The 55384-nt window shown below is 71.6% G+C and carries 55 protein-coding genes, 1 tRNA gene and 1 riboswitch (2 of these 57 running past the window's edge); of the genes, 33 read left to right on the top strand and 23 right to left on the bottom strand.

Going from position 1 to position 55384, the window contains the following annotated elements:
- On the bottom strand, positions 1-109 hold the 5' portion of the coding sequence (locus tag ACFV2X_RS19195) for a hypothetical protein (protein ID WP_358630155.1). It extends 50 nt beyond the left edge of the window; 109 of the gene's 159 nt are visible here — the first part of the coding sequence; it begins with the start codon at positions 107-109; its stop codon lies beyond the left edge, outside the window.
- A 227-nt stretch (positions 110-336) separates the two neighbouring features.
- Positions 337-1014: a phosphate signaling complex protein PhoU gene (gene phoU, locus ACFV2X_RS19200; RefSeq protein ID WP_385617694.1), complete on the bottom strand. Its 678-nt coding sequence runs from the start codon at positions 1012-1014 to the stop codon at positions 337-339.
- Between the two features lie 211 nt (positions 1015-1225).
- On the opposite strand from phoU, the gene ACFV2X_RS19205 reads away from it, so the two are divergent.
- On the top strand, positions 1226-2521 hold the full coding sequence (locus tag ACFV2X_RS19205) for a sensor histidine kinase (RefSeq protein WP_385617696.1): 1296 nt from the start codon (positions 1226-1228) through the stop codon (positions 2519-2521).
- Positions 2518-3198: a response regulator transcription factor gene (locus ACFV2X_RS19210; protein ID WP_009716928.1), complete on the top strand. Its 681-nt coding sequence runs from the start codon at positions 2518-2520 to the stop codon at positions 3196-3198. Before ACFV2X_RS19205 ends, ACFV2X_RS19210 begins: the two co-directional genes overlap by 4 nt.
- A 275-nt stretch (positions 3199-3473) precedes the next feature.
- On the opposite strand, the gene ACFV2X_RS19215 is transcribed toward ACFV2X_RS19210, so the two are convergent.
- Positions 3474-4178, bottom strand: a complete 705-nt coding sequence (locus tag ACFV2X_RS19215) for a DUF461 domain-containing protein (RefSeq protein WP_385617698.1) — start codon at positions 4176-4178, stop codon at positions 3474-3476.
- Between the two features lie 605 nt (positions 4179-4783).
- On the opposite strand from ACFV2X_RS19215, the gene ACFV2X_RS19220 reads away from it, so the two are divergent.
- The 6 genes from ACFV2X_RS19220 (at position 4784) to ACFV2X_RS19245 (ending at position 11528) form a co-directional block, all read left to right on the top strand.
- Positions 4784-5266 (top strand): CarD family transcriptional regulator, encoded by a 483-nt coding sequence (locus ACFV2X_RS19220; RefSeq protein ID WP_003953493.1) that lies wholly within the window; start codon positions 4784-4786, stop codon positions 5264-5266.
- A 337-nt stretch (positions 5267-5603) separates the two neighbouring features.
- Complete coding sequence (gene ispD, locus ACFV2X_RS19225) at positions 5604-6386, top strand: 2-C-methyl-D-erythritol 4-phosphate cytidylyltransferase (protein WP_385617701.1); 783 nt, start codon at positions 5604-5606, stop codon at positions 6384-6386.
- Positions 6387-6429: 43 nt separating this feature from the next.
- Positions 6430-6918, top strand: a complete 489-nt coding sequence (gene ispF / locus ACFV2X_RS19230; protein WP_385617902.1) for a 2-C-methyl-D-erythritol 2,4-cyclodiphosphate synthase — start codon at positions 6430-6432, stop codon at positions 6916-6918.
- Positions 6919-7049: 131 nt separating this feature from the next.
- On the top strand, positions 7050-8450 hold the full coding sequence (gene cysS / locus ACFV2X_RS19235; protein WP_385617703.1) for a cysteine--tRNA ligase: 1401 nt from the start codon (positions 7050-7052) through the stop codon (positions 8448-8450).
- 185 nt (positions 8451-8635) lie between these two features.
- Positions 8636-9589 carry a 23S rRNA (guanosine(2251)-2'-O)-methyltransferase RlmB gene (gene rlmB, locus ACFV2X_RS19240; RefSeq protein ID WP_385617705.1) on the top strand — a complete coding sequence of 318 codons (954 nt, stop codon included), beginning with the start codon at positions 8636-8638 and terminating at the stop codon, positions 9587-9589.
- Between the two features lie 325 nt (positions 9590-9914).
- A complete protein-coding gene (locus ACFV2X_RS19245; RefSeq protein ID WP_385617707.1) occupies positions 9915-11528 on the top strand; it encodes a DoxX family membrane protein in 1614 nt (537 codons plus the stop codon).
- 311 nt (positions 11529-11839) lie between these two features.
- Here ACFV2X_RS19245 and ACFV2X_RS19250 read toward each other — a convergent pair whose 3' ends face one another.
- The 3 genes from ACFV2X_RS19250 to ACFV2X_RS19260 all read right to left on the bottom strand — a co-directional run bounded on the left by ACFV2X_RS19250 (position 11840) and on the right by ACFV2X_RS19260 (position 14504).
- Entirely contained in the window at positions 11840-12634 is a 795-nt protein-coding gene (locus ACFV2X_RS19250) for an NDP-sugar synthase (protein ID WP_385617709.1), read from the bottom strand.
- A 44-nt stretch (positions 12635-12678) separates the two neighbouring features.
- Complete coding sequence (locus ACFV2X_RS19255) at positions 12679-13098, bottom strand: hypothetical protein (protein ID WP_385617711.1); 420 nt, start codon at positions 13096-13098, stop codon at positions 12679-12681.
- A gap of 269 nt (positions 13099-13367) precedes the next feature.
- Positions 13368-14504, bottom strand: a complete 1137-nt coding sequence (locus tag ACFV2X_RS19260) for a sn-glycerol-3-phosphate ABC transporter ATP-binding protein UgpC (protein ID WP_358630131.1) — start codon at positions 14502-14504, stop codon at positions 13368-13370.
- 197 nt (positions 14505-14701) lie between these two features.
- Between ACFV2X_RS19260 and ACFV2X_RS19265 the strand changes: the two genes are divergently transcribed.
- The 5 genes from ACFV2X_RS19265 to ACFV2X_RS19285 all read left to right on the top strand — a co-directional run bounded on the left by ACFV2X_RS19265 (position 14702) and on the right by ACFV2X_RS19285 (position 19341).
- Positions 14702-14774, top strand: a tRNA-Thr gene (locus ACFV2X_RS19265).
- 612 nt (positions 14775-15386) lie between these two features.
- The gene (locus ACFV2X_RS19270) at positions 15387-16127 is read left to right on the top strand and encodes a hypothetical protein (RefSeq protein WP_385617713.1); all 741 of its coding nucleotides are present in this window, start codon (positions 15387-15389) and stop codon (positions 16125-16127) included.
- Position 16128: 1 nt separating this feature from the next.
- Positions 16129-17082, top strand: coding sequence for a LuxR family transcriptional regulator (locus ACFV2X_RS19275; RefSeq protein WP_385617715.1), 954 nt, complete (start codon positions 16129-16131; stop codon positions 17080-17082).
- A gap of 281 nt (positions 17083-17363) precedes the next feature.
- Positions 17364-18134, top strand: a complete 771-nt coding sequence (locus ACFV2X_RS19280; protein WP_385617717.1) for an IclR family transcriptional regulator — start codon at positions 17364-17366, stop codon at positions 18132-18134.
- 70 nt (positions 18135-18204) lie between these two features.
- A complete protein-coding gene (locus tag ACFV2X_RS19285) occupies positions 18205-19341 on the top strand; it encodes a M24 family metallopeptidase (RefSeq protein ID WP_385617719.1) in 1137 nt (378 codons plus the stop codon).
- A 107-nt stretch (positions 19342-19448) separates the two neighbouring features.
- Here the strand turns inward: ACFV2X_RS19285 and ACFV2X_RS19290 are convergent, their stop codons facing one another.
- The gene (locus tag ACFV2X_RS19290; RefSeq protein ID WP_385617721.1) at positions 19449-20459 is read right to left on the bottom strand and encodes a zinc-binding dehydrogenase; all 1011 of its coding nucleotides are present in this window, start codon (positions 20457-20459) and stop codon (positions 19449-19451) included.
- Positions 20460-20508: 49 nt separating this feature from the next.
- Positions 20509-21717: an FAD-dependent oxidoreductase gene (locus tag ACFV2X_RS19295; protein ID WP_385617723.1), complete on the bottom strand. Its 1209-nt coding sequence runs from the start codon at positions 21715-21717 to the stop codon at positions 20509-20511.
- 164 nt (positions 21718-21881) lie between these two features.
- Between ACFV2X_RS19295 and ACFV2X_RS19300 the strand changes: the two genes are divergently transcribed.
- A complete protein-coding gene (locus tag ACFV2X_RS19300) occupies positions 21882-22577 on the top strand; it encodes a pentapeptide repeat-containing protein (RefSeq protein ID WP_385617725.1) in 696 nt (231 codons plus the stop codon).
- Positions 22578-22768: 191 nt separating this feature from the next.
- Here ACFV2X_RS19300 and ACFV2X_RS19305 read toward each other — a convergent pair whose 3' ends face one another.
- The 5 genes from ACFV2X_RS19305 to ACFV2X_RS19325 form a co-directional block, all read right to left on the bottom strand.
- The gene (locus ACFV2X_RS19305) at positions 22769-23266 is read right to left on the bottom strand and encodes a hypothetical protein (RefSeq protein ID WP_385617728.1); all 498 of its coding nucleotides are present in this window, start codon (positions 23264-23266) and stop codon (positions 22769-22771) included.
- A gap of 161 nt (positions 23267-23427) precedes the next feature.
- The gene (locus ACFV2X_RS19310) at positions 23428-24066 is read right to left on the bottom strand and encodes an MBL fold metallo-hydrolase (RefSeq protein WP_385617730.1); all 639 of its coding nucleotides are present in this window, start codon (positions 24064-24066) and stop codon (positions 23428-23430) included.
- Positions 24066-25151, bottom strand: a complete 1086-nt coding sequence (locus tag ACFV2X_RS19315) for an S-(hydroxymethyl)mycothiol dehydrogenase (protein WP_089508405.1) — start codon at positions 25149-25151, stop codon at positions 24066-24068. Before ACFV2X_RS19315 ends, ACFV2X_RS19310 begins: the two co-directional genes overlap by 1 nt.
- A 109-nt stretch (positions 25152-25260) precedes the next feature.
- Entirely contained in the window at positions 25261-26874 is a 1614-nt protein-coding gene (locus ACFV2X_RS19320; RefSeq protein ID WP_385617732.1) for a M4 family metallopeptidase, read from the bottom strand.
- 311 nt (positions 26875-27185) lie between these two features.
- Complete coding sequence (locus tag ACFV2X_RS19325) at positions 27186-28100, bottom strand: helix-turn-helix transcriptional regulator (protein WP_385617734.1); 915 nt, start codon at positions 28098-28100, stop codon at positions 27186-27188.
- A 150-nt stretch (positions 28101-28250) separates the two neighbouring features.
- On the opposite strand from ACFV2X_RS19325, the gene ACFV2X_RS19330 reads away from it, so the two are divergent.
- Positions 28251-29054 (top strand): SDR family oxidoreductase, encoded by an 804-nt coding sequence (locus ACFV2X_RS19330; protein WP_385617736.1) that lies wholly within the window; start codon positions 28251-28253, stop codon positions 29052-29054.
- A gap of 162 nt (positions 29055-29216) precedes the next feature.
- On the opposite strand, the gene ACFV2X_RS19335 is transcribed toward ACFV2X_RS19330, so the two are convergent.
- A complete protein-coding gene (locus ACFV2X_RS19335) occupies positions 29217-29858 on the bottom strand; it encodes a TetR/AcrR family transcriptional regulator (protein WP_385617738.1) in 642 nt (213 codons plus the stop codon).
- Between the two features lie 85 nt (positions 29859-29943).
- Here ACFV2X_RS19335 and ACFV2X_RS19340 point away from each other — a divergent pair, with 85 nt between their 5' ends.
- The 7 genes from ACFV2X_RS19340 to ACFV2X_RS19370 are packed head-to-tail and all read left to right on the top strand — an operon-like array spanning position 29944 to position 34211.
- Positions 29944-30666 carry an SDR family oxidoreductase gene (locus tag ACFV2X_RS19340; protein WP_385617740.1) on the top strand — a complete coding sequence of 241 codons (723 nt, stop codon included), beginning with the start codon at positions 29944-29946 and terminating at the stop codon, positions 30664-30666.
- Positions 30663-31124: an SDR family NAD(P)-dependent oxidoreductase gene (locus ACFV2X_RS19345; RefSeq protein ID WP_385617742.1), complete on the top strand. Its 462-nt coding sequence runs from the start codon at positions 30663-30665 to the stop codon at positions 31122-31124. The genes ACFV2X_RS19340 and ACFV2X_RS19345 overlap by 4 nt, the downstream gene beginning before the upstream one ends.
- A complete protein-coding gene (locus ACFV2X_RS19350; RefSeq protein WP_385617744.1) occupies positions 31072-31650 on the top strand; it encodes a hypothetical protein in 579 nt (192 codons plus the stop codon). The genes ACFV2X_RS19345 and ACFV2X_RS19350 overlap by 53 nt, the downstream gene beginning before the upstream one ends.
- Positions 31563-32465, top strand: a complete 903-nt coding sequence (locus ACFV2X_RS19355; protein WP_385617746.1) for a hypothetical protein — start codon at positions 31563-31565, stop codon at positions 32463-32465. Before ACFV2X_RS19350 ends, ACFV2X_RS19355 begins: the two co-directional genes overlap by 88 nt.
- Positions 32462-32635 (top strand): hypothetical protein, encoded by a 174-nt coding sequence (locus tag ACFV2X_RS19360; protein ID WP_385617748.1) that lies wholly within the window; start codon positions 32462-32464, stop codon positions 32633-32635. The genes ACFV2X_RS19355 and ACFV2X_RS19360 overlap by 4 nt, the downstream gene beginning before the upstream one ends.
- Before the next feature lie 23 nt (positions 32636-32658).
- Positions 32659-33579 carry a zinc ribbon domain-containing protein gene (locus ACFV2X_RS19365; protein ID WP_385617750.1) on the top strand — a complete coding sequence of 307 codons (921 nt, stop codon included), beginning with the start codon at positions 32659-32661 and terminating at the stop codon, positions 33577-33579.
- Positions 33580-33629: 50 nt separating this feature from the next.
- A complete protein-coding gene (locus ACFV2X_RS19370; protein WP_385617905.1) occupies positions 33630-34211 on the top strand; it encodes a Uma2 family endonuclease in 582 nt (193 codons plus the stop codon).
- Positions 34212-34342: 131 nt separating this feature from the next.
- Here the strand turns inward: ACFV2X_RS19370 and ACFV2X_RS19375 are convergent, their stop codons facing one another.
- Positions 34343-34918: a TerD family protein gene (locus tag ACFV2X_RS19375; protein ID WP_358630084.1), complete on the bottom strand. Its 576-nt coding sequence runs from the start codon at positions 34916-34918 to the stop codon at positions 34343-34345.
- 204 nt (positions 34919-35122) lie between these two features.
- Here ACFV2X_RS19375 and arfB point away from each other — a divergent pair, with 204 nt between their 5' ends.
- Positions 35123-35551 carry an alternative ribosome rescue aminoacyl-tRNA hydrolase ArfB gene (gene arfB, locus ACFV2X_RS19380; protein ID WP_089508398.1) on the top strand — a complete coding sequence of 143 codons (429 nt, stop codon included), beginning with the start codon at positions 35123-35125 and terminating at the stop codon, positions 35549-35551.
- 158 nt (positions 35552-35709) lie between these two features.
- On the top strand, positions 35710-36900 hold the full coding sequence (locus ACFV2X_RS19385) for a serine hydrolase domain-containing protein (protein WP_385617753.1): 1191 nt from the start codon (positions 35710-35712) through the stop codon (positions 36898-36900).
- Here ACFV2X_RS19385 and ACFV2X_RS19390 read toward each other — a convergent pair.
- Both ACFV2X_RS19390 and ACFV2X_RS19395 read right to left on the bottom strand, forming a co-directional pair.
- Positions 36897-37253 carry an arsenate reductase family protein gene (locus ACFV2X_RS19390; protein WP_385617755.1) on the bottom strand — a complete coding sequence of 119 codons (357 nt, stop codon included), beginning with the start codon at positions 37251-37253 and terminating at the stop codon, positions 36897-36899. The genes ACFV2X_RS19385 and ACFV2X_RS19390 overlap by 4 nt on opposite strands.
- A gap of 46 nt (positions 37254-37299) precedes the next feature.
- Complete coding sequence (locus ACFV2X_RS19395; RefSeq protein ID WP_385617757.1) at positions 37300-37800, bottom strand: flavin reductase family protein; 501 nt, start codon at positions 37798-37800, stop codon at positions 37300-37302.
- Between the two features lie 417 nt (positions 37801-38217).
- On the opposite strand from ACFV2X_RS19395, the gene cdgB reads away from it, so the two are divergent.
- Both cdgB and ACFV2X_RS19405 read left to right on the top strand, forming a co-directional pair.
- Positions 38218-39927, top strand: a complete 1710-nt coding sequence (gene cdgB, locus ACFV2X_RS19400; RefSeq protein ID WP_385617760.1) for a diguanylate cyclase CdgB — start codon at positions 38218-38220, stop codon at positions 39925-39927.
- Positions 39928-40126: 199 nt separating this feature from the next.
- Positions 40127-41131, top strand: coding sequence for a CBM35 domain-containing protein (locus ACFV2X_RS19405; protein WP_385617762.1), 1005 nt, complete (start codon positions 40127-40129; stop codon positions 41129-41131).
- A 52-nt stretch (positions 41132-41183) separates the two neighbouring features.
- On the opposite strand, the gene ACFV2X_RS19410 is transcribed toward ACFV2X_RS19405, so the two are convergent.
- The 3 genes from ACFV2X_RS19410 to ACFV2X_RS19420 all read right to left on the bottom strand — a co-directional run bounded on the left by ACFV2X_RS19410 (position 41184) and on the right by ACFV2X_RS19420 (position 44409).
- Positions 41184-42113 (bottom strand): 1-phosphofructokinase family hexose kinase, encoded by a 930-nt coding sequence (locus tag ACFV2X_RS19410; RefSeq protein WP_385617764.1) that lies wholly within the window; start codon positions 42111-42113, stop codon positions 41184-41186.
- Between the two features lie 119 nt (positions 42114-42232).
- A complete protein-coding gene (gene nagA / locus ACFV2X_RS19415; protein WP_385617766.1) occupies positions 42233-43471 on the bottom strand; it encodes an N-acetylglucosamine-6-phosphate deacetylase in 1239 nt (412 codons plus the stop codon).
- Complete coding sequence (locus ACFV2X_RS19420) at positions 43471-44409, bottom strand: ROK family protein (RefSeq protein WP_385617768.1); 939 nt, start codon at positions 44407-44409, stop codon at positions 43471-43473. The genes nagA and ACFV2X_RS19420 overlap by 1 nt, the downstream gene beginning before the upstream one ends.
- Before the next feature lie 211 nt (positions 44410-44620).
- Here ACFV2X_RS19420 and ACFV2X_RS19425 point away from each other — a divergent pair, with 211 nt between their 5' ends.
- The 3 genes from ACFV2X_RS19425 to otsB all read left to right on the top strand — a co-directional run bounded on the left by ACFV2X_RS19425 (position 44621) and on the right by otsB (position 47257).
- Positions 44621-45901, top strand: coding sequence for an extracellular solute-binding protein (locus ACFV2X_RS19425; protein WP_385617770.1), 1281 nt, complete (start codon positions 44621-44623; stop codon positions 45899-45901).
- Between the two features lie 143 nt (positions 45902-46044).
- Positions 46045-46263: a DUF3263 domain-containing protein gene (locus ACFV2X_RS19430; protein ID WP_043490648.1), complete on the top strand. Its 219-nt coding sequence runs from the start codon at positions 46045-46047 to the stop codon at positions 46261-46263.
- A 139-nt stretch (positions 46264-46402) separates the two neighbouring features.
- The gene (gene otsB, locus ACFV2X_RS19435; RefSeq protein ID WP_385617772.1) at positions 46403-47257 is read left to right on the top strand and encodes a trehalose-phosphatase; all 855 of its coding nucleotides are present in this window, start codon (positions 46403-46405) and stop codon (positions 47255-47257) included.
- A gap of 80 nt (positions 47258-47337) precedes the next feature.
- Here the strand turns inward: otsB and ACFV2X_RS19440 are convergent, their stop codons facing one another.
- A complete protein-coding gene (locus ACFV2X_RS19440; RefSeq protein ID WP_385617774.1) occupies positions 47338-48798 on the bottom strand; it encodes a trehalose-6-phosphate synthase in 1461 nt (486 codons plus the stop codon).
- A gap of 74 nt (positions 48799-48872) precedes the next feature.
- Complete coding sequence (locus tag ACFV2X_RS19445; protein WP_385617907.1) at positions 48873-49820, bottom strand: glucosyl-3-phosphoglycerate synthase; 948 nt, start codon at positions 49818-49820, stop codon at positions 48873-48875.
- Between the two features lie 168 nt (positions 49821-49988).
- A riboswitch (SAM riboswitch) is annotated at positions 49989-50133 on the top strand.
- Positions 50134-50150: 17 nt separating this feature from the next.
- On the opposite strand from ACFV2X_RS19445, the gene thrC reads away from it, so the two are divergent.
- The 4 genes from thrC (at position 50151) to groL (ending at position 54471) form a co-directional block, all read left to right on the top strand.
- Positions 50151-51473, top strand: a complete 1323-nt coding sequence (thrC, locus tag ACFV2X_RS19450; RefSeq protein ID WP_385617776.1) for a threonine synthase — start codon at positions 50151-50153, stop codon at positions 51471-51473.
- A gap of 101 nt (positions 51474-51574) precedes the next feature.
- A complete protein-coding gene (locus tag ACFV2X_RS19455; RefSeq protein WP_014177536.1) occupies positions 51575-51853 on the top strand; it encodes a MoaD/ThiS family protein in 279 nt (92 codons plus the stop codon).
- 446 nt (positions 51854-52299) lie between these two features.
- Complete coding sequence (locus tag ACFV2X_RS19460) at positions 52300-52506, top strand: cold-shock protein (protein ID WP_009716982.1); 207 nt, start codon at positions 52300-52302, stop codon at positions 52504-52506.
- A 339-nt stretch (positions 52507-52845) separates the two neighbouring features.
- A complete protein-coding gene (gene groL, locus ACFV2X_RS19465) occupies positions 52846-54471 on the top strand; it encodes a chaperonin GroEL (RefSeq protein ID WP_385617779.1) in 1626 nt (541 codons plus the stop codon).
- 104 nt (positions 54472-54575) lie between these two features.
- On the opposite strand, the gene murQ is transcribed toward groL, so the two are convergent.
- On the bottom strand, positions 54576-55384 hold the 3' portion of the coding sequence (gene murQ / locus ACFV2X_RS19470; RefSeq protein ID WP_385617782.1) for an N-acetylmuramic acid 6-phosphate etherase. It continues 127 nt past the right edge of the window; only the last 809 of its 936 coding nucleotides appear in the window; its start codon lies beyond the right edge, outside the window; it ends in the stop codon at positions 54576-54578.

Raw genomic sequence — 55384 nt, forward strand, 5'->3', positions numbered from 1 at the left:
AGGAGCAGCTGGAACCGCAGCCGCAGGCGCCCAGGATGGGCAGCGGGGGGCGGTGTTCGGCGGCCGGCCGGGCGGGGTCGGCAGGGGTGGGAGTGGGGAAGTCGGCCATGGGTCGCCTCCTTGGGAGGTCTTCGGGGGATCTGTTCGGGAGATCTGCGGGAGGGGTCACCTCCTGCCCATGGTCAGGTCCTCCCGCCCCCGCCCGTAGCGGCGCATGGACGGCGCGCGGATGCACGGGGCCCGCCGCGCGGTGGGCGCGCACGCGGCGCGCGAGGGCGCGCCGGGACGACCTCACGCCCCCGCCGGAGCGGCCTCACGCCCCCGCCGGGACGGACTTCACGCCCCCTCCGTGGCCTCCGCCTGCGTGAGCTCGTCGGCGTGCTCCCCGGTGACCAGGTACACCACGCGCTTGGCGACCGAGACCGCGTGGTCGGCGAACCGCTCGTAGTAGCGGCCCAGCAGCGTCACATCGACGGCCGTCTCTATGCCGTGCTTCCAGCGGTCGTCCATCAGGTGCTGGAAGAGGGTGCGGTGCAGCAGGTCCATCGCGTCGTCGTCCTCCTCCAGCTGGAGCGCGAGGTCGACGTCCTTGGTGATGATCACCTCGGCGGCCTTGGCCATCAGCCGCTGCGCCAGCTGGCCCATCTCCAGGATGGTCGCGTTCAAGTCACGCGGAACGGCCGAGTCCGGGAAGCGGAGCCGGGCCAGCTTGGCGACGTGCTGGGCGAGGTCGCCCGACCGCTCGAGGTCGGCGCTCATCCGCAGGCTGGTCACCACTATCCGCAGATCCGTGGCCACCGGCTGCTGCCGGGCCAGCAGCGCGATCGCCCGCGCCTCCAGGTCACGCTGCAGGCCGTCGACCTTCTCGTCTGCGGCGATGACGCTCTCGGCGAGCTTGAGGTCCGCGTCGAGAATCGCCGTGGTGGCCCGTCCGATGGCGGAGCCGACCAACCTGGCCATGTCGACGAGGCCGTCCCCGATCGAATCGAGTTCCTCGTGGTACGCGTCCCGCATCAGTGACCCTCTCTCGCTGTCTTTCGCTGCTGACTCTCGGCGGACTCGTCACTCGCCGCCCCCCAGGCTTACACGTTCCGGCTGGAACGCGTCGGGTTCCGGCATCCGGAGTGAACCGCCACTGACTCCCCGGTGAACTCTGGGAAACGTCTCCCCACGGGTGCCCGTCTGGGGCTGTGGAGCTGTCTCGCGCCGCGCATAACCTGGACGCATGAACGTGAACGCGGCGATCGCCGCACTGGCGGCGGTCGCCGGGCTGTGCACCGGCGTCATCGCCATGCTGGCGTTCCGCTGGAGCGAACGCGAACAGGCGAAGCCTACGCGCTCCTCACTGCACACCGAGGCCGCGCTGCCGCCCGGCGTGGACACCGTGCTCTCCGTCCTGCGCTCCTCGGCCGTCGTCCTCGACGAGGCGGACGCCGTGGTCAAGGCCAGCTCCGCGGCGTACGCGCTCGGGCTGGTCCGCGGCGGGAAGCTGGCCGTCGAGCCGATGCTGCAGATGGCCCGCGACACCCGGCGGGACGGCGAGATCCGCCAGATCGAACTGGACCTCCCCCGGCGCGGCACGGGCCGCGGCGAAGCCCTCGCGGTGTCGGCCAGAGTCGCCCCGCTGGGCTCCCGCCTGGTGCTCCTCCTGGTGGAGGACCTCACCGAGGCCCGCCGGATCGAGGCCGTACGGCGTGACTTCGTCGCGAACGTCAGCCATGAGCTCAAGACCCCCGTCGGCGCGCTGTCGCTGCTGTCCGAGGCCGTGATGGACGCCTCCGACGACCCCGAGGCGGTCACCCGCTTCGCCGGCCGGATGCAGGTCGAGGCGACCCGGCTGACCAGCCTGGTCCAGGAGCTCATCGACCTGTCGCGGGTGCAGAACGACGACCCCCTGGAGGACGCGGAGCCGGTCCGCGTGGACGAACTGGTCGCCGAGGCCATCGACCGGTGCCGCCACCAGGCGGGCACCAAACAGATCACCATGGCCACCGGCGGCACCGCGGATCTGCACGTATGGGGCAACCGCGGCCAGCTGGCCGCCGCGCTCGGCAACCTCGTGGAGAACGCCGTCAACTACAGCCCGGCCCGCACCCGCGTCGGCATCGCGGCCCGCCGTATCCCCGCCACCGGCGGCGATCAGATCGAGCTCGCCGTCACCGACCAGGGCATCGGCATCTCGGAGAAAGACCGCGAGCGGATCTTCGAGCGCTTCTACCGGGTGGACCCGGCACGCTCGCGACAGACCGGCGGGACCGGGCTCGGGCTCGCCATCGTCAAGCATGTGGCCGCCTCGCACGGCGGGGAGGTCACGGTGTGGAGCGCCGAGGGACAGGGCTCCACCTTCACCCTGCGGCTGCCGGAAGCCGGCTCGGTGCGCGACCGCGACCGCGACCGAGACCGCGACCGCTCGTCGCGCGAGCCGTACGAGACCAACGCTGACCTCGATGGAGAGGACCAGGACCGGCCGTACGAGACCAATTCCTGTGAACCCCTTTCTGCCCCGGAGGTCCTTCCGTGACCCGAGTTCTGGTCGTCGAGGACGAGGAATCGTTCAGCGACGCGCTGTCGTACATGCTCCGTAAGGAGGGATTCGAGGTCGCGATCGCGGCAACGGGACCCGAGGGGCTCGACGAGTTCGAGCGCAACGGCGCCGATCTGGTGCTGCTCGACCTGATGCTGCCGGGCCTCCCCGGCACGGAGGTGTGCCGTCAGCTGCGCGGCCGCTCCAACGTCCCGGTGATCATGGTGACCGCCAAGGACAGCGAGATCGACAAGGTCGTCGGCCTGGAGATAGGAGCCGACGACTATGTGACCAAGCCCTTCTCCTCGCGCGAGCTGGTGGCCCGCATCCGGGCCGTGCTGCGCCGCCGCGGCGAGCCGGAGGAGGTCACCCCGGCCGCGCTGGAGGCCGGGCCGGTACGGATGGACGTCGACCGGCACGTGGTCACGGTCGGCGGCGGCAAGGTGGACCTCCCGCTGAAGGAGTTCGACCTGCTGGAGATGTTGCTGCGCAACGCGGGCCGGGTGCTGACCCGGATGCAGCTGATCGACCGCGTCTGGGGCGCGGACTACGTGGGCGACACGAAGACGCTGGACGTCCATGTGAAGCGACTGCGCGCGAAGATCGAGCCTGACCCCGGGGCGCCGCGTTATCTGGTGACGGTGCGTGGTCTGGGCTACAAGTTCGAGCCGTAAACCCCGGCCTCGGCGCCCCGGCCCGAGACCGACGGACGGAGTCCGGCGCAGCGTCCCGAAGCCCGTGAGGCCCCCTGGGGCCGAGCGGTGCGAGGGGCGCGTGGGGGTGGGGGGTTCGAGCCCGATCCGGGGGCGCCGCGTTATCTGGTGACGGTGCGTGGTCTGGGCTGCAAGTTCGAGCCGTAAGCCGCTACAAGCCGCCGCATGGCTTCACCGAGAGGGCCCTGGAAGTCGCTTCCAGGGCCCTCTCGGCGGTTGCTGTCGACCCCGTCGGGTCAGTTGCCCGTCGGGGTCGGTTCGCCCGAGGCGATGCCGTTGGTCGGCGTGCCGCTCTCGTTCTCCGCCGCGCCGGACGGCTTGTTGGTCGCCGTGGCGCTGCCGGACGCCGTGGAGCCCGGCTTCTTGGTGCCGGTCTGCTTGCCGGCCGGGGTGGTGGGCGCCGTGGTGGTCGGGGTCGCGGTCGGCATCTGCGACGGGCCCCAGTCCTCGAAGTAGTGCGTCGCCGGGACCACGAACGCCGTGATCGGCACATCGCCCGTCTTGCTGAGGTCGAAGACGATCCGCTGCGCGTCGCCGTTCCTGGGGGCCTCGCGCCCGTTCTCGATGACCGCGGAGGGGTTGCCCTTGCCGCCGAGGAGCACCGAGCCGCCGGCCGGGATGATGACCGCGCCGCGTCCCTTGGCCGGGGACACCTTCACCTTGGTGCTGGTCCCGGGGAGGGTGATGGCCTTGAGGGTCTGGTTGTCCCCGCCGTTGTTGAAGATCTTGGCCGTGATGACGGCCGGGCCCTTCGCCTTGCGGTCCGGCTGGGTCACGATGGTGGCGTTCTGGATCTTGATATCGCCGATGGACGTGGCGGCGTTGTCCGGCTTGACCTGCAGCGTCTGCGCGTTGTCCCCGGCCGCGCAGGCGGAGAGCGGGGCGACCGAGACCACGAGGGCGGCGGCGGCGAGGACGCCGCGTCGAAGGCTGCTGCTCACGGCGGCGGCATCTCCTAAGGGCTAGGTAAAAGTTGGATCAGCGGGCTTAGGTTACCGATCCCCCTGCCCGGGGCCGCACCCGACCCACCCGGGGCGCGAGCGCCGCCGCCGCCGATCCGATCCTCAGCTTCCCCGATCCACTTCTGACGTGCGTGTCTGATGTACGTGTCAGATGTGCATGGTGAATATCGGTCCGGTGGTGGAAGGGGCGATTATCGGTAAGGAATGTGTGGACGTCCGAGAATTGATCAACACTCTTGATCCACCCCTGATCCACCCCTGATCCACTCTGGCGTGATCAATTCGGGAAAGATGATGGGATCACTCGCTCCGGGCCCGAACGGAGTAGCGGAAGTCCTTCGACTGGACTCCGGCAAAACGGGACGTAAGGTCACTCGTGAGGGGTTGTTGAGGGGGGTAACGTACGGGTTTCGCTGCGCCCGTGCAGCCACTCCCACCTGCGAATACCCGCTTCCGCGGGCCCCGCCCAGCACGTTCCGCCCGCTGTTGTCAAGCCCCGAGATATGCCCTGACCTGCGAAAACGCCATTCAGAAGAAGGCGTTCCCGTGTTACCCTGGATAGCCACGGAAGGGGTACCTGTCACATGACGTTCAAGGTTGGCGACACCGTGGTCTATCCCCATCACGGGGCCGCGCTGATCGAGGCCATCGAAACTCGCCAGATCAAAGGCGTGGACAAGACCTACTTGGTGCTGAAGGTCGCTCAGGGTGATCTGACGGTTCGCGTGCCGGCGGACAATGCGGAGTTCGTCGGTGTGCGTGATGTGGTCGGCCAGGACGGGCTGGACCGGGTCTTCGAGGTGTTGCGCGCACCGTACGCCGAAGAGCCGACGAACTGGTCCCGTCGCTACAAGGCAAATCTCGAGAAGCTCGCCTCCGGCGACGTTATCAAGGTCGCCGAAGTGGTGCGCGACCTGTGGCGCCGAGAGCGGGAGCGCGGACTCTCCGCCGGTGAGAAGCGCATGCTTGCCAAGGCACGCCAGATCCTGGTGAGTGAGCTCGCCCTCGCTGAGAACACCAACGAGGACAAGGCCGAGGCCCTGCTCGACGAGGTCCTCGCGTCCTGACACATAGATGCCGCGGTGCCCGAGTGATCCAGACATAGTCTGTCGCCGGGCGCTGCGGCATGTGCGCATGCCGATGTCTTCGAAGATTCCGCCGCCGAAGATTCCGGTGTCCTGAAGTGCCCTCAAGTGCCCTGAAATCCGGCCCACTGTCACCACGGGTCACCACGGCCGATACTCCGGCCGACTGCCTGCCGGCTCCGCGCCGACGGTGTTGGTGTGCCGGGCCCGGGCAGCTGGCTCGACCAGTCGTCACGGAAGGGGCTGGTCGGGGCATCGCGCGCGGCACGCTGTGGCCATACCCATTTCGGTCGAGGAAGCAAACCTGAACGCCAACTCAATGTCCGTCTCAGGGCAGTCCGTGAATCCCGAGAGCCCCGCCCGCCCCACCCGTACCGCCGCCGTGATCCCGGCCGCGGGCCGAGGGGTGCGGCTCGGGCCCGGCGCGCCCAAGGCGCTGCGTCCGCTCAGCGGTACGCCGATGCTGGTCCACGCCGTGCGCGCGATGGCCCGGTCCCGTTCCGTCGCGCTGGTCGTCGTGGTCGCCCCGCCGGACGGGGCCGATGAGGTCCGCCGGCTGCTCGACGCCTATCCGCTGACCGGAACCACCGACGTGGTCGTGGTGCCGGGCGGTGAGACCCGCCAGGAGTCGGTGCGGCGCGGCCTGGCCGCCGTGCCCGAGGACATCGCTTGCGTCCTCGTCCATGACGCGGCGCGCCCGCTGGTCCCCGTCGACACCGTGGACGCGGTCGTCGCCGCCGTACGGGAGGGCGCGCCCGCCGTCGTCCCGGCGCTGCCGCTCGCCGACACCGTCAAGCAGGTCGAGCCGCGCACCGGCGACCGGGCCGGGGAGCCCGAGCCGGTGGTCGGCACCCCGGACCGCGCGCTGCTGCGCGCCGTACAGACCCCGCAGGGCTTCGACCGGGCCACGCTGGTCGAGGCGCACGAGAAGATCGCCCTGGAGGGCGAGGGCGCGACGGACGACGCCGGGATGGTGGAGCGTCTTGGGGCCGAGGTCGTGGTCGTGCCCGGCCATGAGGAGGCGTTCAAGGTGACCCGGCCGCTGGATCTGGTGCTGGCCGAGGCCGTGCTCGCCCGGAGGAGGGCCACCGATGGCTTCTGAGGATTCCGGACCCTCCGAGGTCCATGGCGCGTCCCTCGCCGGGATGCCGCTCGTGGGTATCGGCACGGATGTGCACGCCTTCGAGAAGGGCCGCGAGCTGTGGTGCGCGGGCCTGCTGTGGGAAGGCGAAGAATATGGCCTGGCCGGGCACTCCGACGGCGATGTCGCCGCGCACGCCGCCTGTGACGCGCTGTTCTCCGCCGCCGGGGTCGGCGACCTCGGCGCGCACTTCGGCACCGACCGCCCCGAGTGGGCCGGGGCTTCGGGAGTCACCCTGCTGGCCGAGGCCGCCCGGATCGTCCGCGCCGCGGGGTTCGAGATCGGGAATGTGGCGATCCAGGTGATCGGCGTACGCCCGAAGATCGGCAAGCGGCGGGACGAGGCGACGAAGGCCCTTTCGGCGGCGGTCGGGGCGCCCGTGGCGATTTCGGGCACCACCACCGACGGCCTGGGCCTCACCGGCCGCGCGGAGGGACTCGCGGCGATCGCCACGGCCCTGGTGGCGCGGACGGCCCAGCCGCCCGCGGCATAGGCGGGGGAGGTCGCTCCGCCGGGCGGTGCGGCCGCGCGGTTCCATGGCCGGAGCGTCCCAAGTGTCACGCTTCTGTGTCCCTGTGGCCCTAGGGTCCCGGGGCACTGCCGCGTTCCGTCTACCCTTGATGCGTGACTATTCGCCTGTACGACACCAGCGCCCGGCAGATCCGTGACTTCACCCCGCTCACGCCGGGCTGCGTCTCGATCTACCTGTGTGGCGCGACCGTGCAGGCCGCCCCGCATATCGGGCACATCAGGTCGGGGCTCAACTTCGACATCATGCGCCGCTGGTTCAGTTACCGCGGCTACGACGTGACGTTCATCCGCAACGTCACCGACATCGACGACAAGATCATCGCGAAGTCGGCGGAGCAGAACCGCCCCTGGTGGGCGATCGGCTATGAGAACGAGCGCGCGTTCAATTCCGCGTACGACATCCTCGGCTGCCTGCCCGTGACCTATGAGCCCCGGGCCACCGGCCATGTGCCGGAGATGATCGAAATGATGCGGGGGCTGATCGAGCGGGGCCATGCCTACGCCGCCGAGGGCAGCGTCTACTTCGACGTGCGCTCGTACCCCGGCTATCTCCAGCTCTCCAACCAGGAGCTGGACGGGCTGCGCCAGCCCTCCGGCGAGGGGGAGTACGGCAAGCGCGACCCGCGCGACTTCGCCATGTGGAAGGCGGCCAAGCCCGGCGAGCCGAGCTGGGAGACCCCGTGGGGGCGCGGCCGGCCCGGCTGGCACCTGGAGTGCTCGGCGATGGCCCATAAGTACCTGGGCTCCGCCTTCGACATCCACGGCGGCGGCGTCGACCTGATCTTCCCGCACCACGAGAACGAGATCGCGCAGGCCAAGGCGTACGGCGACGACTTCGCGACGTACTGGACGCATAACGCCTGGGTGACCATGAGCGGCGAGAAGATGAGCAAGTCGCTCGGCAATTCGGTGCTGGTCTCCGAGATGGTCAAGCACTGGCGCCCCATCGTGCTGCGCTACTACCTCGGCACCCCGCACTACCGCTCCATGATCGAGTACAGCGAGGAGTCGCTGCGCGAGGCCGAGTCCGCGTTCGCGCGCATCGAGGGCTTCGTACAGCGGGTCACCGAGAAGGCCGGGAAGGTCGTTCCGCCCGCGCCCGAGGTGCCGCCCGCGTTCGCGGAGGCGATGGACGACGACTTCGGCGTCCCGCAGGCGCTCGCGATCGTCCACACCACCGTCCGCCAGGGGAACTCCGCCCTGACCGCCGACGACAAGGAGTCGGCGGTCGCGCGGCTGGCCGAGGTGCGCGCCATGCTCGGCGTGCTGGGCCTCGACCCGCTCGACGACCACTGGGCGGGCGGCCCGGACCGGGGTGAGGATCTGCACGGCGTGGTCGACTCGCTCGTACGGCTGGTCCTGGAGCAGCGGCAGGCCGCGCGGACCCGTAAGGACTACGCGACGGCGGACGCCATCCGCGATCAGCTTCAGCAGTCGGGGCTGGTCATCGAGGACACCCCGAGCGGGCCGCGCTGGGAGCTCGGCTCGCGCTGACCCCGGCGGCCCCGCCCCGACTGACCGACCGACCCACCGACGTGGTGCGCCCCGGCACACCCCTACGACATGACCCAAGCAGGCAGCCGCCGGACCAGGCCCGGGGGCGCAGCCGCGCGAAGCCGTGAGGCCCGTCAGGGCCGGGCGGCCGGCGGGCGGCCACGGATGAGGAACAGGTGAACCCCATGGCCGGCAACAGCCAGCGCAGGAACCGTCGCACCGCCAACAAGAAGGGCGCGACGGTCGGCAGCGGCGGCAAGCGGCGCCGGGCTCTGGAAGGCAAGGGCCCCACCCCGCCCGCCGAGATGCGCAAGGGGCACGCCAAGCAGCGCGTCGCCAATGCGCGCGCCAAGCAGGCGGCCCGCCGCCCGGCCCCGCGGCGCGGCGGCGGCAAGGGTACGAACGAGCTGGTCGTCGGCCGTAACCCGGTCGTCGAGGCGCTGCGCGAGGGCGTCCCGGCCAGCACGCTGTACGTCCAGCAGTTCATCGACAGCGACGAGCGGGTGCGCGAGGCGCTGAAGCTCGCGGCCGACCGCGGCGGTATCCACCTCATGGAGGCCCCGCGCCCCGAGCTGGACCGGATGACCAACGGCCTCAACCACCAGGGGCTGGTGCTCCAGGTGCCGCCGTACGAGTACGCGCACCCCGAGGACCTGCTCGACGCCGCGGCCGAGGAGGGCCAGGACCCGCTGATCGTCGCCCTCGACGGGGTCACCGACCCGCGCAACCTGGGCGCCGTGGTGCGCTCGGTGTCGGCGTTCGGCGGCCATGGCGTGGTGGTGCCGGAGCGGCGCGCGGCCGGGATGACGGCGGGGGCGTGGAAGACCTCGGCGGGCACCGCGGCGCGTACGCCGGTGGCGCGGGCGACCAACCTCACGCGCGCGCTGGAGGCGTACAAGAAGGCGGGCCTGATGGTGGTCGGGCTCGACGCGGACGGCGACACCGAGGTGCAGAACGCCGAGGTGCTGGACGGACCGGTGGTGATCGTGGCCGGCAGCGAGGGCAAGGGGCTGTCCCGGCTGGTCGCCGAGACCTGCGACGTCCTGGTGCGCATCCCGATGCCAGGCGGCGCCGAATCGCTCAACGCCGGCGTCGCGACGGGCGTCGTGCTGTACGAGGTGGTCCGGCACCGGAGCTGAGCGGTCGGGCCCTGGAGCTGAGCGGTCGGGCCCTGGTCGGGCTCCCGGGCCGCACCTGGTCGGGCTCCCGGGCCGTACCCGGTCGGGCTCCCGGGCCGTACCCGGTCGGGCTCCCGGGCCGGCTACCGGTCCGCCCCCGGAGCTGAAGCGATCATGGTCTGAGGGGTCTCACATGATCATGGCTTGACGGGCCTCGGACACCTCGGGGCGGTCACGGCAGTGTCCTATCCGCGCGTCACTCGGTTAGTTGAGCGTGGAGACCAGAACACCCCGCACGCCCTTGGGGGGACGCGCACCGGGTTTTGACGACGAGCCACGGCTGACCATGGCCAAGGTGCCGAGCGATCCGGCACAGGTCACCGTCAATCCCGCGAGCTTCCGGGTGCAGCTCGCCGCCCCGGTGGTGAGCGACGCGCTGGCGGACACGACGCGGCTCGCCCGCGTCCCGGCCGCCGCCCGGCGCCGCCCGCCCGTGGTCTGGAGCGGCCGCACCCGGCCCGGCGGCGACGCGGACACCACCCGGCTGCTGCAGGCCGTGCGGTACGCGGGGGTGGAACTCGCGGAAAGAGGGGCAAAGGGAGCCAAGGGGGACGGCGCCTCCGGCGTCGGGGACGGCGGCGACGACGTGGCCGCCACCCAGGTGCTGCCGCGGCTCGCCTTCGACGACGGCCCGCCCACGGTCATCGGCCCGCGCCGCAGCCCGTACGCCGAGCGGGGGCGCGCCCCGGCGGCAGCCGGTGGAGTGCCCCCGCAGGCGGGAGAGCGGCGGACGGCTGGGGGGCGGACCGCCGAAGGGCGGGCGGCCCGGAGCGGGAGCCGGGGCGCCGAGGTGCCGCGCCCGCGCCGCCACGCCGAGTCCGTACGGCACGCCTACTACCCCGGCCGCCGGATGAACCTGGGCGTGGTGCTGCTCCCGCTGCGCGTCTTCCTCGGCCTCATCTCCATCTACGCCGGCATGGGCAAGCTCTCCGACCCGGTCTACTTCGACGGCGGCGAGCGCGGCTCGATGGTCACCTGGCTGCGTTCGCTGCACCCCTGGGCGATCGCCGAGCCGCTGCGCGACTTCGCGCTCGGGCATCCGGTGGGTGCGGGTCTGACGGTGGCCTTCCTCCAGGTCGTGGTCGGGGTGCTGACGGTGCTGGGGCTGTGGCAGCGGCTGGCGGCCTTCTTCGGCGCGTCGCTGTCGGCCGCGCTGATCCTGACCGTGAGCTGGCGGACCGTACCGGTGTACGACGCGCCGGACATCATCTACCTCGCCGCCTGGAGCCCGCTGATCATCGCCGGCGCCCCGGTGTACTCGACGGACGCGCGGCTCGCGGGCGAGGCGTGGCGGCGGCTCGGGCCGCGGGTCGGGCTGTGGGCGCTGCGGCGGCGGGTGCTGCGCCGGGGCGGCTTCATGGCGATGATCGTGGTCGGGGTGACGCTGCTGCTCGGCTCGATGCTCGGCGGCGCCGTACGGGCCTCGGAGACGGTGCGCGGACCGCGGCCGAGCGACGCCCCGACGAACAACCTGCCCGGCTCTCCGCTGCCCCGGCGGGCCGACCAGAGCCCCAGCGGCGCCACCCGCGGCCCCCTCGGCGCGGGCGGGGCGCCGTCCCCGCGCGCCCCGCGGACCAGCCCGACCGCCCCGTCGGCGGCCTCCTCCACGGGCGCGCCCAGCGCGTCGGCCCCGGCCGGCAGCTCCCACCGCCCCCGCCCGTCGCACAGCGGCGCGCGGACCGCCCCAGGGCAGCCGCGGCGGCCCGCAGCCGACCCGGAGACCACGGAAGGGCCGTCGTCGGCGGGCGGGCGGACCGGCCGGGGCGGTCTCGGCATCGGCGAGGGCGAGACCTGGCCCGAGGCGGTCACGGGCAGCGGCGGCGCGTCCGGCGACTCGTACGGCTACGGCGAGAGCTCCCCGGAGAGCAGCGGCGGCGCCCTGGGCGGGCTCCTCGGCTGACGCGGCGGTTGGCCGACCCGTCGGTCGGCGCCGACGCGCCGCGATATGGCGCCACGCCACGGCCTCGCTGATGTGCCGCGACCCGGCTGACGCCTCGGCCCGGTCCAGGCACTGCCTGGGCCGGGCCGACCGCTGTCCGGGCGTTGTCCGACCGCTGTCCGGGCGCGGCTGCCGCGGCGCGGGCTGCCGCGGGGCCGCTACCGCGGGGCGCGGCGCTCCTCAGCAGCGCACGGCTCCGGGGGCGCGTCGGCGAGCAGCGGCGCCCGGGCCGCGGCCCGGATCGTCACGCGCGTGAGCTCGTGAGCCGGCGCTCACGCGCGCTGTGCGGCGGGGGCCTGGCCCAGTGTGCCGTGCGGCGGCGATCCGGCGGCCAGCTCCTTGGCGGCCTCGGTGAGGTCCTTGGCCGTGTCGATGGCGCGCCAGTACGCGCCGTGGGGCAGCGGGAACCCGGCCAGGCGGCGCTCGCGGGCGAGCCGGGGGAAGGTGGTGCGCTCGTGGTCCCCGCGGTCGGGGAGCAGCGCGGTGAAGTCGGCGGAGAAGACGTAGACGCCGGCGTTGATGAGGTACGGCGACGGCGGCGCCTCGATGAAGTCGAGGACATGGCCGAACTCGTCGGTCTCCACCGCGCCCCAGGGGATGCGCGGGCGGGCCAGGGCGAGCGTGGCGACGGCGTCGCGCTCGCGGTGGAAGTCGGCCATGTCGCGGAGCGAGAAGCGGGTCCAGATGTCGCCGTTGGTGGCGTACCAGGACCGGTCGGGGTGCGGGAGCGACGCGGCGGCGAACTTGAGACCGCCGCCGCGGCCCAGCGGCTCCTTCTCGACGACCGTCGTCACCCGCAGCGGCAGATCCGCCGACTCCAGCCAGTCCTGGAGCACCGCCGCGAGGTGACCGCAGGAGACGACGGCGTCGGTGACGCCCTCGGCGGCCAGCCAGGCGAGCTGGTGGCCGATGATCGGGGTGCCGGTGCCGGGGATCTCGACCATGGGCTTGGGCCGGTCGTCGGTGTACGGGCGCAGCCGCGAGCCCTGGCCTCCGGCCAGGACGACGGCTTGTGTGGGGCGCGCGGGCAGCGGGTGCCGCGTCGCGGTGCGGGCGTCATCTGTCATGGGCCGCACGATATGCGGTGGCGTGGTGTGTGCCACGAGCCGCGTCAGCGGCGGGCCCGGGTGACGCCGGTCGCGTACGAGGTGTCGCAGACCGGACGGGAGTAGGCCTGGGCGCGGTCCGCGCCGCCGTACTTGGCGACCGCGGCGCGGCCGAGCGCGCGGGCGATGGAGGCGCAGTGCCTGGCCAGCGAGGGCCGCTCGGATGTGGCGACTTGGAGATGGGTGAGGGCCACGCCCGGGTCCTTCTCCTGGAGTTCGGCGAGCAGCCGGTCGCGCAGCGCCTCGTGCGGGGCGCGGTGGGCGGCGCGGGTGGATGCCTTGTCGGAGGAGGCGGTGAGGATCTGCGACTCGGCCGCCGGGGATGCCCACGGGACGCGGGTGACGGCGAGCGTCCCGGAGAGGACGAGGACGACGGGGAGGACGAGGGCGAGAGTTCTGCCGATGCGGCGGGCTGCGGTGTTCAAGGACGTTCCTCGCGGTTCTTGACTGCGGTACGCGGCGATCGTAGCGAGGAGCGATGATTTGGCGACATTTAGTCACCGTTTTGGGGGACCCGATACGGCAGAGAAGGGGGCGAGCCTTGACGGGTTGGGGTGAAATGCCCGGTATGTGAAGACATTTATCTGTCGGGCTATTTGTCGATACAGCAACAGGCGCCGCCCGCCCGCACAGAGGCGGACGGACGGCGCCGTGGAGTCAATCGGATTGTCGCGCGCTCAATCGGCTCAGACGGTCAGTCGCTGAGCCGCTCGCCCGTGGACGTCGAGAAGACATGGGTCTCGCCCGGGCGCGGGACGACGTGCAGCTGGGCACCCTTCTCCGGCACCTGGCGGCCGTTGACCCGGACGACCAGGTCCTTGACCTCGCCGCCGACCTCGGCCGTGCCGTAGACGTACCCGTCGGCGCCGAGTTCCTCGACGACGTTGACGGTGACGGCCAGACCGGCCGGGGCGTCCTTGCTCTCCTTGGTGAGGGCCTTGGCGGCGGCGCCGCCCTCCTCGACCACGTCGAAGTGCTCGGGGCGGACGCCGACGGTGACCGTGCGGTCGCCCTTGTCGGCCGCGGCGCTCAGCGCCTCACGGCTGACCGGGACGACGCTGTTGCCGAACTTCACGCCGCCGTCGGTGATCGGCACCTCGACCAGGTTCATCGCCGGGGAGCCGATGAAGCCCGCGACGAACAGGTTGTTGGGGCGGTCGTACATGTTGCGCGGCGAGTCGACCTGCTGCAGCAGCCCGTCCTTGAGGACGGCCACCCGGTCGCCCATGGTCATGGCCTCGACCTGGTCGTGGGTGACGTACACGGTGGTGATGCCCAGCCGGCGCTGCAGGCTGGCGATCTGGGTACGGGTCTGCACGCGGAGCTTGGCGTCCAGGTTGGACAGCGGCTCGTCCATGAGGAAGACCTGCGGCTCACGCACGATCGCGCGGCCCATCGCGACACGCTGCCGCTGACCACCGGAGAGCGCCTTGGGCTTGCGGTCCAGGTACTCGGTGAGGTCCAGGATCTTGGCCGCTTCCTCGACCTTCTGCCGGATCTCCGTCTTGTTGACGCCGGCGATCTTCAGCGCGAAGCCCATGTTCTGGGCCACGGTCATATGCGGGTACAGCGCGTAGTTCTGGAACACCATCGCGATGTCCCGGTCCTTCGGCGGAAGGTGGGTGACATCGCGGTCGCCGATCCGGATCGAACCGCCGTTGACGTCCTCGAGGCCGGCGAGCATCCGCAGGGAGGTGGACTTGCCGCAGCCGGAGGGGCCGACGAGAACGAGGAACTCGCCGTCCTCGATGTCGATCTCGAGCTGATCGACGGCGGGCTTCTCAGTGCCCGGGTAGATCCGGGTCGCCTTGTCGTACGTAACCGTGGCCATGCTGATCTGGTCCCTTCACCGGCAGGAACGTGCCGGACGATCCGAGTAAAGGCAGGGGTCTAGTCCACTTGCGCGGACTGGCCGTGACCTTAACTCGGAGTGGGGCTCCCTGTCTCTACCTGTGCTGACCAAACTTTGGGCGAGCGGAGAATTTCGAACGGATCACCCCCTCGGCGTGGGTACACTGCTGGGGACGCGCCGACTTAGCTCAGCTGGTAGAGCACCGCTCTTGTAAAGCGAAGGTCGTCGGTTCGAGCCCGACAGTCGGCTCCGCGAGCGCACGGCCCTTCGTGGCGGACCACGGAGGGCCGTTCGTCTCGCCCCTCACACCCATCCCGTGCCCCGGGTTCCCGTCCCGGCTGTCAACAAATTGCCAGCCGCGCCCCCGCGTGATCGCCCACCGTTGCCCTCCGAGTGCGCTGCGCATTCGGAGCGGGGTCACCTGGGGCGGAGTTTCCGGGTCGGAGTGCAGCTTGTTGACAATCCCGTGGCCGTCGCACCGTGGCGCTAAGCATAAGCGGCACAAAAGTGGGCGATTTTGCTTGATCTTTACCAACTGTAGTGCGTTGACTGGCTTGCTGAGGGCGAACTAATCTCGCGCCGCAGGGCCTTGTACGGCCTTTCCGGCCACAATCCACCTACTGGACACGGGCTTCTCGACCGCGGGGAAGAAGGGCTACTCGCGGGTTGAGAACCGGTGGGTAACGGTGGCGCGGAAGTTCGTGATGCGGAAGTTCGTGATTCTGATCGGCGGCTGTGTCATTGCGGATTCAATTACGGGGCGGCCGCCGATCGCCTTCGCGGCCGTTCTCGGTGACTTGGGACGGTCGGCAGCAACCGACGGGTATGCGACGGACGGGTCGTGTGCCGCATGGGGGAGTCATGGCTGAACTGTCCATGTCCAAACTGTCCACGTCCAATACAAAGGAAGAGGCGGCGGCGTCCATGCTCGGCGCCCCGGCCCAGTCCCCGCCGATGGTGCTGGCCACCGACGGCCCCGCCGTCAGACAGGCCATCGGGCAGCTCCTGTCGCGCGCCCGGCACAGCATCAGTCTGATCGTGCCCGGCACCTTCGAGCGGGCCAAGCCGATCCTCCCGCAGATGGGCCGGTTCAGCGCCGTCGCGGGCACCGGGGTCACCGTGCGGGTGCTCTGCACCCCGCAGGTCCTGGCCCCGCTCGGCATCCTCGCCGCCGCGCGGCGCGGCCCGCTGGGCTATGAGCTCCGGGTCGCGGACGTGGATCTGCAGGGGACCGTGATCGCCGACGGCAGAGCCGCCTTCGGCCGGTCGGGCGGCGAGTGCGGCGGCCGGTACGCGACCTTCAACTACGACCCCGCCTCGGTCCGCGCCCTGGACCTGATGTTCGCCGGGGCCTGGGGCAGCGCGATGCCGCTGGACGAGCATCAGCGCCTGGCCGACCGGCTGCGCTCGGACTCGGTACGGATGATCCTGGAGCGCCTGCGCGAGGGTCACACGGACGATGTGGCGGCGCGCCAGATCAGGGTCTCGCTGCGCACGTACCGCCGCCATGTCGCGGCGATCATGCGTGACGTCGGGGCCAACTCCCGCTTCCAGGCCGGGGTGCGCGCCGTCGAACTGGGGCTGTTGTCGGACGTCGACTGACGTGACCGGGCACGAGGAGGGCGGCGTCGAAAACGAGCTGGCCGAGCAGGCCATCGCCCAGGAACTCCTGGCGGTACGCGCGCTCATAGCATCCACGGTCGCCGCGTCAGCCGCGGCTGCCGAATCCGTCGTCGGCGATTCCGGGGCCGGTGATTCCGGCTCTGGCCAATCCGGTTCCGGCCAATCCGGGGTCGGTGATTCCGGGGCGGCCGAATCCGCGGCCGGCCAGGGCGCCGGGCGACCGCGGGGGAACTCCTGGGTCGCGGCGGTGGAAACGGACGAGGAAGAAATTCGAACGGCTGCCGAAGAGCTGATCCGGGAGGCCGGCGGGAATGTCGACGTGGTGCTCGCGGCGGAGGCCGCGCATGTCGGTGCGCTGCATTCCGTACTGAGCGAATGGCTCCGCTCCGGCGGCGAGGACGTGAGAACACGTGTTCTGTGCGCCCAGAACTCACTCGACTGGAATTTTGTGCGACGGCACGCCAGGGACCGGCGGCATCTGGAGGTCCGGGTCGCCCGGATTCCGCTGCTCGCCGCGTTCATCGTCGACGGCCGCGCCGCGCTGGTGTGCGCCGACTCCGCGGTCGGCCGCCGGGCCTCCGCCATCCGTGACCCGGGGGTCATCGAGACCCTGCAGACCCTCTTCGACGGCATCTGGCGCAATGCGGTGGTGGTGAACGAGCGGGTCGACTTCGGCGACCACCCCCGGATGGAGATGGTGCGGCCGATCCTGGAGTGGCTGAGGCTCGGCGTCACCGACGAGGTCGCCGCGCGCGAGCTGTCGGTCTCGGTGCGCACATATCGCCGCTATGTCGCCGAGATCATGGCCCTGCTGGGTGCGAGCTCCCGGTTCCAGGCCGGGGTGCGCGCCGCTGAGCTGGGGCTACTGCCGGTCACACCCCCCGGGGACGCCCAACGGGACCCGCCGCGAGACCCCCCGCGCCACCGGCGCTGAGCCGGTGGCGAGGAGGCGGTGACCGTGGCCGGTTGAGGTGCTGGCAGCTTCCTGTAGGCGCGTTGCGGGTGCTCTGGGCGTCCGGCTAGACATGATGAACTGACCTGACGAAAGCCGTAGTTGCGGACGGTCCTGGCGCATGGGAGTGACCGGCCCGACAAGGAGGCACTCTTATGACGATTTCAACTCCCGAAATGTTGGTGACGAGTCACCGGAAGACGACTCGGGGAAACACGGCTCCGGCCGCCCCCGCCGCCCCGGAAAGGATGACTCCGGAAAGGATGACTCCGGAACGGATATCTCCAGACCGGAGCTCCCCGGACCGGACCTCCCCGGAGCAGTTGCTGAGCGGAGTGGGTGTGCTCGACAAGGCATCGCTGCTGCTCGGTGTCCTGGAAGCGGGCCCGGCCTCCCTGGCCAGGCTGGTCTCCGCCACCGGCCTCAAACGCCCCACCGTGCACCGGCTGGTGCTCGCCCTGGAGCGGCTGCGGCTGCTCGCCCGGGACGCACAGGGCCGCTTCATTCTGGGGCCGAGGCTCGGGCTGATGGCCCTGGAAGCCTGTCGGGACCACCTGGCGACGACGGCGGAGCCCGTGCTGAGCGAGTTGCGCGATATGACCGGCGCCAGCGCCCGGCTCTACCGGCGCCGCGGCTATATGCGTATCTGCGTCGCCGAGGCCGCGGTGACCGGCAACCCGGTCGCACAGGACCGGGTGCCGGTCGGCGCCGCCCTGCCGATGAACGCCGGCCCCGTCTCGCAGGTGCTGCTGGCCTGGGAGCGGCCCGAGGACCTGTACGAGGGGCTGCGCGGGGCCCAGTTCACCGCCGCCACGCTCTCCGGCGTACGGCGCCAGGGCTGGGCCCAGAGCGTCGGCGGGCGGGAGCACGGGATAGCCGCGGTGGCGGCCCCGGTGCGCGGCCCCGGCGGCCGGGTGGTCGCCGCGCTGTCGATCTCCGGGCCCATCGGGCGGATGTCCAACACCCCGGGCCGGGTCTACGGCAGCGCGGTGATCGACGCGGCGGTACGGCTCGGCAGCGGGTTCCAGCGCTGACGCCGGGGCCGCCTCCTGTCGCGGGCCGCCCCCTGTCGCGGGGCGGCCACCGCTGCGGGATGCTGTGCGCATGCCGACGCCCGCTGAGCACCAGCTCGCCCCCATGACCCTTGAGGACTACACCGCCCGGATGTCCCGGGCCGCCCGCACCGCCGCCGACGCCGGGCTGGCCGGGCTGGTGGTCACCCCCGGCCCGGACATGGTCCATCTGTGCGATTACCGCCCCCCGGCGGAGACCGAGCGCCTCACCGCCCTGATGCTCGTCCCGGGGCAGACGCCCCGGCTCCTGGTGCCCTTGCTGGAGCGGCCGGACGCGCTGGCCGCGACCGGCGTGGGGGCGACCGAGGTGACCGGCTGGACCGACGGCGGCGACCCGTACCGGACGGCGGCGGACATGCTGCCGCCGCGCGGCCGTTACGGGATCTCCGACGAGACCTGGGCCGTCCACCTGCTCGGCCTCCAGCGCCTCCTGCCGGACACCTCCTACTCCGCGATCGGCGAGGCGCTGCCCATGCTGCGCGCGGTCAAGGACACCCACGAGGTGCAGCGGCTCGCGTCCGCGGGGGCGGCCGCCGACGCGGCGTACGAGGAGATCGTGCAGGTCCGCTTCGCCGGTCGGCGGGAGCGCGATATCGCCGCCGACCTCAGCGCGCTGCTGCTGCGGTACGGCCACAGCCAGGTCGACTTCACACTCGTGTGCTCCGGCCCCAACGGCGCCAACCCGCACCACGAGGCCGGGGAGCGGGTGATCGAGGAGGGCGACATGGTGGTGCTGGACTTCGGTGGCCTCAAGGACGGCTACGGCTCCGACACCACGCGTACGGTGCACGTCGGCGAGCCGACGAAGGAAGAGCGCAAGGTCCACGACATCGTGCGCGAGGCGCAGCAGGCGGCGTTCGAGGCGGTCCGGCCGGGGGCGGCCTGCCAGGACATCGACCGGGTGGCGCGCCAGGTGATCAACGAGGCGGGCTACGGCGAGTACTTCATCCACCGCACCGGCCACGGCATCGGCGTCACGACGCATGAGCCGCCCTATATGGCGGAGGGCGAGCAGCTGCCGCTGGTGCCGGGGATGTGCTTCTCGATCGAGCCGGGGATCTATCTGCCGGGGCGGTTCGGGGTGCGTATCGAGGACATCGTGACCTGCACGGAGACGGGCGGGCGCCGGCTGAACAACACGGCCCGGGAGCTGCGGGTCGTGGCCTGAGGGCGGAGCGGATACGGGAGGGGGCCCGGGGCCGGTGCCGCTCTCCCCTCGTGCAGCGGCACCGGCCCCGCGGGCCCGGTCTGGTGGCGGCAGGACGGTTTGCGGGTTTACGGCACCAGCACGACCTTGCCCGTCGTGGCGCGCGTCTCCAGGGCCCGGTGGGCGGCCGCCGCCTCGGCGAGGGGGAAGCGGTGCACCCCCGGGACGAGACGGCCGGCCGCGGCCTCGGCCATGGAGCGCTCCTCCAGCGTGCGGATCGGGTCCGGCCCGCCGGCCTTCGCCAGCATCGGCGGGCCGAGCACGACCTGCGAGGTGATGCCGCGGGCCGTCAACTCCTCCTCGCCGAACTCCAGCGGGCCGCCACCGCCGGTGAGCAGCCCGCCCGAGGACCAGCCGAAGACGAGGTGACGGCCGCCGGGGCCGAGCAGGTCCACGCCCGCGCGGCCGGGCTCCCCGCCGACGCCGTCGAACAGCACGGTCGCGGCCCGGCCGCCGAGGGCCGCCCGGACCTGGCCGGGCCAGCCCGGGTCCGTGTAGTCGACGGCGATGTCGGCGCCCAGTTCGCGTACCCGCGCCACCTTCTCGGGGCCGCCCGCCAGCGCCACGACCGTGGCGCCCGCATGCCCCGCGTACTGCACCAGGAGCTGGCCGATCCCGCCCGCCGCCGAGGTGACGATCGCGACGTCGTCGGCGGTCAGCTCGGCGAACTGCAGGATCCCCATCGTGGTCCTGCCGGTGCCGATCATGGCGACGGCCTGGGCCTCGTCCAGGTTCGCGGGCACCTCGTGCAGCTTCCCGGCGGCGACCACGGCCAGTTCGGCGTAGCCGCCGGGCACCATCCCGAGGTGGGCGACCACGCGCTTGCCGAGCCACGCCGGGTCGGTGCCCTCGCCCAGCGCCTCGACCGTGCCCGCGACCTCGCGGCCGGGGATGGTCGGCAGTTCGGGCGCGGCGTGGGTGGCGGTGGTCTGGCCCGCGCGCAGGGCGGTGTCGAGCAGATGGACCCCGGCCGCGGCGACCGCGATCCGGACCTCGCCCGGGCCCGGCACCGGATCGTCGGTCTTCTCGTAGGTCAGGTTCTCGGCGGGGCCGAAGGCGTGCAGGCGGATGGCGTACATGGGTGATCTCCCTGCGCTGGTGGGCTGTTTGTACGGCCACCCTCCAACCTCAACCAAAGTTCAGGTCAAGGGGCGTTGAGCCATGCCCGGACGTGATGGCGGTCACCGAGGAGCCGTCCCCGACCCGCCCACCGAGCGCGAGCGTGACCGCGGTGAGCGCGCTGTTGAACGACACCTCGCAGAGCACCCCCGGCGCCGCCACCTGGTCACCCGCCAGATACACCCCGTCGCCCCGGTGGATCGCCGGCCGGTCCCGCCAGGAGGTGCCGGGCGCGTCCACCGCCCCCGTACGCCCGGTCGCCAGGGCCACCCGGCGGAAGACCGTACGCTCGCGCCAGCCCGGAAAGCCCAGGTCCAGCAGGTGTTCGGCGCGGGCGAGGCCGTCGGCCCTGGTCTCGTCCGGGCCGATGGGCACCTGGCCCTGGAGCAGCTGCTCGCCGGGCGGGGCCAGCGAGGGGTCCTGGGCCGTGAAGCGTTCGACCCAGCCGGGGGAGTCGAGGTCGGAGACGGCGAACGCGTCGCCGCGCCGGGTGCGTACGGCCAGGTCGACCAGGACCGTACGGCCGCTGTCCCAGGTGAGTGAGGCGTCGCCGAGCAGCGCGCGGGCGGTGGGCAGCGCGGTCGCGACGATCACCGGGCCCTGGTCGGTGGGCAGCGTGTCCACGCGGGAGCCGGTTTCGAGGCGTACACCGAGCTTCCAGGCGTGGTCGGCCATCCGCTCGACGACCGCGCCCCAGCCGCCGCGCACATAGCGGGCCTCCGGCGGCACCTTGGCGGAACGCCGGAACCGCTCCTGGACAAAGGCGGCCGACAGCTCCCCGGGGGCGTGGTGGAAGGTGGCGACGCCGACGTAGTTGGCGGCCGCGCGGGCTCCGGCCGCGCCGACGACGCCCGTCGCCCAGGTGGTGAAGTCGGTGTCGACCGGCGCCCGTTTGGCCCGCAGCAGCCTGATCATGGCGGCCGGCGGCACGCGGCGCAGCCGCCCGTCGCGGTGGAAGCGCAGCCGGGCGGCCTCCAGGGGGGAGAGGTGAGCAAGCGGGCCGGCCAGCCCACGCTGCTTCAGCCACGCCCAGTGCGGCCCGCCCGCGTAGAAGGCGTGCGGGCCTTCGCCCGCGCGGTACGGCGCGGGGGCGGTGCGGGCGCGGCCGCCGAGTGAGTGATGGGCCTCGTGCAGGGTCACCACGGCTCCTGCCTCGGCGGCGGCGATGGCCGCGGTGAGGCCGGCCAGACCGCCGCCGACGACGGTGATACGGCGCATGGGCAGCACTCCTTCCCGTACTGCGACCCAGGTCGGATCGCGTTTCACGGGTACGACGAGGCGGCGCGGCGAGACGTGACATCGGGCCGTTGTCAGTGGCGTCGTTCACGATGGAGGGCGGGCCATGGCAGGGCACGACAGGTGAGCGACGGGACGGAGCAGGCATGGCGGGGCGCGGCAGGAGCGGGGCGGCGGGCGTGGTGCGGGCGGCGCGGCGGCCCGAGGTGGTACTGCCCGAGCTGCGGCCTTACGAGGGCGGGGAGCTGGAACCGGAGGGGGACTACGACGGGCTGGACTTCGCCGACCTGGACTTCGCCGGACAGCGGGCGGGCGGCGCGCGCTTCCTGGACTGCGGGATCCGCCGCTGCGGATTCGACGAGGCCCGGCTGTCCCGGGCCAGGTTCCTCGACTGTGTGCTGGAGGGCGTGCGGGGCGTGGGCGCCGATGTCTCGGAGGCGCGGCTGCGGGATGTGGAGCTGGTGGACGCCCGGCTGGGCGGGGTCCAGCTGCACGGGGCGGTGCTGGAGCGGGTGCTGGTCCGCGGCGGGAAGATCGACTATCTGAATCTGCGGACGGCACGGCTGACGGACGTCGTCTTCGAAGGGTGTGTGCTGGCGGAGGCGGACTTCGGCGGGGCGGTGCTGGAGCGGGTCGAGTTCGTGGACTGTGCGCTGCGCGGGGCGGACTTCACCCAGGCGCGGATGACGGACGTCGATCTGCGCGCGGTCACGGAGCTGGACATCGCGCGGGGTACGGAGCATCTGGCGGGCGCGGTGATCAGCCCGCCGCAGCTGCTCGACCTGGCTCCGGCGCTCGCGGCCCGGCTGGGCATCCGGGTGGAGGAGGCGGTCAGGACTTAGTGCCGCGTCAGTCAAGGTTTGTCCGGTAGCGAGGCGTCCTGGTGCGGTCAGCTGCAAGGCGCCGGATCGGCCTCCGGGGGCACCTCCCGGCCGAAGGCTGGGGGCGGGCCTACTCGGCTGATTCGGTAACGCAGCAGATGGCCGTGCCAGGGCGGCGAGCGGGGCAAACCTTGGCTGATGGGGCACTGAGATCAGACGCGGGGGTAACGGGCCTGTAGCTCCCACACCGCCGGGTTGTCGGCCAGCCCCTCGTGCATATCGGTGAGGTCCGCGATCAGATCGTGCAGAAAGTCGCGGGCCTCCCGGCGCAGCGCGGTGTGGTTGAAGGTGAGCGGCGCGTCCTCGGCCTCCACCCAGTCGGCCGTGATGTCCACCCAGCCGAAGCGCCGTTCGAAGAGCAGCCGGTCGGTCGACTCGGTGAAGTCCAGCTCGGCGTGGACGGGGCGCGCGGAGCGGCTGCCGAGCGGATCGCGGTCGAGCCGTTCCACGATGTCGCACAGCGCCCAGGCGAAGTCGAGCACGGGCACCCATCCCCAGGCTGTGGACAGTTCGCGGTCCGCTTCCGTATCGGCGAGGTAGACATCGCCGCAGAACAGGTCGTGGCGCAGGGTGTGCACATCCGCGCTGCGGTAGTCCGTCTGCGGGGGGTCGGGGAAGCGGCGGGAGAGGGAGTAGCCGAGGTCGATCACACGGTCGATGGTGTCACGGCGGTCCCGCCCGCCGGCCCGCGCGGTTCCGCCGGGCGGGACGGCACGGGCTGATGCGGACCGGCGCGTACGGTGCGGCCCGATGCGGACCGGCGAGGGCGATGCGGGCCGACGGGCCCCATGCCGGCCGGCCCGGGACGCCCTCAGTGGCCGCGGGCGATCCACTCCTCCAGATGCGGGGCCTCGTCGCCGATGGTGGTCGGGTCGCCGTGGCCGGTGCGTACGACGGTCTCCGTCGGCAGCGACAGCAGCCGCTTCCGGATGGACTCGATGATCGTCGGGAAGGACGAGTACGAGCGGCCGGTCGCCCCGGGGCCGCCCTGGAAGAGCGTGTCCCCGGAGAAGACCGTGGTCAGCGTGGGGGCATGGAGACAGACCGCGCCCGGGGAGTGGCCGGGGGTGTGCAGCACCCGCAGCTCGGTGCCGCCGACGGTGAGCACATCGCCGTCAGCCAGCGCCCCGTCCGGCTTGCGGTCCGGGTGCCGCATGCGCCACAGCACCTCGTCGTCCGGGTGCAGCAGGATCGGCGCGCCGGTGCGGTCGGCGACCTCCGGGGCCGCGTCGATGTGGTCGTCGTGGCCGTGGGTGCACAGGATGCCGAGCAGCCGCCGGCCGCCGACCGCCTCGATGATCGCGTCCGCGTCATGGGCGGCGTCGATGACGTACACCTCGTTGTCGTCGCCGATCAGCCAGACGTTGTTGTCCACCTCCCAGGTGCCGCCGTCCAGGGAGAAGGTGCCGGAGGTGACCAGCCGGTCGATGCGCACGGGCGGGGGAGTCATCAGAGCGTCACCACCGAGCGCAGCACCTCGCCGCGGTGCATCTTCGCGAACGCCTCCTCGACATCGTCAAGACCGATCGTCTCGCTGACGAACGCGTCCAGGTCGAGCCGCCCCTGCAGATACAGGTCGATCAGCATCGGGAAGTCGCGGGAGGGCAGGCAGTCCCCGTACCAGGAGGACTTGAGCGCGCCGCCGCGTCCGAAGACGTCCAGGAGCGGCAGCTCCAGCTTCATCTCCGGGGTGGGCACGCCGACCAGCACCACGGTGCCGGCCAGGTCACGGGCGTAGAAGGCCTGGCGGTAGGTCTCGGGCCGGCCGACCGCGTCGATCACGACATCGGCGCCATGGCCGCCGGTCAGCTCCTGGATGGCCTCGACGGTGTCGGCGGTCTTGCCGTTGACGGTGTGGGTGGCGCCCAGGGTGCGCGCCATCTCCAGCTTCCGGTCGTCCACGTCCACCGCGATGATCTTCGAGGCTCCGGCCAGCCGGGACCCGGCGATCGCCGCGCCGCCGACGCCGCCGCAGCCGATGACGGCGACCGAGTCGCCGCGCCCCACCGCGCCGGTGTTGATCGCCGCGCCGAGGCCGGCCATCACGCCGCAGCCCAGCAGGCCCGCCGCCGCGGGCGATGCGGCCGGGTCGACCTTGGTGCACTGCCCGGCCGCCACCAGGGTCTTCTCGGCGAAGGCGCCGATGCCCAGGGCCGGGGACAGCTCGGTGCCGTCGGTGAGGGTCATCTTCTGGCGCGCGTTGTGGGTGTTGAAGCAGTACCAGGGGCGGCCGCGCAGACAGGCCCGGCACTGGCCGCATACGGCACGCCAATTGAGGATCACGAAGTCGCCGGGGGCCACCTCGGTGACGCCCTCCCCGACGGACTCCACGACACCGGCCGCCTCATGGCCGAGCAGGAAGGGGAACTCGTCGTTGATGCCGCCCTCCCGGTAGTGCAGGTCGGTGTGGCACACACCGCACGCCCGCACCTGCACCACCGCCTCGCCGGGCCCGGGGTCCGGCACCACGATCGTCTCGATCCTGACCTGCTCGCCTTTGCCCGGGGCGATGACACCGCGTACGTGTTGAGTCATGGCAGCAGCGTATGTGCCGATCAGCGGTGGGGACAGCAGGGACAGCGGCGGTGGGGGCGGGAACGGGCCGCACCGGATTGCGGTGCGGCCCGTCGCGCCTACTTCGTGATCACTTCACGTTGATCGCGGTCCAGGCGGCCGCGACGGCCTTGTACTCGGCGCTGCTCGCCCCGTACAGGTCGGTCGCCGCGCTGAGCGTGGCGGTGCGGGCCTGCGCGTACTTGGAGGTGGAGGTCAGGTACGTGGTCAGGGCCTTGTACCAGATCTTGATGGCCTTGTCCCGGCCGATACCGGTGACCGTGGAGCCGTCGTACGTCGGGCTGTTGTAGCTCACGCCGTTGATGGTCTTCGCACCGCTGCCCTCGGACAGCAGGTAGATGAAGTGGTTGGCGGGCCCGGAGGAGTAGTGGACGTCGATGTTGCCGAGCGTCGAGGACCAGTAGTCCCGGGACGCCCCGTCCTTGCTGGGCTTGTCCATGTAGCGCAGCGGGGTGCCGTCGCCGTTGATGTTGATCTTCTCGCCGATGAGGTAGTCACCGACGTCGGCGGAGTTGGACGCGTAGAACTCCACGGCGGTGGCCATGATGTCGGACGTGGCCTCGTTGAGGCCGCCGGACTCGCCGCTGTAGTTGAGCTTGGCGGTGGCCGCGGTCACGCCGTGGCTCATCTCGTGGCCGGCCACGTCGATCGAGGTGAGCGCGTTGTTGTTGCCCGAGCCGTCGCCGTAGGTCATGCAGAAGCAGGAGTCCTGCCAGAAGGCGTTGACGTAGCTGTTGCCGTAGTGGGTCCGGGAGTACGAGCCGACACCGTCGTTCTTGATGCCGTTGCGGCCCAGCACGTTCTTGTAGAAGTCCCAGGTCTCCGCGGCGCCGTAGTGCGCGTCCACACCGGCGGTCTGGCGGCCGCCGCCCCACACGTCGTCGGCGTCGGTGAACAGGGTGCCGGTGCCCGACGTGCCCTGGTTCAGGTCGTATGTCTTGTGGTTGCCGCGCGTGCTGTCGGTGAGGCTGTAGGTGCTGCCGCTCTTGGTGGTGCCGAGCGTGACCGTGCCGCTGTACTTGCTGGTGCCGCTGCCGGTCTCGACGGCCTCGTCGGCGAACAGCTTCTTGCCGGTGGCCGCGTCGGTGATGACGTGCAGCTCGCTCGGGGTGCCGTCCTTCTGCATGCCCGTGACGACGGTCTCCCAGGCCAGCACCGGCTTCCCGGACGCCGCCCAGATGACCTTCCGCGGCGACTTGCCGGCCTTGTCGTCGGTGGTGGCCGCCTTGAGGGCGGTGCTCTTGGCGTCGGCGGACGAGACCTCGGCGGAGATGCTCGGTACGGAGATCGTGGCCGAGGTCGCCTTGGTCACGGTGCGCGCACCGCTGGCCTTCTCGTGGACGACCAGGTCGCCGCCGAGGACCGGCAGCCCGGCGTACGTACGCTCGTAACGGGTGTGAACGGTGCCGTCCGCGTCCTTGATGACGTCCCGCACCAGAAGCTTCTCCTGGGCCCCGAGCCCGAGGAACTCGGCCTGGGCGGAGGCGTCGGCCTGCGCGGCCTTGATCGCGGACGCACGCTCCTGAGCGGAGAGCGGCAGCGCCGTCGCGCCGGCTTCACGGCTGGACTCGGCCTGGGCGCTGGCCGGGCCGGTCTGCACGCCGATCACGACCATCGCGGCGGAGGCGACGAGGGCCGCGGCGCGGACAGACTTCTTACGGGTGGCGGAAGCGATGGATCTCACTCGGTCTCCTTGCCTTGGGGCCGCGGGGTCGCGGCCCTGTGTAGGGGGTGCGGGCGGCCATGGGTGGGCTGCCCGGTGGTGCGAGGAGTGGTGCGTGAGTGATGCGTGTGTCGCGCTTGCTTCGGTGGTGCCGGCACCTGACGCGCGGTCATCTGACGCCGATGACGTCATCTGGAGTCATCTGACGTGCATCTGACATGCGCGGTGACCGAGCAGAGATTGTCATCGAACGATCTGTTCGGACAGGTCTGAAACAAGAATTTGACTTGGCGTTGTCTCTTCAGGGGCGATTCAGGTCAGGTTTTCGCCACTCAATGACGCCTGGAAGATGAGGGCTTGTCACCTTTCGCACGGCCGCCCTCGGCCGCCGAATCGGCCCCGCCCTGGCTCGCCGCCCAGCTCGCGAGCACCGCAAGCTTCTCCGCGGCGGCCGAGCCCGGCACCGCCGTATATGCGACCAGGAGCTGGTCCGGATCGCCAGGCAGCGTCAGCGTTTCGTATCCCAGCTCCAGATCGCCCACGACCGGATGGCGCATGCGCTTGACTCCGTGGGTCTTCTCCTTGACGGGGTGATCGGCCCAGAGCCGGCGGAATGTCTCGTTCTTCATGGCCAGTTCACCGATCAGCGATGCCATCAGCGGGTCGTCCGGGTGCCGTCCCGCGTCCAGACGCAGATAGGCCACGGTCTCCGCGGCCACCGTGGCCCAGTCGGGGTAGAACTCGCGGGCCGTCGGGTCCAGAAAGGTGTGCCGGGCGGCGTTGCGCTCTCCCTCGGCCATCGCGGAGAAGCCCGACACCGCGTCCGCGAGGGCGTTCCACGCCAGGACGTCCATCCGCCGCCCGAGGACGAACGCGGGCGTGCCCGTCATGGTGTCCATCAGGGTGCGCACCCCCGTACGCAGCGCCCGCCCGCCGCCCTCCCGCGCCGCCCCGCGGCTCCGGCCCCGGCTCTGCTTGGGTCTGGCCAGATCCCGCAGATGGCTGTGCTCGGCCTCGGTCAGCCGCAGCACCCGAGCGACCGCGTCGAGCACGGCGTCGGACACGTTCGAGCCGCGGCCCTGCTCCAGCCGGACGTAGTAGTCCACGCTGACCCCGGCCAGCTGGGCCACCTCCTCCCGGCGCAACCCCGGCACCCGGCGGCGCCCATGGGAGATCAGCCCCACCTCTTCGGGGCGTATACGGGCGCGCCGTGAGCGCAGGAAGTCACCGAGAGCGTCGTCGTGCATGTCTTGAGGGTAGGTGAGCCCTCCGCCGCCAACCTGGTACTGGCAGACCCAGGAAAAGCAGCACCCTGGGTAAGGCGGCGCGGCGACCGCAGCCTTGAGGACGTGCCGGGAGGCACGACACCACTGCACGACACCTCAGGAGCACACAAGATGAACCACGCAGACGTCGCCGCGAACACCGCCACCCTCGCTGCGAACACCGGCGACCTCGCCGGGCGCACCGCCGTCATCACCGGGGCCGCCAGTGGTATGGGCGCGGCGACCGCCCGGCTGCTCGCCGCCCGGGGCGCCCGGGTGGCGCTGTGGGCGCGGCGCGCCGACCGGTTGGAGGAGCTGGCGGGGAAAATCGCCGCCGAGGGCGGACAGGCCCTCGCGGTCCCGGTCGACGTGACCGACGAGTCCTCGGTCGCCGCCGGTGCCGCCCGGGTCCACGACGCCTTCGGCCCGGTGGACCTGGTGGTCAACGGCGCCGGGGTGATGCTGCCGAACCCGATCGACGCCGGCCGGACCGACGAGTGGACCCGCATGGTGGACACCAACCTCACCGGAGCGCTGCGCGTCGTGGGCGCCTTCACTCAGGACCTGCTCGCCGCGGCGGCGGACGGCAGGCCCGCCGACCTCGTCAACATCTCCTCCATCGGGGCACATGTGCCGTTCCCCACCTATGCGGTGTACTCGGCGACGAAGGCCGCGCTCACCCAGCTGTCGGCGTCGCTGCGCACCGAATTCGGCCCGCGGAATGTGCGCGTCACCAACATCGAGCCGGGGCTGACCGAGAGCGAACTCGGCAGCCACGTCGACAACGCGACGGCGACCAGCCAGCTGGACGACATGTTCGCCGCCCTCGGGGGGCTCTCCTCCGAGGACATCGCCGACCTGATCGCATACGTCACCAGCCGCCCGGCCCATGTGAACCTGCGCCAGGTGATCGTGCTGCCCACGCGCCAGGCGTGACACCCGGTGGCTCGGTGCCCTGCAGTCCGGTGGCCCGGCGGTCCGGTGGCCCCGCCGCCCCGCGGCCCCGTGGCGCTGGCCTCGCGCTGCTCAGCGGGGCTGTACCGGCGCCGGTTTCGCCCGGCGAGGGCTACCCCGCGTCGGCCTTCGCCGCCGGGTGCGCTACCCGGCGTCGCCCCCGCCCGGCGCCGTATCCCCGCCCGGCGGGGCGAGCAGTCGGCGTAGCGCGGCCGACACCTCGTGGGCCAGCTCGGCGTTCACGGGTGCGTGTCGGCTCATCAGCCGGTACCACATCACTCCGAAGGCGAGGTCGACCGCGAGGTCGAGCGAGGCCGCGTGTTCGCTCAGCTTCCCCTGCCGTACCGCCCCCTCCAGCACCTCGCGCAGCGCCCGGCGGCGCTCCGCGAGCAGACCGGCCTGCAGCCGGTCGGCGAGTGCGGGGTCGCGCTGGGCCTCGGCCATCAGACCGGCGACGGCCTGGCCGGTCAGCCGCGCGGTCATGTTGTACGCGCCGACGAGAAACGTCTCCAGATCGCGCAGCGGATCGCCGGTGTCCGGCAGGAGCGTCGGGGCCTCGCGCTCCGTCAGATCGCGCAACGCCTCCAGCAGTACGGCCTCCTTCGTCGGCCACCAGCGGTAGACCGTCTGCCGCCCGACCCCGGCGGCCTCGGCGATGCCCTTGATGGTCAGCGGCTGGAAGCCGTCGCGCTGGCACAGCTCCAGCGCCGCGGCCAGGACGGCCCGCCGCGCCTGCTCACTGCGCGGTCTGCCGCGCGCCGGGGTGCCTGTGCCTGTGCCTGTCATGGAACCCACTTTACAAGACACTGTGCCTCGAATTAAATTTAACGAGTCACCATGCCTCGTAAATGGCCTTGAGGAGCAGTAGGCAATGACAGAACGAATCGTGATCATCGGCGGCACATCAGGCATCGGGCTGGCCGCGGCCGAGCGGCAGTTGGCCGCGGGCCGCGAGGTCGTGATCACCGGGCGGGACGCGGACCGCCTGGCTGCCGCCCTGGAGAAGTTGGGCGGGGCCGCCACCGGCCAGTCCGTCGACGCGTGCGACGAGACGGCGATGCGCGCCTTCTTCGCCGGCCTCGGGAGGGTCGACCATGTCGTGATCACGGCTACCGGCGCCTCGGCGGGTGGCCCCTTCAGGGACCTGACGCTCGACGCGCTGCGCACCGCGGTCGAGGGCAAGCTCGTCGCCCAGACGGTCGCCGCGCGGGCGGCGCTCGATGTGCTCGCCCCCGAAGGCTCGCTGACCTTCATCACTGCGGGGTCGTCTGGCTCATCGCTACCTGGTACGGCGGGGCTGGCGGCGGTCAACGCCGCCGTCGAGGCGATGGTTCCGGTGCTGGCCGTAGAGCTCGCGCCGGTCCGGGTCAACGCCGTGTCCCCGGGGGTTATCGCCACCCCGTGGTGGGACTGGATGCCCGCCGAGGCGCGGCAGCAGGCCTTCGACAGCTACGCCAAGGTCACCCCGGCCGGGCGCGTGGGCGCGGCGGAGGACATCGCCGACGCCATCGGCTATCTGATCGGCAACAGCTACACCACGGGCACGGTGCTGTCGGTCGACGGCGGCCTGCGGCTCAACGCAGCAGCGCTGTGACGGTCCGTCCCGCGGTCGCGGGCCGGACCGTACTGATCACCGGCTCGACGGATGGGCTCGGGCGCGAGCTGGCCGTACGGCTCGCCGCCGAGGGCGCGCGAGTGCTGATCCACGGACGGGACGCGGGGCGGGCGGAGGAGGTGTGCGAGCGCATCCGGGAGGCGGCGGCCGGGGCCGGGGCGGGTTCTAGCTCTGACTCCGGGCCCGGCTCTGGGGTCAGCTCTGGCTCCCGCTCGGGTTCTGGCTCTGGTGCGGATTCCGGCTCAGGCTTTGGGTCCGGTTCCGGCTCCGGGTCCGGGTCCGGCCCTGGAGCTGGCTCTGAGCCCGGGGCCAGGTCCAAGGCTGGGGCTGCTTCCGGGTCCGCGTCCGCGTTCAGGCCCGGCCCGCGTCATCAATGTCGCCTCGGTGGGCCAGCAGGCGCTCGACTTCACCGACGTCATGCTGGAGCGCGGCTATGACCGTTCGCGCGCGTACGCCCAGAGCAAGCTCGCCCAGATCATGTTCACCTTCGACCTGGCCGATGAACTCGACCCCGCCGCCGTCTTCGTCGGCGCCCTGCACCCCGCGACGTACATGGCCACGGCCATGGTCCGCGAGGCCGGCGTCGCGCCGTGGAGCACGGTCGAGGAGGGCGTGGAAGCGGTCCTTCACCTTCTCGGCGCACCCGCGCGCGGCGTCCCGTCCGGCCGTTACTTCAACGGCACGGAGGAATCCCGCGCGGATGCCCAGGCGTACGACGCGCAGACGCGGCTTAGGGTGCCTAACAGTCGACGGTTGACTTGGTCTTCCTGGGTTTCGCGGGTGGAGTGGACAGAAGTGCGTAACCCGTACGGGGGTTCGGTCGTTGATGTGATCGTCAGGCCCGGAAGCAGGGCAAGGCGTGTGAGGGGGGTGGGGTGCGGCGCAGGGTTGTGGTGGGTGAGGGGGAGGAGCAGCAGGTCGCGGCGGCCTGCGCCCGCGCGCTGCGGGGCGTGGATGCGGTGACCGGGGAACAGCTCGGTGAGGCGGCTTTGGTGGAGCGGGCCGGGTGGCTGAGCGCTCTGGTCGGGTCTCTGGCGGCGGGCGTGGTCCAGGAGCACTGGAACGGCCCCGACCTGGCTCAGCTTGCCTGCGGCGTCGACCGGTCGGGCGCGTCGCTGCCGTCCCAGGGGTGGATGGCACTGCGGCGGCTGGGCTGGGCGGTGACCGTAGCGGAGGGGGTGTATGTTCCGGACCGGGTGGTCCGGATCGCGCAGGAGCAGGCGGGGCGGGTGCTGCGTTCGGCCTGGTGGCGCGCCGAGATCACCACCGCCCTCCTGGCGACCTGGCCTGCCGATCCTGCACGGCGCACCGAAGCGGAGTGGGAGGCGCTGCGCGCCATGTTGCCCGACGGCCCGGTGGTGGCGAGTGGTGTGCTGCTGGCCCGGACCCGGCAGATCGCCGCCTTCCAGGCCCGCCACCGGCGCCTGCCGACGGGTTTGACGGAGTGCGAGCAGGCACCGGGCGCGGGCGGGCAGGTGGTGCTGGCGGCGGTCGACAAACAGCTCGCCACCCTCGAACGCTGCCCCGAAGACCCGTTCCACTACGGAGTGCTGACGGTGCGGCTGCCGACCCGGTCCGCGCCCGCCTGCCGTGGTGACTGGCATCCGGTACGGGTCCGCTTCCGGCTGCCGCCGCATGTGCCCGCCACAGCGGTGCTGTGCGCACCCACCCTGCGCATCCGCCAGGGTCGGCTTCTTCTCGACGTGCCCTACGCGGTCGCCGCCCCGAAGCCGGAGCGCGTCGGCCACCGACCGCAGTCGCCTTCGACTGGGGCTTGAACACCTTGTTCACCGGCGGCACCCTCCACCTCACCCACGAGGCCCAGCCCCGTGTGCTGACCGACGCACAGCCGGTGTACTTCCGTGCGGGAGGGGTGCTCGCCAAGGCCGACCGGCTCCGCATCCACGCGGAGCGCATCAGCGCCCGCATCGACCAGCTGCGCCCCTGATCGCCTCCCGCCAGGAGCGCGGGATGCGCCCGAACCCCTGGCTGGTGGCGAAACTCGCCGTCCTTCAGGCCGAGCGGGACCGCGTCGCAAGGCGGCGTGCCCGGCTGAACGCGGCGCTCGCCAAGGCTGCCGCCCGCTTCATGACCGACCACGCGATCGCCGCCGGAGCCCGGGTCATCTATCTCGAAGACCTACGGGACATGGAGGCGCGCGGCAAGGGCCGCACGCTGAACACGCGGCTGTCCCAGACCGTGCGCGGCGCCATCGTCATCCACCTGCGCCACCGGGCCGCCGCCCACGGCATCGCGGTGGTCATCGTGCCGCCCCGGGGCACGTCGAAGTACTGCCCCCGGTGCCTGACCGCCTTCCGCCACCACAAAGCCCCCAACAACCCGGCGACGGGCTGGGCCTGGGCCACCTGCCCGAACACGACGTGCGGCTACAGCACCGGCCGGGACAACGCCGCCTGGCAACGCATCGGCGCCCGCGGCCTGACCCACCAGCACAAGACCAGCCTCGACCGCACTGCCGGAACCTTCGTCATCCGCAGCGTGGTCGACGCCCTGGACCGCACCAGCACGGTCCAGCACCAGACCCGGGACCGCACCAAGAGCGGCCCCACAGCAAAACGCCCTGCGCCCGGGAAGCGGCGCAGGGTCCCCGCCCCACCCGAGAACCGCACCCCAACCAGGGCGCGACCGGGTGGCAAGCGTCCGGCGGGGCGGACCCCCACGCACCCGACCCACCGCAGCCGGCGGTGTCGAGGGCAGCAGGGACCGAACACGATCGGCACCCCCACACGGCACCAGCCGGACGGGGCCAGACTCGGGGCAGGCTTCCACCACCACGCCCACACCACCCCCACCCGGGGACAACCATGGCCGAGTCACCCTCCCAAGCGGTCCCGAACACCCGGGATCACCCAGGAAACCCAAGCCGATTAGAGACGCTGAGAGTGTCGCTCCGTACGAAGGAGGAGGTCCACGTGGCGCTGATGGCTTCCGAGCTCGCACCGCACACGGACACCGACGGGAACACCGTCTCATCGGTCGAGGACGCCTTCGTGGCGTTGAGCGCGGCAGCCCCTGAGGGGTGGCGCGTGGAACTGGTCGAGGGGCGCATCCACGTGGCACCGCCCGCCAACGGCGGGCACGTAGAGATCGTGTCCGCATTAACAGGGCAGGTGCGCGACCACCGGAAGGGCCTGAGCTGTTACACCGGGCTCGGGCTTCTTGTCCCCGGCACCTCACCCACCGGGAAGGTGGTCCCCGATCTCGTGGTCGCCCCCAAGGGCAGCTTCAGCGATGCGCTTGAGTACCACGACCGGGCTGCGGTTCTGCTCGTCGGCGAGGTCACCTCGGGCTCGACGGCCGAGAACGACCGAGGGCCGAAGCTTCGTGGGTACGCCCAGGCGGGCATCCCCTGTTACCTCCTGATCGACAGGGAACGAGGCCACGTGGTCGTGCACACCGAGCCCTCCGGGCAGCGTTACGCGCGGCGGACCGAGGTGGAGATCGGCAAGACGGTTGCCCTGCCGTATCCCTTCGAATTCGAGCTGGATACGGGCGAGTTCTGATCCACGGGGGCCGCGTGCCGCGTGGCACGCCTGCTCCGGAACGGTGACGGCATCCTCACCAGCTGACCCCTGAAACGGCCAAGGGCCGCCCCTTCGACCGGGCGGCCCTCAGTGTTTGTGCTTTACGTCCGTCAGACGTTGACGCCGAAGTCCTTGGCGATGCCCGACAGGCCCGCGGCGTAGCCCTGGCCGACGGCGCGGAACTTCCACTCCGCGCCGTTGCGGTAGAGCTCGCCGAAGACCATGGCGGTCTCGGTGGCCGCGTCCTCGCTGAGGTCGTAGCGGGCGATCTCGGCGCCGCCGGCCTGGTTGATGATGCGGATGAAGGCGTTCCGCACCTGGCCGAAGTTCTGGCTGCGGGACTCCGCGTCGTAGATGGAGACCGGGAAGACGATCTTCTCGACGTCGGCGGGCAGGGCCGCGAGGTTGACGTTGATCTGCTCGTCGTCGCCCTCGCCCTGGCCGGTGACGTTGTCACCGGTGTGGACGATGGACTGGTCCGGGGTGGACTTGTTGTTGAAGAAGACGAAGTGCTGGTCCGAGTAGACCTTGCCGCTCGGGTTCACGGCGATGGCGCTCGCGTCGAGGTCGAAGTCGGTACCGGTGGTGGTGCGGACGTCCCAGCCGAGGCCGACCGTGACGGCGGTCAGGCCCGGTGCCTCCTTGGTGAGCGAGACGTTGCCGCCCTTGGACAGGCTTACAGCCATGGGGAGTCCCTTTCGTGGTGGTCGAGTCCTCAGGGCTTCGTACTCCGGACGAAGCTACCGTCACCCTCCACAACGCCGTCGGCCGCCCACCGGTTCCAGGTTCCTTTACCTTCTTTGCCAATCCTTAGCGCCTGGCGGTTCGCCCCCGTCCTGGCGCGCACAAAAGCAGGTGACGGTCCCGCGGTGGCGCGGGATCATGGGGGCATGTCCGGGCCCTATGTCATCCGTGGCTCGGTCTCCCTGCCGGAGGCCGAGCTCATGTGGCGTTTCTCGAGGTCGTCCGGGCCGGGTGGGCAGCACGTCAACACCAGCGACAGCCAGGTCGAGCTGCGCTTCGACCTGGCCGCGACCGAGGCGCTGCCGGCGGTGTGGAAGCAGCGCGCGCTGGAGCGGCTGGCGGGGCGGCTGGTCGGTGGGGTGGTGACCGTACGGGCCTCTGAGCACCGCTCGCAGTGGCGCAACCGCGAGACGGCGGCGGTCCGACTCGCGTCGCTGCTGGCCGAGGCGACCGCACCGCCGCCCAAGCCGCGCCGTCCGACCCGTATCCCACGCGGTATCAACGAGCGGCGGCTGCGGGAGAAGAAGCAGCGCGGCGACACCAAGCGTGGGCGGTCCGGGCGGGACTGGCACTAGCGACATCCCTGTGGCTTCCAGGCGCCCCTTGGGGGCGTGGCGGTCGGCTCCCTAGGGGATTCGCGAGGGGGCGCTCAGGGTGATCACTGATGGGGGCGCACGGGGAACCCGAAAGGATGGCTGACAGTTCATTTCCAGCTGTCCCCGGGAGCAGATCGATGCGTCGCCGTCCCTCCGTCTTCTGTCGTTCGACAGTCATCGGCATGGCCCTGGCCGCGGTCACGGCGGGCCTCGCCCTGCCCGTTTCGACGGCCGCGGCTTCTCCGCGGCCGTCGCAGGCCGCTGCCGCCGCCCGGCTCTCGCCGTTCGATCCCGCTGCGATGCGGGAGCTGCTGGCGGGCCTGCCCGATCCGGTGGTCTCCGGTGCGCTGGTCAGGGTGGCGCAGGGCGGTTCGGGGAGGCCGTGGACCGGTTATGCGGGAGAGGTGCCCCATGGTGCCCATTTCCGAATCGGCAGTGTCACGAAGGCTTTCACCAGCACGGTGGTGCTCCAACTGGTCGCCGAGCGCCGGATCGTCCTCGACGCCCCCGTACGGCGGTATCTGCCCGAGCTGATACCGGACGCGTACCAAGAGGTCACCGTGCGCCAGTTGCTGGACCACACCAGCGGTCTGCCCGCCCCCGCGGGCATACCGGGGCCCGCTGACGGGCCCGGCTGGTGGCTGAGGAGCGTTTCGCCGCGGGAAGTGGTCCGCGCGGCCTTTGCGAACGCGGAGGGCGGCGGGACCGCGCCGCGGCCCGGTTCCGTCCAGCAGTACAACGGCGTCAACACCTTTGTCGTGGGTCTGCTGGTCGAGAAGGTGACCGGGCACACCTTCGCGGAGGAGCTCGGCCGGCGCGTCATCCGGCCCCTTGGGCTGCGGGACACCAGCCTTCCCGCTGCCTCGGACACCTCCATCGCCGTACCTCACGCCCGGCCGCGTCTCGCCGGGGACGAGGTGACCGAGCAGTCCCCGTGGGCCTGGGCCGAAGGGGGAATGATCTCCACTGCCGCGGACTTGGACAGGTTTCTGACCGCCCTGTTCCGCGGCAGGCTGCTGCCACCGGCCGAGCAGCGGCTGGCCTTCACCGTCCCCGACGTGTCCAGCGCGCCGGACAACAAGAACTGCATCAACGGAACCGCCTGCTTCAGCATCGGCGGACTGATGCGGGTCACGCTCGACAACGGTGTGACCGTGTGGGGCAAGACCGGATCGCAGCCCGGCTGGACGACGGGCATGTTCGCCACGCGTGATCTGACGCGCCGCGTCGTCTACTCGCTCAACCCCACGGGTGCCGCCTCGGAACGCCCCCGCGTCATGGCCGTTCTCAAGGCCGCCTTCGGCGATGCCGCAGGGGACAGGGGTTAAGGGAGGACGGAGCGGACCGCGTCCGGGGTGCGGGCCACCACCGTCGTGCCGTCGTCCGCCGTGATGATCGGCCGCTGGATCAGGATCGGATGGGTGGCCAGCGCCTCGATCCACCGGGCGCGGGCGGACTCCTCGCGCGGCCAGTTTGCCAGGCCCAGTTCGGCCGCGACGGATTCGCCGGTGCGGGTGATGTCCCAGGGCTCCAGGCCGAGGCGGTGCAGTACGTCCTCGATCTCCTGGGCGGTCGGCGGCGCTTCCAGATAGCGGCGCACCGTGTACTCGGCGCCCTCGGCGTCCAGCAGGGTCAGTGCGGAGCGGCATTTGGAGCAGGCCGGGTTGATCCAGATTTCCATGGCTCGGACGCTATCCGAGCAGGAGGCGCTGTCCCCAGCGGGGGCGTCACCCCAGCGTGCGGTAGCGGCTCCGGAAGTACATCAGCGGGCCGCCGTCCGCGCTCGGGGTGCCCGCCGACAGCACTCGGCCCACCACCAGCGTGTGGTCGCCCGCCGTCACCCGCTGTTCGGTGCGGCTCTCGACGACCGCGAGGGCTCCGCCGACGAGGGGTGCGCCCGTGATTTCGCCGCGTCCGTAGGGGATGTCCTCGAACAGCAGCCTGTCGCTGATGCGGCCCTTCATGGCGAATCGCCCGGCTATATGGCGCTGGCTTTCCGACAGGACCGATACCGCCCAGAGGGGCTGTCGGGCCAGTAGGTCGTCCATCCGCGAGCCGTTGCGAACGCTCACCATCACGAGCGGCGGGTCAAGTGACACCGACATAAACGAGGTGGCCGTCATACCGACGTCCTCGCCGCGCGGCCCTTCGTCCGGGTCGTGGGCGGTCACCAATACCACGCCCGCGGAGAGTCGGGACAGGGCGGCGCGGAACTCGTCCTCACTCACCCCACCAGCATGGGGGATGACGGGCTGCGCGGCGGCGGAACTCGATGGGTGCGGCACGTAATGAACGCTAACGCGGGCCGGGCGGGCTCCGCATCGGGCCCCGGGACCAGGCCGGTCCTAGGTCGCGGGCCGTATTCGCCGTACGCCGGGGGCGGCAGTGCGCGGCCTTCGGATGAGTGGCTGAACGGCGTTTTTGGATTTGCATTCACAAAAATCAGGAGCGCTCCCACGCCTGTCTCCAAGGCTTGAATACACTCTGTGACATCAGTCACACCAGATAGTAATTGTTGACCCTGTGTACCGAGTGGGCAGCTCGCTGTGATTCAGTGGCCATGGCAATCGGACGACGAGTCGGACGAGTAGAAGGACGACAACGAGCCAGGAGTTGCTGTCGAGGTCTCGGGGGAGTAGCGAGCGATGGAGACCGAGTCGGAGCCGTACATCCGCCTTGCGACCCTGCGGCTGTTGCACCAGGTGGTCGCCGATCTGAACACCGCCCGCAGCTTCGCCGACACCGTGCAGACCGTCGCCGACGGGGTGATCGCCGGGCTCGGCTACGAATTCTCGGCCGTCAATCTGGTCCGCCCGGACGGCGATCTGGTCGTCGCGGCCGTCGGGGGCGACCCCGGGGCCGAGGCCCTGATGGCGGGGCGGGTCGGCTCGCGTGACGCCTGGGACCGCAGGCTGTCCATGGGTGACCGCTGGGGCTCACTGCACTTCGTCCCGTACAGCGAGGGGTGGGTGCTCGATGACGACGACGTGCCGCAGTGGCACACCCCGGGGCCCGCGCCCAGCTTTCCCGACGGGTGGCATCCCATGGACCGCCTGTTCGCCCCGATGTACTCGGCGGGCGGCTCGGGCGGCGAGCTGATCGGCGTCATATCCGTCGACCGGCCGAGGAACGGCCGCCGCCCCGGCGCATGGGGGCGCGAGGCCCTGCAGATGTACGCCTTTCATGCCGCGACCGCGATCGGCAACGCCCGTCTGCGCGCCAATATGCAGCGCGCGCTGCTGCGCCTGGAGCGCGAACAGCAGGCCCTGCGCGCCAGCGAGGAGAGCTTCCGGCAGGCCTTCGAGTACGCGCCGAGCGGCATGGCCATCGCCGAGATGGGCGGCGATCAGCACGGGCGGCTGCTGCGCGCCAATGACGCGCTGTGCCGGCTGCTGGGCCGCCCGGCCTCCGCCCTGCGCCGCTCCTCCTTCTCCGACCTCGTGCACCGCGAGGACATCGGCACCCTGCTGCGCACCTCCGCCGAGGGCGGCCGCTCCGAGCTGCGGCTGGCCCGCCGGGACGGCAGCTATGTCTGGGTGAGCCTGCGCAACTCCGTGGTCGCCGACGCGGCCGACGGCCCGCGCTTTCTGCTCACCCACGTCGAGGACATCGAGGAGCGCAAACAGAACGAGCTGCAGTTGGCCCACCGTGCCAGCCATGACTCGCTGACCGGCCTGCCCAACAGCGCCGAGCTGCGCGCCCGCCTCGGCAGCAGGCTGTGCGACAACCCGCGGCGCTCCGGGGAGTCCGGGCGCGGGGAGCCCGGGTTCGGGGCGGACGCCGCCGGGGCGGGCGGGCTCTCCCGGGGCTACGACGAGTTCGAGGGTCCGGGCGTCTTCGACGAGCCGGGGGTCTTCGGCGGGCCGGGCGCGTTCGACCGGCCGGGCGGCTCCATCCCGTACGAGCCCCATGTGCACGCCATCGCGCCGCGGGAGGACCACGACATCGACGACGGCCACAAGGGGCTGGCCGTTCTCTTCTGCGATCTGGACGGCTTCAAGTCCATCAACGACCGGTTCGGCCACCACGCGGGCGACGCCGTCCTCATCGAGGTCGCCCGGCGGCTGGCCGCCGGGGTGCGGGAGGGGGACACCGTGGCCCGGCTCGGCGGCGACGAGTTCGTGGTCCTCGCGGACGGCCTCGGCCGGGCCGACGCCAAGGACCTGGCCGTCCGGCTGCGCAACGCGATCACCCCGCCGATCCGGGTCGACGGCCGGGCCGTCCGGGTCGGGGGCAGCTTCGGCATCGGCTGGGCCAGTTGCGGGATGACGGCCGAGGAAGTGCTGCAATCGGCTGACCAGCGGATGTATATCGAGAAGCGGTCGCGTGCCAAGGACCGCCGCCGCGCCGGATGAGCGTTCGCGGAATGGCGCCGCCCTCGGCACGGTAGGCTGCTCCGAATGCGGTACTGCCGCCGAGGGTGAATCGATCATGAATATTGGCCATCCGGACAGTGCATGCCCTGTTGCGGCCGTCCCGGCCCTGATATGAGCTGTCATGGCGCCTCCGCACCTGAGCGCCGTTGGCCATATGCACAGGGGAGTGACGAGAGGGATGACGGCCGGCAACAACGGCTCGGACACGCCGGAGAATGACGACCCGTTCGCCTATCTGTACCGCTCGGACGGTGGACAGGACGGCCAGGCGGGACAGCCGGGCTCCGCCCCCGCGGCCGGTGGCTACGGCTACCCGGGCCCGGCCGGTCCGCGCCAGCCAGGGGTCCCCCGCACCTCGTACAACCACGTCCGCGCGGTCGGCGAGCGCAGCTACGGGCAGCAGCAGCAATACCCGCAGCAGACCCAGCCGATCCCGAACCAGCAGACGTACGGCGGCCAGGGGCAGCAGCAGGGCTACGGGCAGCAGAACGCCCACTACGCCGCCCCCGAGAACCTGCCCGGTGGGGGCGGCTCCCGCCGGGCGGCCCCCTCGCGCGGTACCGGCGGCCGTGGTCCCAACAGCAAGGGGCTGCTCATCGGCGCGCTCGCCGTCGTCGCCGTGGTCGTGGTCGGCATCGGCGTCGCGATGATCACGAACGACGGCAACAAGGACGACAAGGCCGACCCGACCAACTCGCCCACGTCGACCGCGAGTGCCGAGCCCAGCAAGACCGCCGGGGCCTCCAAGGATCCGTCCGAGCTGCCCAGCGAGGACGCGTGGGGCCTGCGCCTGGAGGGCACCGCGGCCCCCGCGACGGACATTCCCGGCGCCAAGGCCGAGGGCGGTAAGTACGTCGGCGGGCTGAACGCCGTCGGCGCATCCGTGACCTGGAACGTGGACGTCGCCAAGGCGGGCCAGTACCGGGTGTACGCGCGGTACAGCGTGCCCGCCGAGAACCAGTCGCTCTCGCTCACCGTCAACGGGGAGCGGTCGACCCGGCCGATGAATATGGAGGCCTTCGTCCCTGGGGTGGAGAAGGGCGACTGGGAGAAGAGCTGGACGAAGACCTGGTCCCTCGTCAACCTCAAGGAGGGTGCCAACACCGTCAAGGTGTCCTGTGAGGCGGGCGACAAGTGCGACGTCATCCTCGACCAGCTGTGGCTCACCGGTAAGAACGGCTGATGGCCGAGCGTGGCTGACGGCGCCGCCGTACGACGCGGGGCCCGGTGGCCGCTCAGGCTGCCGGGCCCTCGGTGACCTCGACCCGGCCCAGCAGCTCCTCGTAGGTGGCGCGGTCGAACTCGCCCGCCACCGGGGCCCGTACGGCTGCCGCCGACAGGGCCACCGCGCGCGCCAGCCGATCCGGCCACGGGACGCCCTCGACCAAGCCGGACAGCAGCCCGGCCACCGCGGAGTCGCCCGCCCCCGTCGGATTGCCCACCAGGCGGCGCGGCGGGGCGGCCCGCCAGGTGCCCTCGGGGGTGACCGCGAGCATGCCGTCCGCGCCGAGCGAGGCCGCCACCGCGCGCGCCCCGCGCCGCCGGGCGTCGCGCGCGGCGCGCAGCGGCTCGGTGGAGCCGGTGAGCCCGGCGAGTTCATCGGCGTTGGGCTTGACGATGTCGGGGCGGGCGGCGATGCCGCGGCGCAGCGGTTCGCCGCTGGTGTCCAGCAGCGTGGGCACGCCCGCCGCGCTCGCCTCCCGGATGAGCCGCGCGTACGTCCCCACGGGGACGCCGGGCGGCAGGCTGCCGCACAGCGCGACCGCGGACGCCTCGCGCAGCAGCTCGGCGTACGAGCTGAGGAACGCGGACCACTCGGGCGTGGTGACGATCGGGCCGGGCTCGTTGAGCTGGGTGGAGTCGCCCGAGCCGGCGTCGACGACGCCGACGGTGCGCCGGGTCGTACCGGCGATCGGCACCAGGGCGTCCATCACCCCGCCGCCGAGTTCGGCGAGCCGTTCCCGCAGGACCGTCCCGGTCACGCCCCCGGCGAAGCCCGTGACGACGGTGCGGTGGCCGAGGGCGGCCAGCACCCGGGCGACGTTGAGGCCCTTGCCGCCGGGCCGCTCGGTGACCTCGGTGACGCGGTGGGTGGTGTGGGCGCACAGGCGCGGTACCTGGTAGGTGATGTCCAGGGCGGTGTTGAGCGTGACCGTCAGGATCACCCTGGCATCCCTTCTTCACAGTTCTTCCCGCGTGTGTGCGGCTGTGAAGGATCATGCCAAAACGGCGGCGGCGGGCCCAGACCCCCACCGGGGCCGGCCCGCCCAACCGAGGTGTCGAATCAGCCCACTTCGGGATCGATCACCCACTCGCCCCGGCGCATCACGCCCACCAGCCCGAAGTCCTCGCCCAGCACGACCAGATCGGCGTCCTTGCCGGCCTCCAGCGAGCCCACCCGGTCGTCGAGGCCCAGGACCCTCGCGGGGGTGGCGGACAGCGCGCGTACGGCCTCGGGCACGCTCAGCCCGTCGAGGGTCACGGCCCGGGCGAAGGCGCGGTCGAGGGTCAGGGTCGAGCCCGCGATCGAACCGGCCGTCGGGCCGCTGCTGATCCGCGCGACCCCGTCGGTGACCTCGACCTCCATCGGGCCCAGCGGATAGACCCCGTCGCTCATACCGGCCGCGCCCATCGCGTCCGTGATGAAGGCGACCCGGTCGGCCCCCGCGCGGCGGAAGGCGAGGCGCAGCGCGGCGGGGTGCAGATGGGTGCCGTCGTTGATCAGCTCGATGGTGACCCGCTCGTCCTCCAGCAGGGCGGCCACCGGCCCCGGCTCGCGGTGCAGCAGCGGCGGCATCGCGTTGAACAGGTGCGTCGCCACCGTCGCGCCCGCCTCGACGGCCTCGAGCGCCGCCTCGTACGCCGCGTCGGTGTGGCCGACGGCCGCGATGACGCCGCTGTCGGCCAGCAGCCGCACGGAGTCCAGGCCGCCGGGCAGTTCGGGCGCGAGCGTCATCATCTTCGCGGTGCCGCGCGCGGCGTCGACGAGCTTGCGCACATCCGCCGGGTCCGGGTGGCGCAGCAGCGACGGCTGGTGGGCGCCGCAGCGGTGCGGGGAGATGAAGGGGCCCTCGAAGTGGACACCGGCCAGCTCGCCCTGTTCGACCAGTTCGGAGAGGGCCGCGGCCTGCCGGGAGAGGTCGTCGAGGTCGCCGGTGACGGTGGAGGCGAGCAGGGTGGTGGTGCCGCGGCGGCGGTGCGTATGGGCGACGGTGAGGGCTTCCTCGGGGGTGCCGGCCGAGAAGGACGCGCCTCCGCCGCCGTGCACATGCATATCGACGAAGCCGGGGACGATCCAGTGGCCGGTCAGATCGAGCGCGGTCTCGGCGCTGTTGTCCAGCCGCGCGCCGCCGGTCGCCGTCCTGCCGGTCGTCCCGCTGCCGGTCGCCGTTCCGCCCGCGCCCGCCTCGACGATGTGCCGGCCTTCGACCGTCACCCGCCCGTCCTCGACCACGCCGGTCGGCAGCACCACCCGGGCGCCCGCGAGAACCGTTCGAGCCGTTGGAGCCGTTCGTCCGACCATCAGGCGCTTACCTCCGTGGAGAGTAGATCCCAGGCGAGCAGGCCCGCGCCCAGGCATCCGGCGGTGTCCCCGAGGGCCGCCGGGACGATAGTGGGCAGCTTCTGGAACGTGATCCGCTCCTCGACCGCCGTGCGCAGCGGCGCGAACAGGGTCTCCCCGGCCTCGGCCAGACCCCCGCCGACGATCAGCACCCCGGGGTCCAGCAGGGTGACCCCGGTGACCAGGCCGTCGGCGAGCGCGCCCACGGCCTCCTGCCACACCGCCACCGCCCGCGGATCGCCGGACGCGACGGCCCTGGCGCAGTCCGCGGCGTCGTTCTTCGCGGCGTCGCCGCCGCTCGCCCGCGCCCAGGCGCGGCCCACCGCGGAGGCGGAGGCAAGCGTCTCCAGGCAGCCGAACTGCCCGCAGCCGCACACCGGGCCGCCCGGCCGTACGACGATGTGGCCGATCTCGCCCGAGGAGCCGTTGGCCCCGGGGTCGACGCGTCCGTGGATGCCGATGGCCCCCGCGATGCCGGTGCCCACCGATACGAACAGGAAGCGGTCGGCCCCTTCGCCGGCTCCTATCCGTCCCTCGGCCAGCCCGCCCATGCGTACGTCGTGGGCCAGCGCGACCGGCGTCCCGGCGAGCCGTTCGGCCAGCAGGGCGCGCAGCGGCACATCGCGCCAGCCGAGGTTGGCGGCGAAGACGGCGATGCCGCGGTCCTCGTCGAGGACCCCGGGCACGCCGACCCCGGCCGCGGCGGCGGGGGTGCCGTAGCGCTGCTCACCGATGGCGCGCAGCTCGGCGGCGAAGTCGAGGATCGTGGCGACGACGGCTTCCGGTCCGCGCTCGCGGCCGGTGGGCCGCCTGTCCTCATGGAGGAGCGCGCCGTCCGCCCCCACGAGGGCGGCCTTCATGCCGGTGCCGCCCACATCGAGGGCGATGACGTGTTTCACGGGGACAGTCTCGCGCGATCGACCGTGAGAGGTCTAGTCCACTCGCCGTCAGGAGGGTCGCTTAGGCTCCGGTTATTCGCGTAAAGGTGAAGTTCGATACCGAAGCGATATCCGTATGGTGTAGACCCTGTGGAGGTATGCGGGGCAGACTCGCTCGACCCTTCTGGGACCAACCAGGAGGACAGTCAAGCCACGAGGGTGGGGAAGAGCAGTGCAGCGTCGGCGGTTCTTGGGTCTGACGGCGGCGGGGGCCGCGACGGCGGCGATAGCGCCCGCGCTGACGGCGTGTGGAAACGAAAGCCCGGGCTCGGGCGAGGTCACCCTGAAAGTGGTGGCGGCCGACTACGGCGACAGCTCGGCCAACAGCTCCCAGAAGTACTGGGACAAGCTGGCCAGGGCGTTCGAGGTCGAGCACGAGAACATCAAGGTCGACGTCACGATCCTCAGCTGGACCGAGATCGACAAGAAGCTCGCCGACATGGTCAAGCGCGGCGAGGCCCCGGACATCGCGCAGATCGGCGCGTACGCCGACTTCGCCGCCGCGGGCAAGCTCTACCGCGCCGACCAGATGCTCTCCATCCCCACCCAGGCCGGGTTCATCGAGTCGATCGCGCGGGCGGGCGAGGTCAAGCGGGTGCAGTACGGACTGCCCTTCGTCTCCAGCGCCCGGCTGTTCTTCTACAACCAGAAGCTGTTCGACGAGGCCGGCGTCACCTCGGTGCCGGAGACCTGGGCCGAGCTCAAGGACGCCGCCGTCAAGCTCAAGGCGATCGGCGTGAAGATCCCCTACGGGCTGCCGCTCGGCCCCGAGGAGTCGCAGGGCGAGGCCCTGATGTGGATGCTCGGCGGCGGTGGCGGCTACGCCGACGCCAACGGCAGCTACACCATCGACTCGACCGAGAACATCAAGACCATGGAGTGGTTGCGCGACGAGCTGGTCGGCAAGGGCCTGACCGGCCCCGACGCCCCGGGCCGCACCAACCGCCAGGACATCTTCGACGCGTTCACGCGTGGCGAGGTCGGCATGCTCAACGGCCACCCGACCCTGATGCAGCAGGCGGACGGCCACGGCATCAAGTACGGCACCGCGCCGCTGCCCGGCCGCGACGGGAAGTCCAGAGCCACCATGGGCGTCGCCGACTGGGTCATGGCCTTCAAGCAGAACGGCAACCGCCGGCAGGCCGGGCTGTTCCTGGACTTCCTCTACAGCGAGCAGAACGTGCTCGACTTCACCAGCCAGTACGACCTGCTGCCGGTGACCACCAAGGCATCCGCCGCGATGCGCGGGGACCGCAAGTACAAGCGGCTGTGGAAGTTCCTCGACGAGCTGGGGACGGCGCAGTTCTACCCGGTGGACAAGACGTCCTGGGCGACGGTCCAGTCCGACCTGAAGAAGAAGCTCGGTTCGGTCGTCTCCAAGGGCGGCGACCCGGCGGGCGTGCTCAGCGAGATCCAGCGCCAGGCCGACGCGCTGGAGACCACGGCGGGCTGACGATGCAAGGCGAGCAAGGTCAGCAAGGCGAGCACGATCAGCAAGGCCGGGCCCGGGACGGGCATGCGGAGGAACGCGCGGCCGGTCCCGGTGACGCGGCCGGGGCGCCGGGCGAGCCGGTCGCGCCAGGCGAGGCGGCCGGGCTGTCCGAGCGGGACCGGGCCGTGCTCGCCGTGGAGCGGCGCGGCTGGCCGGGGCCCGGTGCCAAGGAGCGCGCGATACGCGAACAGCTCGGTATCTCGCCGACCCGCTACTACCAGCTCCTCAACGCCCTCCTGGACGACCCCCGCGCCCTCGCCCACGACCCGGTGACCGTCAACCGGCTGCGCCGCGTGCGCGCGGCGCGGCGCGAACGCCGGTGACGCGCAGCGCCTGGCTGTCCCGCCGCAGCTGTCAGGGGCGGCGCCGGATGTCGGCGTCGGGCACCGGCCGCCGACCCGGAACCGGCCACTGACGCGGGCCGCCCCACCTCCCCACCTCCGCGGCGATAGGGTCGGCCGCATGGGCAGCCACCCTCTTCCCGTACCCACGACCGCGGCCGGCCGTGACGGCCTCGCGGCGATCCTCGAGCGGCCCGGAGAGGCCATCGCCGCCTTCGACTTCGACGGCACCCTCGCCGATATCGTCCCCGACCCCGACCAGGCGCGCGCCCACCCCGGCGCCGCGCCGGCGCTCTCCCGGCTCGCCCCGGGGCTGCGCTCCGTCGCGGTGATCACCGGCCGTCCGGCCGCCCTCGCCGTGGCGTACGGCGGCTTCGCCGAGACCGACGGCCTCGACCACCTGGTGGTCCTCGGCCACTACGGCGCCGAGCGCTGGGACGCCGCCGACCGCGAGATCACCGCCCCGCCCCCGCACCCGGGCGTCGCGGCGGCCCAGGCCGAACTCCCGGACGTACTCGCCGCGGTCGGCGGCGCGGGCGGCGCCACCGTGGGCGCCACCGTGGAGGAGAAGGGGCGCGCCGTCGCCGTCCACACCCGCCGCGCCGCCGACCCGCAGGGCGCCTTCGAGGCGCTGCGCGAACCGCTGCGCCACCTCGCCGAGCGGCACGGGCTGATCGTCGAGCCCGGCCGCCTGGTGCTCGAACTGCGCCCGCCGGGCATGGACAAGGGCGTCGCCCTCACCGAGTACGTACGGGAGACCGGGGCCACGGCGGTGCTGTACGCGGGCGACGACCTGGGGGACCTGGCCGCGTTCGCGGCGGTGGAACGGCTCAGGTCGCAGGGGGTGCCCGGGGTGCTGGTGTGCAGTGGCAGCACCGAGGTCACCGAGCTGGCCCGGCGCGCCGACCTGGTGGTCGACGGCCCCGCGGGGGTCGTGGACCTGCTGACGGCCCTGGCCCGGGCGATCGGGCACTGAGGAGCCGTGCGTGAGCCGCGGGCGTCAGACCTTTCCGGGCCGCGGGTGGCAGACCCGCGGCCCTCACCGAACCCCCGGCGTCAGGTCTCCGTCAGCTCCCGCAGCTGCGCGAGGAACCACTGCGCGGGCGGCAGCGCCGTCGCCGCGGCCACCAGCCGCTTCGTACGCTCCGCCCGCTCGCCGTCCCCCATCGACAGCGCCTCGTGCAGCGCCCGCGCCGTCGCCTCGATGTCGTACGGGTTGACTACCAGCGCGGCCTCGCCCAGCTCCGCGTACGCCCCGGCCTCCCGCGACAGCACCAGCGCGCAGCCGCGCTCGGAGACCACCGGCACCTCCTTGGCGACCAGGTTCATCCCGTCCCGGATCGGGTTGACCAGGGCCACGTCGGCCAGCCGGTAGGCGGCCAGGGACCGCGCGAAGTCGTCCTTCACATGGAGGGCGACCGGCTGCCAGCCCTCCGTGCCGTACTCGGCGTTGATCCCGGCGGCGACCAGCCGCACCTGCTCGGTGTAGTCGCGGTAGACGGCCAGGTCCTGGCGGGAGGGGTAGGCGAAGGCGATGTGCACCACGCGCTCCCGCCACTCGGGGCGGGTCTCCAGCAGCCGCCGGTAGGCCAGCAGCCCGCGGACGATGTTCTTGGACAGCTCGGTGCGGTCCACCCGGACGACGGTTCTGCGCCCGGGGCCGATCTGCGCGCGCAGCGCCGTCAGCCGCTCGTCGACGTCCGCGGCCCGCGACCGCTGGAGCAGGAAGTCCGCGTCCGCGCCGAGGCCGTGCACGCCCAGCCGGGTCTCGCGCCCGTCGAGGCGCACGGACAGCCGCGCGCCGTCCCGCACCACCTCCGCGCCGAGCACGGCCGCGGCGCAGTCGGCGAAGGCCAGGGCCCAGCGCTCGGTGAGGAACGCGGCGCGGTCACCGCCGAGGATGCCGCGCAGCACGCCCGCCGCCACATCGTCCGGCAGCAGCCGGTAGTAGTCCGGGGGCGCCCAGGGGGTGTGCGAGAAGTGGCCGATCCGCAGGTCGGGCCGCCGCTCGCGGAGCAGCCCTGGCACCAGCGCCAGGTGGTAGTCCTGGATCAGCACGGCCGCGCCGTCGGCGGCCTCCTGGGCGAGGGCGTCCGCGAAGGCCGCGTTGTACGCCTCGTAGGCGTCCCACTGGGCGCGGAACTCCGCGCCGAAGACGGGTTCGAGCGGCGTCTGGTAGAGCAGGTGGTGGACGAACCACAGCACCGAGTTCGCGATGCCGTTGTACGCGGCGTCGAAGACCTCCGGCGCGATGTCGAGCATCCGCACCAGCTGCCCGCCGGTGTCGCCCGCGTCCAGATGCCCGGTCCCGGCCCGCCCGGCCGCCTCGCGGTCGCCGTCGCCCAGCGCCGCGCAGACCCATACGGCCCCGGCGTCCGGCCCTATGGCACTGAGACCGGAGACCAGCCCGCCGCCGCCGCGCTTGGCGTCGAGCGAACCGTCCTCCCGCAGGGTGTAGGAGACCGGGCCGCGGTTGGACGCGACGAGGACCTGTGCAGCACTGTGCTCAGAGGCCATGTCGCGTACCTAGCCACCTCATGCGTCGCGCAAACGTGCGTGCGGTTTCTTGCCCCGGTCGGGGCAGGCGGGTGTCACGCCGCCCGCCGCTCCACATACTCCGGGATCTCGATCATCGGCGGCCGCTCCTCCGTGTCCACATCGCTGGTCCGCGCCACAAAACCGGCCTCGCCCCGGTCGAACTGGGTCAGCCGCGGCCGCACCAGATGCCCGCGGGCCAGCCGCAGCTGGGCCGTGCGGTAGATCGTGGCCGCCATCCGGCCGAGCGCCTGCGGGTCCTGGTGGCGGTGTTTGCGCACGCCGAGGTCCACCTGGGCGAGCGCGTCGAGCCCGACCGTGTGCAGCGAGTCGATGAGAATGGCCAGCTCCACCCCGTATCCGACGGGGAACGGCAGCCGTTCCAGCAGCGAGCGGCGCGCCGCGTACTCACCGCCGAGCGGCTGTACGAACCCGGCCAGTTGCGGCCAGTGCAGATTCAGCAGCGGCCGGGCGACCAGCTCGGTGACCCGTCCGCCCTGGCCTGCGGCGCCACCGAGCGGCCGGTCGTACATCCCCTTGACCAGCTGTACGTCCGGGTCGGTCAGCAGCGGGCCGACGATCCCGGAGACGAAGCGGGCGTCGAATTCGCGCAGGTCGGCGTCTATGAAGCAGATGATGTCGCCGCTGGTCGCCAGCAGCGAGCGCCACAGCACCTCGCCCTTGCCGGGCAGCGTCGGCAGCTCGGGCAGCAGGGAGTCCCGGTGCACGACCCTCGCCCCGGCCGCCGCGGCGACCTCGGCGGTGCGGTCGGTGGACCCGGAGTCCACCACCACCAGCTCGTCGACCAGCGGCGCGGCCTCGCCCATCAGGTCGCGGCGGATGGCCGCGGCGATCTCGCCGACCGTCGCCTCCTCGTTGAGGGCGGGCAGGACGACGCTCACGGTCCGGCCCGTGGCGCGCTTGGCGGCGAGCAGGCGCGTCAGCGGACGGTCGTCGGCGGACCAGGACCGCTCCTTCAGCCAGCGCTCGACATCTTCCAGCACGGCCATGCCTCCCTGTTGTGGATCGCGCGCGTCAGCTGTGATCCATCTCGCGCTTCGGACGACTATCTCAACCATCAGGGCCTTCGGTTACAGTCTTGAACAGCGCACGTGACCGCTGTATGTCGGGGGTCCCGTGCGATAAACACGCCGGCTCGGCCGGCGTCATACCGCTCATCCAGAGGGGCAGAGGGAACGGCCCGTTGAAGCCCCGGCAACCCTCCAGCCAGTCCTGATTCGTCATGCGAAGCGGGGCCCGGCTAGGGAAGGTGCCAATTCCGGCTCGCGGCGAGATGCGCCGTGAGGAAGATGAGGAGAAAGGGCCTCGCCTCCATGGCTGTGCAAGCTGTCGAAAGCTCTACCGGATCCGCTGATTCCGCTGGTTCTGCCGGTTCCGCTGGTTCCTCCGTCTCGCTCGGGCCCGCCGTCGCCCTGTCCTGTCGCGAGTGCGGGGAGCGTTTCCCCCTCGGCCCCATTTTCGCCTGTGCGGAGTGTTTCGGACCGCTCGAAGTCGCGTACGACCTGCCGACCGGCGACCCCGAGGGGCTGCGCAAGCGGATTGAGGCCGGGCCGAACAACATCTGGCGCTACGCCCCGCTGCTGCCCGTCCCGGCGGACGTGGCCGACAAGCCCAACATCAACCCCGGCTTCACCAAGCTGGTGAAGGCCGACAACCTGGCCCGCGAGCTGGGGGTGACCGGCGAACTGCACATCAAGGACGACTCCGGGAACCCGACGCACTCCTTCAAGGACCGCGTGGTCGCCCAGGCCGTCGAGGCCGCCCGCGCCTTCGGCTTCACCACCCTCTCCTGCTCCTCCACCGGAAACCTCGCGGGCGCGGTCGGCGCCGCGGCCGCCCGGGCGGGCCTGCGCTCCTGCACCTTCATCCCGCACGACCTGGAGCAGGGCAAGGTCGTCATGGCCGCCATCTACGGCGGCGACCTGGTCGCCATCGAGGGCACGTACGACGACGTCAACCGCTTCTGCAGCGAGCTGATCGGCGACCCGGCGGGCGAGGGCTGGGGCTTCGTCAACGTGAACCTCCGCCCGTACTACGCGGAGGGGTCCAAGACCCTCGCGTACGAGATCTGCGAACAGCTCGGCTGGCGGCTGCCGGACCAACTGGTCATCCCGATCGCGTCCGGCTCGCAGCTCACAAAGATCGACAAGGGGCTGAAGGAGCTCATCGCGCTCGGCCTCGTCGAGGACAAGCCGTACAAGATCTTCGGAGCCCAGGCCGAGGGCTGCTCCCCGGTCTCCACCGCCTTCAAGGCCGGCCATGACGTGGTGCGGCCGCAGAAGCCGAACACCATCGCCAAGTCGCTGGCCATCGGCAACCCGGCGGACGGGCCGTATGTGCTGGACATCGCGCGCCGCACGGGCGGGGCGGTGGAGGACGTGAACGACGAGCAGGTCGTCGACGCGATCAAGCTGCTGGCCCGTACGGAGGGGATCTTCGCGGAGACCGCGGGCGGGGTGACCCTGGGCGTGGCGAAGAAGCTGCTCGAGAACGGGGTGCTTGACCCCACCCTCACCACCGTCGTGCTCAACACCGGAGACGGCCTCAAAACGCTTGACGCGGTCGCCCCGACGACTGGGCCCACGGCGGTGATCCGCCCGAGTCTCGACGCGTTCCGCGAGGCTGGTCTGGGCTGAATCGGCTCGGCGCATAGCTCGGCTCTTACCAGCTGGCTTGAATTCGCCCCTCGAATTCGCCCTCGCTTCCCGCAGCACTTCCCACAGAAGGTGAAACCCGCATGAGCGTCAATGTCCGGATCCCCACCATCCTCCGCACCTACACCGGCGGGCAGGCCGAGGTCAGCGCCGAGGGGACGACCCTTGCCGAGGTTCTGACGGACCTGGACCGCAACCACCAGGGCATCGCGGCCCGCGTTCTGGACGACACCGGCAAGCTGCGCCGTTTCGTGAATGTCTACGTCAATGACGACGATGTGCGCTTCGCGGAGGGCCTGGAGACGGCGACCCCGGACGGCGCCGGAGTCTCGATCATTCCGGCGGTCGCGGGCGGCTGCTGAGCCGGTCCTGACCCCGCCCTGACCGCGGCTTAAACGGAATACATGACCCCGGGTTAAACGGAATCGCCCCGTCCTGATAGAAACGGACGGGGCGATTCCGTGTCTTGAATCGCGATACAGTTGAAGGGATCCCCCTAGTGTCGGCGCCGCGTCGGCCGCATATGAGAACTCGTCAACTTGTGCGTGAAGTGTGCGCGTGAATTGCCGGGTTAATCCCTTATGTCCGACCCGGCTTGCCCCGGATTCACGGGAATTTGCCACTTATTACCGTTCGACCGTCGCCAGAATTCTCGTCCGATTGACCTGTTGCACAGGGCAGTTGGACAGATACATTCAGCGGCGGTCGACGCGTTCCGGCGCACACCCCCCTCGACTCGGGGGGTGAGGTCTGACCCGGGTCCGCGGAGTGCGGTCCTGCGCAAGGGCCAGCAATAGGGGAGTTAGGAATGGCTCAGGGCACCGTCAAGTGGTTCAACGCGGAGAAGGGGTACGGCTTCATCGCGGTCGACGGTGGTGCGGACGTGTTCGTCCACTACAGCGCGATCCAGATGGACGGCTACCGCACCCTCGAGGAAGGCCAGCGGGTCGAGTTCGAGATCTCGCAGGGTCAGAAGGGGCCGCAGGCGGACATGGTCCGCGTGGCTGTTGGCTGAAGCGCGCCGACGCGAGGCAGCTGACTGGACTGTTCAGAGGGCCCGTACCCGCAGGGGTAGCGGGCCCTTTGACGTGTCCGCAGACGATCACCATGACCGGCTCATCCCACCACTGTGACCAGCAAGTTCTTCCTGGTAGCCCTTTGGGCGCTTGCACTCTAAGGGGTCGAGTGCTAATCATTGGCGTTAGCACTCTGAGCATGAGAGTGACAGAAGGATCGGGTCGGTGAGGTCCGTCGGACCGTGCGGGGCAAGGAACCGCACGGCAGACAGACCGTCCGTCGCGGGCGCCAGGCGCGGTCCGGAGCAATCCACCCCGTCTTGGGAGGACCACTTCACATGGCCAAGATCATCGCGTTCGACGAGGAGGCGCGGCGCGGCCTCGAGCGCGGGATGAACCAGCTCGCCGACGCCGTCAAGGTCACCCTCGGCCCCAAGGGTCGCAACGTCGTCCTCGAGAAGAAGTGGGGCGCCCCCACGATCACCAACGATGGTGTGTCCATCGCCAAGGAGATCGAGCTCGAGGACGCGTACGAGAAGATCGGCGCCGAGCTGGTCAAGGAGGTCGCGAAGAAGACGGACGACGTCGCCGGTGACGGCACGACGACCGCGACCGTCCTCGCCCAGGCGCTGGTCAAGGAGGGCCTGCGGAACGTTGCCGCGGGCGCCAACCCGATGGCCCTCAAGCGCGGCATCGAGAAGGCCGTCGAGGCCGTCTCCGCCCAGCTGCTCGAGCAGGCCAAGGACGTGGAGACCAAGGAGCAGATCGCCTCCACCGCCTCCATCTCCGCCGCCGACACCCAGATCGGCGAGCTCATCGCCGAGGCGATGGACAAGGTCGGCAAGGAAGGCGTCATCACCGTCGAGGAGTCGCAGACCTTCGGGCTCGAGCTCGAGCTCACCGAGGGCATGCGCTTCGACAAGGGTTACATCTCCCCGTACTTCGCCACCGACATGGAGCGTATGGAGGCGTCGCTCGACGACCCGTACATCCTGATCGTCAACTCGAAGATCAGCAGTGTGAAGGACCTCCTCCCGCTGCTGGAGAAGGTCATGCAGTCGGGCAAGCCGCTGCTGATCATCGCCGAGGACATCGAGGGCGAGGCCCTGGCGACCCTGGTCGTCAACAAGATCCGTGGCACCTTCAAGTCCGTCGCCGTCAAGGCCCCGGGCTTCGGTGACCGCCGCAAGGCCATGCTCGGCGACATCGCCATCCTCACCGGTGGCACCGTCATCTCCGAGGAGGTCGGCCTCAAGCTGGAGAACGCGGGCGTCGACCTGCTCGGCCGCGCCCGCAAGGTGACCGTCACCAAGGACGAGACCACCATCGTGGACGGCGCCGGCGACACCGATCAGGTGCAGGGCCGCGTCAACCAGATCCGCGCCGAGATCGAGTCCTCGGACTCGGACTACGACCGCGAGAAGCTCCAGGAGCGCCTGGCGAAGCTGGCCGGCGGCGTGGCCGTCATCAAGGCCGGTGCCGCCACCGAGGTCGAGCTCAAGGAGCGCAAGCACCGCATCGAGGACGCGGTGCGCAACGCCAAGGCCGCCGTCGAGGAGGGCATCGTCGCCGGTGGTGGCGTGGCCCTGCTGCAGACCGTCTCGGTCTTCGACAAGCTGGAGCTGGACGGCGACGAGGCCACCGGCGCCCAGGCCGTGCGCCTGGCGCTCGAGGCCCCGCTGAAGCAGATCGCGGTCAACGCCGGCCTCGAGGGCGGCGTCGTGGTGGAGAAGGTGCGCAACCTGACCCCGGGCCACGGCCTGAACGCCGCGACCGGCGAGTACGTCGACCTGATCGCCGAGGGCATCATCGACCCGGCCAAGGTCACGCGCTCCGCGCTGCAGAACGCCGCGTCGATCGCCGCGCTGTTCCTGACCACCGAGGCCGTCATCGCCGACAAGCCGGAGAAGGCCGCCGCGGCGGGCGCTCCGGGCGGCATGCCGGGCGGTGACATGGACTTCTGATCGGCGACTTCACGTCGATTGGCTGTCCGCCCGGAACATCGGGTACGTCGGGGCGGCACCCTCTTCCAGGGTGCCGCCCCGACGGCGTTTGCTGTATGCAGCTTTTACGCCTGCGCGGCCTCCAGGGCCGCGCGCAGATGGCCGTCCGACTCGCTCAGCAGCCGGGTGGCGGTGGGGGCGTCGACCCCGCCGAGGATGGCCAGGATGGCGTGCTTGGTCTCCCCGTCGCTGGCGGCCAGCGCGGCCTCGATCTGCGGATCGGGGGCGCCGGTGGCCAGGGAGACGATACGGCGCGAACGCGCGCGCAGCTTCTCGTTCGAGGCGCGCACATCGACCATCAGGTTTCCGTAGGTCTTGCCCAGCCGGATCATGGTGATGGTCGAGACCATGTTGAGCACGAGCTTCTGGGCCGTGCCCGCCTTCAGCCGGGTGGAGCCGGTCAGCAGCTCAGGACCGACCACGACCTCGATACCGTGCTCGGCCGCCGCCGCGAGCGCCGAGCCCGCGTTGCACGACAGCCCGACGGTGAGCGCCCCGAGCCTGCGCGCGTGCTCGACCGCGCCGACCGCGTACGGGGTGCGGCCGGAGGCGGAGATGCCGACGACGGTGTCGTCGGCGCCGACGCCCAGCGCGTCGAGGTCGGCGGCGGCCAGCTCCTTGCTGTCCTCGGCGCCCTCGATGGAGGTCACCATGGCGGCGGGGCCGCCCGCGATCAGCCCGACGACCCGGTCCGGGTCCGTGTTGAAGGTGGGCGGGCACTCGCTGGCGTCGAGCACGCCGAGCCGCCCGGCGGTGCCCGCGCCCGCGTAGATCAGCCGGCCGCCGCGGGCCATGCGCTCGGCGATGTCGTCGATCGCGGCGGCGATCCGCGGGAGCTGGGTGGCGACGGCCGCGGGCACGGCCGCGTCCTCGC

The sequence above is a fragment of the Streptomyces sp. NPDC059679 genome (genome assembly GCF_042734105.1).
Lineage (GTDB): Bacteria > Actinomycetota > Actinomycetes > Streptomycetales > Streptomycetaceae > Streptomyces.

Excerpts from the sequence above, each read along its gene's own strand:
- phoU (WP_385617694.1), bottom strand. The coding sequence starts at position 1,014 with ATGCGGGACGCGTACCACGAGGAACTCGATTCGATCGGGGACGGCCTC.
- ACFV2X_RS19205 (WP_385617696.1), top strand. The coding sequence starts at position 1,226 with ATGAACGTGAACGCGGCGATCGCCGCACTGGCGGCGGTCGCCGGGCTG.
- ACFV2X_RS19220 (WP_003953493.1), top strand. The coding sequence starts at position 4,784 with ATGACGTTCAAGGTTGGCGACACCGTGGTCTATCCCCATCACGGGGCC.
- ispD (WP_385617701.1), top strand. The coding sequence starts at position 5,604 with ATGTCCGTCTCAGGGCAGTCCGTGAATCCCGAGAGCCCCGCCCGCCCC.
- ispF (WP_385617902.1), top strand. The coding sequence starts at position 6,430 with ATGCCGCTCGTGGGTATCGGCACGGATGTGCACGCCTTCGAGAAGGGC.
- rlmB (WP_385617705.1), top strand. The coding sequence starts at position 8,636 with ATGGCCGGCAACAGCCAGCGCAGGAACCGTCGCACCGCCAACAAGAAG.
- ACFV2X_RS19245 (WP_385617707.1), top strand. The coding sequence starts at position 9,915 with ATGGCCAAGGTGCCGAGCGATCCGGCACAGGTCACCGTCAATCCCGCG.
- ACFV2X_RS19250 (WP_385617709.1), bottom strand. The coding sequence starts at position 12,634 with ATGACAGATGACGCCCGCACCGCGACGCGGCACCCGCTGCCCGCGCGC.
- ACFV2X_RS19260 (WP_358630131.1), bottom strand. The coding sequence starts at position 14,504 with ATGGCCACGGTTACGTACGACAAGGCGACCCGGATCTACCCGGGCACT.
- ACFV2X_RS19270 (WP_385617713.1), top strand. The coding sequence starts at position 15,387 with ATGGCTGAACTGTCCATGTCCAAACTGTCCACGTCCAATACAAAGGAA.
- ACFV2X_RS19280 (WP_385617717.1), top strand. The coding sequence starts at position 17,364 with ATGACTCCGGAACGGATATCTCCAGACCGGAGCTCCCCGGACCGGACC.
- ACFV2X_RS19285 (WP_385617719.1), top strand. The coding sequence starts at position 18,205 with ATGCCGACGCCCGCTGAGCACCAGCTCGCCCCCATGACCCTTGAGGAC.
- ACFV2X_RS19290 (WP_385617721.1), bottom strand. The coding sequence starts at position 20,459 with ATGTACGCCATCCGCCTGCACGCCTTCGGCCCCGCCGAGAACCTGACC.
- ACFV2X_RS19295 (WP_385617723.1), bottom strand. The coding sequence starts at position 21,717 with ATGCGCCGTATCACCGTCGTCGGCGGCGGTCTGGCCGGCCTCACCGCG.
- ACFV2X_RS19300 (WP_385617725.1), top strand. The coding sequence starts at position 21,882 with ATGGCGGGGCGCGGCAGGAGCGGGGCGGCGGGCGTGGTGCGGGCGGCG.
- ACFV2X_RS19310 (WP_385617730.1), bottom strand. The coding sequence starts at position 24,066 with ATGACTCCCCCGCCCGTGCGCATCGACCGGCTGGTCACCTCCGGCACC.
- ACFV2X_RS19315 (WP_089508405.1), bottom strand. The coding sequence starts at position 25,151 with ATGACTCAACACGTACGCGGTGTCATCGCCCCGGGCAAAGGCGAGCAG.
- ACFV2X_RS19325 (WP_385617734.1), bottom strand. The coding sequence starts at position 28,100 with ATGCACGACGACGCTCTCGGTGACTTCCTGCGCTCACGGCGCGCCCGT.
- ACFV2X_RS19330 (WP_385617736.1), top strand. The coding sequence starts at position 28,251 with ATGAACCACGCAGACGTCGCCGCGAACACCGCCACCCTCGCTGCGAAC.
- ACFV2X_RS19335 (WP_385617738.1), bottom strand. The coding sequence starts at position 29,858 with ATGACAGGCACAGGCACAGGCACCCCGGCGCGCGGCAGACCGCGCAGT.
- ACFV2X_RS19340 (WP_385617740.1), top strand. The coding sequence starts at position 29,944 with ATGACAGAACGAATCGTGATCATCGGCGGCACATCAGGCATCGGGCTG.
- ACFV2X_RS19365 (WP_385617750.1), top strand. The coding sequence starts at position 32,659 with ATGCGCCCGAACCCCTGGCTGGTGGCGAAACTCGCCGTCCTTCAGGCC.
- ACFV2X_RS19370 (WP_385617905.1), top strand. The coding sequence starts at position 33,630 with ATGGCTTCCGAGCTCGCACCGCACACGGACACCGACGGGAACACCGTC.
- ACFV2X_RS19375 (WP_358630084.1), bottom strand. The coding sequence starts at position 34,918 with ATGGCTGTAAGCCTGTCCAAGGGCGGCAACGTCTCGCTCACCAAGGAG.
- arfB (WP_089508398.1), top strand. The coding sequence starts at position 35,123 with ATGTCCGGGCCCTATGTCATCCGTGGCTCGGTCTCCCTGCCGGAGGCC.
- ACFV2X_RS19385 (WP_385617753.1), top strand. The coding sequence starts at position 35,710 with ATGCGTCGCCGTCCCTCCGTCTTCTGTCGTTCGACAGTCATCGGCATG.
- ACFV2X_RS19390 (WP_385617755.1), bottom strand. The coding sequence starts at position 37,253 with ATGGAAATCTGGATCAACCCGGCCTGCTCCAAATGCCGCTCCGCACTG.
- cdgB (WP_385617760.1), top strand. The coding sequence starts at position 38,218 with ATGGAGACCGAGTCGGAGCCGTACATCCGCCTTGCGACCCTGCGGCTG.
- ACFV2X_RS19405 (WP_385617762.1), top strand. The coding sequence starts at position 40,127 with ATGACGGCCGGCAACAACGGCTCGGACACGCCGGAGAATGACGACCCG.
- nagA (WP_385617766.1), bottom strand. The coding sequence starts at position 43,471 with ATGGTCGGACGAACGGCTCCAACGGCTCGAACGGTTCTCGCGGGCGCC.
- otsB (WP_385617772.1), top strand. The coding sequence starts at position 46,403 with ATGGGCAGCCACCCTCTTCCCGTACCCACGACCGCGGCCGGCCGTGAC.
- ACFV2X_RS19440 (WP_385617774.1), bottom strand. The coding sequence starts at position 48,798 with ATGGCCTCTGAGCACAGTGCTGCACAGGTCCTCGTCGCGTCCAACCGC.
- thrC (WP_385617776.1), top strand. The coding sequence starts at position 50,151 with ATGGCTGTGCAAGCTGTCGAAAGCTCTACCGGATCCGCTGATTCCGCT.
- ACFV2X_RS19455 (WP_014177536.1), top strand. The coding sequence starts at position 51,575 with ATGAGCGTCAATGTCCGGATCCCCACCATCCTCCGCACCTACACCGGC.
- ACFV2X_RS19460 (WP_009716982.1), top strand. The coding sequence starts at position 52,300 with ATGGCTCAGGGCACCGTCAAGTGGTTCAACGCGGAGAAGGGGTACGGC.
- groL (WP_385617779.1), top strand. The coding sequence starts at position 52,846 with ATGGCCAAGATCATCGCGTTCGACGAGGAGGCGCGGCGCGGCCTCGAG.